General features: G+C 33.3%; 53 protein-coding genes and 2 pseudogenes (1 of these 55 running past the window's edge). 34 read left to right on the forward strand and 21 right to left on the reverse strand.

All coding sequences use genetic code 11. The annotated features are described in order from the left end of the window. A pseudogene (locus tag BBH99_RS00005) lies at positions 1-279 on the reverse strand (DUF2306 domain-containing protein); the annotation flags it as partial. Between the two features lie 19 nt (positions 280-298). Then, the gene (locus BBH99_RS00010) at positions 299-1,501 is read right to left on the reverse strand and encodes a BaiN/RdsA family NAD(P)/FAD-dependent oxidoreductase (protein ID WP_066690251.1); all 1,203 of its coding nucleotides are present in this window, start codon (positions 1,499-1,501) and stop codon (positions 299-301) included. A gap of 115 nt (positions 1,502-1,616) precedes the next feature. Here BBH99_RS00010 and BBH99_RS00015 point away from each other — a divergent pair, with 115 nt between their 5' ends. The 5 genes from BBH99_RS00015 to BBH99_RS00035 all read left to right on the forward strand — a co-directional run bounded on the left by BBH99_RS00015 (position 1,617) and on the right by BBH99_RS00035 (position 6,729). After that, the gene (locus BBH99_RS00015) at positions 1,617-2,111 is read left to right on the forward strand and encodes an acyl-CoA thioesterase (protein WP_066690256.1); all 495 of its coding nucleotides are present in this window, start codon (positions 1,617-1,619) and stop codon (positions 2,109-2,111) included. A 91-nt stretch (positions 2,112-2,202) separates the two neighbouring features. Further along, positions 2,203-3,264: a thiamine-phosphate kinase gene (thiL, locus tag BBH99_RS00020; protein WP_066690258.1), complete on the forward strand. Its 1,062-nt coding sequence runs from the start codon at positions 2,203-2,205 to the stop codon at positions 3,262-3,264. Between the two features lie 90 nt (positions 3,265-3,354). Further along, entirely contained in the window at positions 3,355-4,167 is an 813-nt protein-coding gene (locus BBH99_RS00025) for a helix-turn-helix domain-containing protein (protein ID WP_066690261.1), read from the forward strand. A gap of 175 nt (positions 4,168-4,342) precedes the next feature. Then, positions 4,343-5,551, forward strand: coding sequence for a multidrug effflux MFS transporter (locus tag BBH99_RS00030; protein ID WP_073300012.1), 1,209 nt, complete (start codon positions 4,343-4,345; stop codon positions 5,549-5,551). A 269-nt stretch (positions 5,552-5,820) separates the two neighbouring features. Then, a complete protein-coding gene (locus BBH99_RS00035; RefSeq protein ID WP_066690266.1) occupies positions 5,821-6,729 on the forward strand; it encodes a DUF6268 family outer membrane beta-barrel protein in 909 nt (302 codons plus the stop codon). Between the two features lie 85 nt (positions 6,730-6,814). Here BBH99_RS00035 and BBH99_RS00040 read toward each other — a convergent pair whose 3' ends face one another. The 7 genes from BBH99_RS00040 to pepT form a co-directional block, all read right to left on the reverse strand. Continuing rightward, a complete protein-coding gene (locus BBH99_RS00040) occupies positions 6,815-7,549 on the reverse strand; it encodes a LytR/AlgR family response regulator transcription factor (RefSeq protein ID WP_066690270.1) in 735 nt (244 codons plus the stop codon). Beyond that, on the reverse strand, positions 7,530-8,591 hold the full coding sequence (locus BBH99_RS00045; protein ID WP_066690273.1) for a sensor histidine kinase: 1,062 nt from the start codon (positions 8,589-8,591) through the stop codon (positions 7,530-7,532). The genes BBH99_RS00040 and BBH99_RS00045 overlap by 20 nt, the downstream gene beginning before the upstream one ends. A gap of 79 nt (positions 8,592-8,670) precedes the next feature. Then, positions 8,671-9,267, reverse strand: a complete 597-nt coding sequence (locus BBH99_RS00050) for a porin family protein (RefSeq protein ID WP_066690276.1) — start codon at positions 9,265-9,267, stop codon at positions 8,671-8,673. Between the two features lie 186 nt (positions 9,268-9,453). Next, the gene (locus tag BBH99_RS00055) at positions 9,454-10,218 is read right to left on the reverse strand and encodes a T9SS type A sorting domain-containing protein (RefSeq protein WP_066690278.1); all 765 of its coding nucleotides are present in this window, start codon (positions 10,216-10,218) and stop codon (positions 9,454-9,456) included. A 169-nt stretch (positions 10,219-10,387) separates the two neighbouring features. Then, positions 10,388-10,627 (reverse strand): hypothetical protein, encoded by a 240-nt coding sequence (locus BBH99_RS00060; protein WP_123872924.1) that lies wholly within the window; start codon positions 10,625-10,627, stop codon positions 10,388-10,390. 181 nt (positions 10,628-10,808) lie between these two features. Next, positions 10,809-11,375 (reverse strand): energy transducer TonB, encoded by a 567-nt coding sequence (locus BBH99_RS00065; RefSeq protein ID WP_066690283.1) that lies wholly within the window; start codon positions 11,373-11,375, stop codon positions 10,809-10,811. A gap of 4 nt (positions 11,376-11,379) precedes the next feature. Further along, the gene (gene pepT, locus BBH99_RS00070) at positions 11,380-12,627 is read right to left on the reverse strand and encodes a peptidase T (RefSeq protein WP_066690606.1); all 1,248 of its coding nucleotides are present in this window, start codon (positions 12,625-12,627) and stop codon (positions 11,380-11,382) included. A 189-nt stretch (positions 12,628-12,816) separates the two neighbouring features. Here pepT and BBH99_RS00075 point away from each other — a divergent pair, with 189 nt between their 5' ends. The 3 genes from BBH99_RS00075 (at position 12,817) to BBH99_RS00085 (ending at position 15,579) form a co-directional block, all read left to right on the forward strand. Continuing rightward, a complete protein-coding gene (locus BBH99_RS00075; protein WP_066690285.1) occupies positions 12,817-13,665 on the forward strand; it encodes a hydroxymethylglutaryl-CoA lyase in 849 nt (282 codons plus the stop codon). A gap of 63 nt (positions 13,666-13,728) precedes the next feature. Next, the gene (locus tag BBH99_RS00080; RefSeq protein WP_123872927.1) at positions 13,729-14,661 is read left to right on the forward strand and encodes a tetratricopeptide repeat protein; all 933 of its coding nucleotides are present in this window, start codon (positions 13,729-13,731) and stop codon (positions 14,659-14,661) included. An 81-nt stretch (positions 14,662-14,742) separates the two neighbouring features. Continuing rightward, on the forward strand, positions 14,743-15,579 hold the full coding sequence (locus BBH99_RS00085) for a sulfurtransferase (protein WP_066690287.1): 837 nt from the start codon (positions 14,743-14,745) through the stop codon (positions 15,577-15,579). A gap of 134 nt (positions 15,580-15,713) precedes the next feature. On the opposite strand, the gene BBH99_RS00090 is transcribed toward BBH99_RS00085, so the two are convergent. Then, the gene (locus BBH99_RS00090; RefSeq protein ID WP_050021700.1) at positions 15,714-16,040 is read right to left on the reverse strand and encodes an SUF system Fe-S cluster assembly protein; all 327 of its coding nucleotides are present in this window, start codon (positions 16,038-16,040) and stop codon (positions 15,714-15,716) included. Between the two features lie 3 nt (positions 16,041-16,043). Next, entirely contained in the window at positions 16,044-16,745 is a 702-nt protein-coding gene (locus tag BBH99_RS00095; RefSeq protein ID WP_066690608.1) for a 3'-5' exonuclease, read from the reverse strand. Between the two features lie 82 nt (positions 16,746-16,827). On the opposite strand from BBH99_RS00095, the gene BBH99_RS00100 reads away from it, so the two are divergent. Continuing rightward, positions 16,828-17,598: a DUF4382 domain-containing protein gene (locus tag BBH99_RS00100; RefSeq protein ID WP_066690289.1), complete on the forward strand. Its 771-nt coding sequence runs from the start codon at positions 16,828-16,830 to the stop codon at positions 17,596-17,598. 72 nt (positions 17,599-17,670) lie between these two features. Here the strand turns inward: BBH99_RS00100 and BBH99_RS00105 are convergent, their stop codons facing one another. The 3 genes from BBH99_RS00105 to BBH99_RS00115 all read right to left on the reverse strand — a co-directional run bounded on the left by BBH99_RS00105 (position 17,671) and on the right by BBH99_RS00115 (position 19,040). Then, positions 17,671-18,018 (reverse strand): tRNA-binding protein, encoded by a 348-nt coding sequence (locus tag BBH99_RS00105; protein WP_066690291.1) that lies wholly within the window; start codon positions 18,016-18,018, stop codon positions 17,671-17,673. Continuing rightward, positions 18,015-18,524: a hypothetical protein gene (locus tag BBH99_RS00110; RefSeq protein WP_066690296.1), complete on the reverse strand. Its 510-nt coding sequence runs from the start codon at positions 18,522-18,524 to the stop codon at positions 18,015-18,017. Before BBH99_RS00110 ends, BBH99_RS00105 begins: the two co-directional genes overlap by 4 nt. 162 nt (positions 18,525-18,686) lie before the next feature. After that, positions 18,687-19,040, reverse strand: coding sequence for a winged helix-turn-helix transcriptional regulator (locus BBH99_RS00115; RefSeq protein ID WP_066690302.1), 354 nt, complete (start codon positions 19,038-19,040; stop codon positions 18,687-18,689). Positions 19,041-19,162: 122 nt separating this feature from the next. Here BBH99_RS00115 and BBH99_RS00120 point away from each other — a divergent pair, with 122 nt between their 5' ends. Beyond that, a complete protein-coding gene (locus tag BBH99_RS00120) occupies positions 19,163-20,110 on the forward strand; it encodes an NADP-dependent oxidoreductase (protein WP_066690305.1) in 948 nt (315 codons plus the stop codon). A gap of 112 nt (positions 20,111-20,222) precedes the next feature. On the opposite strand, the gene BBH99_RS00125 is transcribed toward BBH99_RS00120, so the two are convergent. Next, positions 20,223-21,044, reverse strand: coding sequence for a universal stress protein (locus BBH99_RS00125; RefSeq protein WP_066690308.1), 822 nt, complete (start codon positions 21,042-21,044; stop codon positions 20,223-20,225). A gap of 230 nt (positions 21,045-21,274) precedes the next feature. Here BBH99_RS00125 and BBH99_RS00130 point away from each other — a divergent pair, with 230 nt between their 5' ends. The 16 genes and pseudogenes from BBH99_RS00130 (at position 21,275) to BBH99_RS23005 (ending at position 39,481) form a co-directional block, all read left to right on the forward strand. After that, complete coding sequence (locus BBH99_RS00130) at positions 21,275-22,393, forward strand: sensor histidine kinase (protein WP_066690312.1); 1,119 nt, start codon at positions 21,275-21,277, stop codon at positions 22,391-22,393. Next, the gene (locus BBH99_RS00135) at positions 22,390-23,154 is read left to right on the forward strand and encodes a LytR/AlgR family response regulator transcription factor (RefSeq protein ID WP_066690315.1); all 765 of its coding nucleotides are present in this window, start codon (positions 22,390-22,392) and stop codon (positions 23,152-23,154) included. Before BBH99_RS00130 ends, BBH99_RS00135 begins: the two co-directional genes overlap by 4 nt. A gap of 649 nt (positions 23,155-23,803) precedes the next feature. Next, a complete protein-coding gene (locus BBH99_RS00140; RefSeq protein WP_066690333.1) occupies positions 23,804-24,922 on the forward strand; it encodes an efflux RND transporter periplasmic adaptor subunit in 1,119 nt (372 codons plus the stop codon). A gap of 29 nt (positions 24,923-24,951) precedes the next feature. Beyond that, a complete protein-coding gene (locus BBH99_RS00145; RefSeq protein ID WP_066690335.1) occupies positions 24,952-28,110 on the forward strand; it encodes an efflux RND transporter permease subunit in 3,159 nt (1,052 codons plus the stop codon). Beyond that, entirely contained in the window at positions 28,097-29,512 is a 1,416-nt protein-coding gene (locus tag BBH99_RS00150) for an efflux transporter outer membrane subunit (RefSeq protein WP_066690337.1), read from the forward strand. Before BBH99_RS00145 ends, BBH99_RS00150 begins: the two co-directional genes overlap by 14 nt. Positions 29,513-29,791: 279 nt before the next feature. Further along, the gene (locus tag BBH99_RS00155) at positions 29,792-30,367 is read left to right on the forward strand and encodes a DUF4840 domain-containing protein (protein WP_066690340.1); all 576 of its coding nucleotides are present in this window, start codon (positions 29,792-29,794) and stop codon (positions 30,365-30,367) included. A 93-nt stretch (positions 30,368-30,460) separates the two neighbouring features. Beyond that, positions 30,461-31,027, forward strand: a complete 567-nt coding sequence (locus BBH99_RS00160; RefSeq protein WP_066690342.1) for an RNA polymerase sigma factor — start codon at positions 30,461-30,463, stop codon at positions 31,025-31,027. Continuing rightward, entirely contained in the window at positions 31,020-32,417 is a 1,398-nt protein-coding gene (locus tag BBH99_RS00165; RefSeq protein ID WP_066690345.1) for a porin family protein, read from the forward strand. Before BBH99_RS00160 ends, BBH99_RS00165 begins: the two co-directional genes overlap by 8 nt. Positions 32,418-32,461: 44 nt before the next feature. Continuing rightward, positions 32,462-33,427, forward strand: a complete 966-nt coding sequence (locus BBH99_RS00170) for a T9SS type A sorting domain-containing protein (protein ID WP_066690347.1) — start codon at positions 32,462-32,464, stop codon at positions 33,425-33,427. A 544-nt stretch (positions 33,428-33,971) separates the two neighbouring features. Beyond that, entirely contained in the window at positions 33,972-35,786 is a 1,815-nt protein-coding gene (locus BBH99_RS00175; protein WP_066690350.1) for a glycosyl hydrolase family 28-related protein, read from the forward strand. Between the two features lie 204 nt (positions 35,787-35,990). Continuing rightward, positions 35,991-36,851: pseudogene (locus BBH99_RS00180) on the forward strand (YifB family Mg chelatase-like AAA ATPase); the annotation flags it as partial. A gap of 105 nt (positions 36,852-36,956) precedes the next feature. Next, positions 36,957-37,151, forward strand: coding sequence for a hypothetical protein (locus tag BBH99_RS00185; protein WP_066690352.1), 195 nt, complete (start codon positions 36,957-36,959; stop codon positions 37,149-37,151). A 145-nt stretch (positions 37,152-37,296) separates the two neighbouring features. After that, positions 37,297-37,653 carry a hypothetical protein gene (locus BBH99_RS00190; protein ID WP_066690353.1) on the forward strand — a complete coding sequence of 119 codons (357 nt, stop codon included), beginning with the start codon at positions 37,297-37,299 and terminating at the stop codon, positions 37,651-37,653. Next, the gene (locus BBH99_RS00195) at positions 37,650-38,612 is read left to right on the forward strand and encodes a hypothetical protein (protein WP_066690354.1); all 963 of its coding nucleotides are present in this window, start codon (positions 37,650-37,652) and stop codon (positions 38,610-38,612) included. Before BBH99_RS00190 ends, BBH99_RS00195 begins: the two co-directional genes overlap by 4 nt. Before the next feature lie 132 nt (positions 38,613-38,744). Further along, positions 38,745-39,347, forward strand: a complete 603-nt coding sequence (locus BBH99_RS00200; protein WP_066690355.1) for a hypothetical protein — start codon at positions 38,745-38,747, stop codon at positions 39,345-39,347. After that, positions 39,323-39,481 (forward strand): alpha-ketoglutarate-dependent dioxygenase AlkB, encoded by a 159-nt coding sequence (locus tag BBH99_RS23005; protein ID WP_083188698.1) that lies wholly within the window; start codon positions 39,323-39,325, stop codon positions 39,479-39,481. The genes BBH99_RS00200 and BBH99_RS23005 overlap by 25 nt, the downstream gene beginning before the upstream one ends. 72 nt (positions 39,482-39,553) lie before the next feature. Here the strand turns inward: BBH99_RS23005 and BBH99_RS22645 are convergent, their stop codons facing one another. The 4 genes from BBH99_RS22645 to BBH99_RS00240 all read right to left on the reverse strand — a co-directional run bounded on the left by BBH99_RS22645 (position 39,554) and on the right by BBH99_RS00240 (position 46,147). Beyond that, positions 39,554-39,904: an alpha-ketoglutarate-dependent dioxygenase AlkB gene (locus BBH99_RS22645; protein ID WP_066690357.1), complete on the reverse strand. Its 351-nt coding sequence runs from the start codon at positions 39,902-39,904 to the stop codon at positions 39,554-39,556. Between the two features lie 2,691 nt (positions 39,905-42,595). Further along, positions 42,596-43,243, reverse strand: a complete 648-nt coding sequence (locus BBH99_RS00230) for a leucine-rich repeat domain-containing protein (RefSeq protein WP_165601850.1) — start codon at positions 43,241-43,243, stop codon at positions 42,596-42,598. A 1-nt stretch (position 43,244) separates the two neighbouring features. Further along, positions 43,245-44,483 carry a hypothetical protein gene (locus BBH99_RS00235; RefSeq protein ID WP_066690378.1) on the reverse strand — a complete coding sequence of 413 codons (1,239 nt, stop codon included), beginning with the start codon at positions 44,481-44,483 and terminating at the stop codon, positions 43,245-43,247. Between the two features lie 257 nt (positions 44,484-44,740). Beyond that, positions 44,741-46,147: a TolC family protein gene (locus tag BBH99_RS00240; protein ID WP_066690379.1), complete on the reverse strand. Its 1,407-nt coding sequence runs from the start codon at positions 46,145-46,147 to the stop codon at positions 44,741-44,743. Positions 46,148-46,167: 20 nt separating this feature from the next. Between BBH99_RS00240 and BBH99_RS00245 the strand changes: the two genes are divergently transcribed. Genes BBH99_RS00245 through BBH99_RS00270 form a run of 6 tightly spaced genes read left to right on the forward strand, consistent with a single transcriptional unit; the run spans position 46,168 to position 54,921 of the window. Further along, positions 46,168-47,568 (forward strand): hypothetical protein, encoded by a 1,401-nt coding sequence (locus BBH99_RS00245; protein ID WP_066690381.1) that lies wholly within the window; start codon positions 46,168-46,170, stop codon positions 47,566-47,568. Next, positions 47,561-49,765, forward strand: a complete 2,205-nt coding sequence (locus BBH99_RS00250) for a peptidase domain-containing ABC transporter (protein ID WP_066690383.1) — start codon at positions 47,561-47,563, stop codon at positions 49,763-49,765. Before BBH99_RS00245 ends, BBH99_RS00250 begins: the two co-directional genes overlap by 8 nt. Next, positions 49,762-51,096: an HlyD family efflux transporter periplasmic adaptor subunit gene (locus tag BBH99_RS00255; RefSeq protein WP_066690387.1), complete on the forward strand. Its 1,335-nt coding sequence runs from the start codon at positions 49,762-49,764 to the stop codon at positions 51,094-51,096. The genes BBH99_RS00250 and BBH99_RS00255 overlap by 4 nt, the downstream gene beginning before the upstream one ends. Then, a complete protein-coding gene (locus tag BBH99_RS00260; protein WP_066690389.1) occupies positions 51,077-52,603 on the forward strand; it encodes a hypothetical protein in 1,527 nt (508 codons plus the stop codon). The genes BBH99_RS00255 and BBH99_RS00260 overlap by 20 nt, the downstream gene beginning before the upstream one ends. Further along, positions 52,593-53,675: a hypothetical protein gene (locus BBH99_RS00265; protein ID WP_066690392.1), complete on the forward strand. Its 1,083-nt coding sequence runs from the start codon at positions 52,593-52,595 to the stop codon at positions 53,673-53,675. The genes BBH99_RS00260 and BBH99_RS00265 overlap by 11 nt, the downstream gene beginning before the upstream one ends. Beyond that, positions 53,668-54,921: an NUDIX domain-containing protein gene (locus BBH99_RS00270; protein WP_066690394.1), complete on the forward strand. Its 1,254-nt coding sequence runs from the start codon at positions 53,668-53,670 to the stop codon at positions 54,919-54,921. Before BBH99_RS00265 ends, BBH99_RS00270 begins: the two co-directional genes overlap by 8 nt. A gap of 225 nt (positions 54,922-55,146) precedes the next feature. Here the strand turns inward: BBH99_RS00270 and BBH99_RS22855 are convergent, their stop codons facing one another. Beyond that, entirely contained in the window at positions 55,147-55,275 is a 129-nt protein-coding gene (locus tag BBH99_RS22855) for a hypothetical protein (RefSeq protein WP_262487180.1), read from the reverse strand. A 310-nt stretch (positions 55,276-55,585) separates the two neighbouring features. On the opposite strand from BBH99_RS22855, the gene BBH99_RS00275 reads away from it, so the two are divergent. Both BBH99_RS00275 and BBH99_RS00280 read left to right on the forward strand, forming a co-directional pair. Next, entirely contained in the window at positions 55,586-55,765 is a 180-nt protein-coding gene (locus BBH99_RS00275) for a hypothetical protein (RefSeq protein WP_123872929.1), read from the forward strand. 275 nt (positions 55,766-56,040) lie between these two features. Then, a complete protein-coding gene (locus BBH99_RS00280; RefSeq protein WP_066690396.1) occupies positions 56,041-56,232 on the forward strand; it encodes a hypothetical protein in 192 nt (63 codons plus the stop codon). 143 nt (positions 56,233-56,375) lie between these two features. Here BBH99_RS00280 and BBH99_RS00285 read toward each other — a convergent pair whose 3' ends face one another. After that, positions 56,376-57,671, reverse strand: the 3' end of a protein-coding gene (locus BBH99_RS00285; RefSeq protein WP_066690400.1) for a sacsin N-terminal ATP-binding-like domain-containing protein. The gene runs 2,007 nt beyond the window's last position; only the last 1,296 of its 3,303 coding nucleotides appear in the window; the start codon falls outside the window, past its right edge; the stop codon is at positions 56,376-56,378.

Here is a 57,671-nt window from a genome sequence, read left to right on the forward strand (position 1 = left end):
TCCCATATTGCGATGAAAACTCTTCCATCCAAAGTCTTTACGAATGATGGCAAAAAATCCTGAAAGAAGCACAAAAATGCTTGTGTACACATGAGTGTAGAAGAAGTAAAGATATTCTGGTCTCTGTTCCACTTCAGTCTGCTTAATCATCAGAAAACTCACGTTGGGATTTACAGGAATATACTCAAGGGTAATATTGAGCATCAGCCAAAAGAAATAGGCAAACCCTATGATGAGAAGGATTTTGAAAAATTTGATATTTCTTTTAACTGAAAGCATTATTTTTATTCCAAATGATTTATAAGGAATTCAATTCCTGTGCAATCAGCCAGCCCTCACTCCAGCATGCCTGGAAATTAAAGCCACCTGTTACTGCATCTATATTCAATACTTCTCCGGCTATATAAAAGTTAGGAAGAAGTTTTGAAGACATGTTCTTAAAGTTAATTTCTTTTAAATCAACACCTCCGGCCGTAACGAACTCATCCTTGAAAGTTGATTTTCCGGTCACCTGAAGCTTCTTTTTACATAGGTTTTCCAGAATTTTCTGCATTTCTTTTCCTGAAATATTAGCGACCTGTTTGTTGAGGTCAACCTTTGAAATATCTAATATCTTTTGCCAGAACCTGTTCGTAATTTCAAAGATCTTAGATTGTCCGATAGTTTTTTTAGGATTGTTCTGTTTGAAGCTCTGGAATATTTCTTCTGCATCTTCCATGGCGACAGAAACAAAATTAACCTCAATTTCAAAGTTGTATTTAAGTTTGGCAAGGCTAATTGCTTCCCATGCTGAAATCTTCAGAACTGCAGGTCCGGAAAGCCCCCAATGTGTAATTAATAGCGGTCCGCTTTCTTCTGTTTTTAATTTAGGGATTGAAATTCCTGCGTTTTCAAAGCTTGTTCCCGGAAGGTCTTTTAAAAGTTCATCTTTAATATTAAACGTAAAAAGAGAAGGAACAAGGTCTACGATTTTATGCCCCAGATTTTCAATGATTTTTAAAGATTTAGGAGAACTTCCGGTAGTATATACGATATAATCCGCCTCAAAATCTCCGGAATTGGTTTTTACAAGATATTTTTCGCCCTGTTTTTCAATCTCCTTTACGCTGCATTTTGTTTGTACAACAACATTTTTCTTCTGGGTTTCATTCAAAAAGGTATTGATGATCGTTTGTGAAGAATTGCTTTCAGGAAACGTTCTGTTATCATTTTCTATTTTTAAAGGAACATTACGCTGATCGAACCATTCCATAGTATCTCCCGGCTGGAATTTGGTGAATACACTTAATAATTCCTTGTTTCCGCGGGGGTAGAATTGTACCAGTTCTCTTGGGTCAAAGCAGGCATGGGTAACATTACAGCGTCCGCCTCCGGAAATCTTAACTTTCTGAAGGACATCTGAGTTCTGCTCTAAAATGGTAATTTTATATTTCTTTTCGTCAAGGTTGGATGCGCAGAAAAAGCCTGCAGCACCACCTCCGATAATAATGATCTGTTTCATGTATATGTAATCCTATGCTGAAGATTATTTTTTCAAAAGTACAATTTTTATAAACCATCTTATTTGAGTATTTTTGAAGATTATAATTTTTTATTATACCCAAAACGATTTCAGTATGATTTTCTACCATAAATTTGAAGTGCGTTGGAGCGACCTTGATGCCAACAAACACTTAGCCAATTCATCCTATGTACAATATTGTGCGCAAGCCAGAATGGCTTTTATGACCAAAGAAAAAATGGGGGTTACCCAATTAAGCAGATGGGGGATTGGTCCTGTTATTTTGCATGAAAGATATTCTTTCTTCAAGGAAATCTATGCCGATCAAACGGTGATTGTAAGTGTAGAAATTGACGGATGTTCTGAAGATTCTTCCATCTATCGTTTCGTTCACAAATTCTATACTCCGGATGGAGTACACTGTGCTACTTCCGAAGCAACAGGAGTTTGGATCGATATGATGCTGAGAAAAATGACTACCCCGCCGGATGATGTGGTAGAAGCAATGAATAAATACAAAAGCCCGGAAACAGTGGTATTGTCAAAAGAAGACTTTAAAAAGCTTCCTTTCCATCCACACAATATTGATCCGGCAGAATTTACAAAGTAATTCAAAGTTTAATGTTCAAGGTTTAGTGTTATAACAGACTGTAGAGTCATATTACATTTTATACTGAGCACTGTACAAAAAAAGAAATTTTATGTTTGAAGATAAATCACAGGAGCTGACGCCCATCTCAAAACTAGGAGAATTTGGTCTTATTAAGCATTTGACGCAGTATTTTCCATTATCCAATGAGTCTTCGGAACTTGGAGTAGGAGATGATGCGGCAGTGATTAATCCTGATAATAAAAAAGTAGTTCTTACGACGGATGTTCTGGCAGAAGGAGTACACTTTAATTTAGGCTACGTTCCGTTGAAACATTTAGGCTACAAAGCGGTGGTCGTAAACCTAAGTGATATTGCTGCTATGAACGCTGTTCCTACACAAATTTTGGTCTCTTTGGCTGTTTCCAACCGTTTTCCGGTAGAAGCTCTTGAAGAAATTTATGCAGGAATCCAGGCAGCGTGTACAAGATATAAAGTAGATCTGATTGGCGGAGATACTACAAGCTCTAACTCAGGATTAGTAATGAGTATTACTGCTGTAGGAATTGAAGCTGATGAAAATATTGTCAAGAGAAGTGGAGCAAAACCGAATGATCTTCTTGTGGTAACAGGAGATTTAGGAGGAGCATATATGGGATTACAGGTTTTGGAAAGAGAACATGCCGTTTATCTTGCCAATCCGAATATGCAGCCGGAAATGGAAGGCTATGATTATATCCTGGAAAGACAATTGAAACCTGAAGCAAGAACAGACGTTAAAAAGATTTTGGAGGAGTTGGATATTAAACCAACTTCTATGATTGATATTTCTGATGGTCTTGCTTCTGAAATTCTTCATCTTTCTGATCAATCTAAGGTAGGATTCAGGCTGTATGAAGAAAAAGTACCTATGGATACCCTTACGATCTCTACGGCAGATGAAATGAATTTAAATCCTGTAATGACAGCCTTAAGCGGGGGTGAAGATTATGAATTACTGTTCACCATTTCACCAAATGATTTTGATAAAATTAAGAATCATCCGGATTTTACCATTATAGGACATGCGGTAGAAAAAGAAGAAGGAAACTTTATGGTGGCAAGAGGTTCTAATCAGTTAGTAGCTCTTACCGCTCAGGGATGGGATGCTTTTTTAGGAAACCAAAACGGATAAAATTTATTTAATTTTAAATATTGTAGAAAACCGCAGCACTTTTTTTGCTGTGGTTTTTGTTTGTGATCTAACTATTTTTAAAATGCAGTGATGAACATACCCGAAAAAGAAATACCGGTTCACCATCTTACGTCTGAAGAATTTCAGATGAGTACCCTGAGCGCAGCTGGCCCGGAAAATTTTCATGATGTGCACCGGCACAACTTTTTTGAAATTATCTGGTTCAGAGAAGTATATGAAAATAGCCATTTGGAACTGGATTTTGAAAGGTATAAAATTGAGAATAATCAAATCTGTATTATAGCTCCGGGACAGGCATTTAATATGAAAATAGAAGGTGAGGAAGGGTATGCAATGGCGATAAGCCGGGAAATTTTCAATGAAGCCTGTGATATAGAATCCGTACTCACAGGAGGAGAACTGCCGTTTTTTTTAGACCCTAAAAATGAAAAAACCTGCAGTACAATTCTGTCATTAATTGAACAGGAATATAAAGGGGCAGCCAGAACAGAACTCTTAAAGGCTTATCTGAAAGCATTTTGTATCATTATTGGAGAACAGATTAAGCCCCAGGAACCTCTACTGAATGACCGTCAGCGTATTCATGATCTGGTAGGACTCATTGAAAAATATTATATATCGCAGAGGGAAACGGGTTTCTATGCTGAGCAATTAAAGATAAGTACCCATCACCTTAATGATATTGTACGTCTTTTGAGAGGAACAACGGTAAAGAAAATGATTTCCCAGCGTCTTATCCTGGAAGCAAAAAGAGAACTCAGTTTTGGGGCACTTACGGTGAAAGAGATTGCTTTTAAGCTCGGTTTTAACGATGCTTCATATTTTTCAAGGTTTTTTAAGAAACATACCGGTCAAAACCCTGATTGTTTTAAGAATAGTTGAAAATAGAATCTTCAATATTTACAATGATAATGGGTTAAAATCAATGATTTTCGTATATTGTTGTAGTTGAATCCTCAATTTGTCCTATACTTCCTTCAGTTCTTTTATTGTAATCTTTTGCTTTTTAAGGCAATTTTGCACCCTGAAAAAAATCGCCTGTGAAGGCTTACAATTTATGAAGAAGTTAAGTATTGTAGTGTTTATTTTAGCGCTGCTCAACACGTTGGAATCTCTAAGTATAGATCTTTATCTTCCTGCTTTTCCAAGTATGGCCAAAATTTTTAATACTGATATCGGGCACATTCAAATCTCTATTTCGGTTTTCTTTGCCGGCTTTGCCATCGGACAGTTATTGTGGGGACCTTTATCTGACAAAACAGGTCGTAAACCGATGCTGTATTGCGGGCTTATTCTTTTTATTATAGGAGCAACGGCCATTTATTTTACCTCAGATATTTACGTTTTATGGGCGATGCGATTCTTGCAGGCATTCGGAGGAAGTGCTGGAATTGTAATCGGAAGAGCTATTATCATTGATCTTTATGATAAACAGAAATCCGTAACCATTTTTGCGCAGCAATCGCAGATTAGTGGGATTGCCCCCATTGTAGCTCCTTTAATGGGAAGTGTATTTCTGAAATATTGGGGCTGGAACAGCTCGTTTGCATTCCTGTGTATTATGGGATTGATTACCTTCTTTATGGTATACAAATATGTTCCGGAAACCAATACGAGAATCAGCCAGCCAGATCATGTACCAACCGATGAGAAAAGTTTAAAAGAGCAGCTGAAAATGATTGTTTCCAATAGGGAATTCATCAACAGTACAATGGTGGGAAGTATTGCTTTTGCGTCGTTGATTATCTATATTTCAAATGCTCCATTCTTATTTATGGAAATTCATGGCTTTTCCAGTGAGACTTTCAGTTTTATCTTTGCATTCAATTCATTAGCTTTAATTACAGCGGCTTATATCACACCTAGATTAATCCAGAGAATAAGCAATTCAACGCTTTTATTTGCAGCGACTTTAATCCTGTTGGTGGTATGTACCCTTCACATTTTTATAGCTGCAGGAAACCTTTCTATGGTATTAGAAATAGGGATGTTGTATCTATCTCTGTTAGCTATTGGAATATTATTCCCCCTTACTTCAGCACATGCATTATCTCCATTTAAAGAAGGAAGAGGTACTGCAGCAGCACTCTTAGGATTCACGCAGCTTATGGTAACCTTTTTAATGTCTGGTCTGCTGGGGCTTCTGGAAGCAGACTCTATTTTACCTATGGTGGCTACCCGTGCCGGAATGGCTTTGGTTGCCGTATGGTTTGGATATCAGATATACAAGGGTAAGAAAACTGTAATGCAGGAATCTGTAGCCTAAATAGTAAGGAAGCTGGAAGAGGGAAGTTATTGAAAGGTTGAGGAACAATAAAGTTTAAAATTGTTAATCTTCCTCATATTAGGGCTAAGTTTTATCCAGACTACAAGTTATAAAGCCATCTGCTGTTAACTTTCGGCTTCCCTCTTCTGACTTCCAGCTCGTTGAGCTTTATCCTTCCATTGTTTCTATTGGTCATACCATTCAGACACTTAATCAAGTAATTTTTGTAAAAAATAGCTAAAAGGTTCTCTTTGTATAAAATTTAAAATATGAAAAGAAACCTTTTGACGGCTTTTTGCTGTCTGCTGCCGTTAGGATATTGGGTAAATGCCCAGTCGGGAATCTCAGCTGAGCTTAAAACCGAGTATATTCCATCCTCTAATTATATCCGTCCGGAAGACAGTGTAAAGACGAATTCCAAAAGTGATTTTAAAAGGGTAGACCTTAACTTAAGTATTCCATTATCTGTAAAAAAAGATCAAGAAGGTAAGGTAAAGGCGTGGTCTATGTTGCTGAGTGGATCTTATGCAAAAATGTCACACAAGAATTATGAAACTCCGTTATTTCCGGATCAAATGCTGAACGCCCAGGTCGGATTGCAGCATGTAAGACCTCTGGGAAAGAAGTGGAGTATGATGATGATGGCTTCAGTGGGAGTATACACAGATATGGAAAAAATAAGTTTTGATGATGTCCTGGGGCAGGGAGGGATCGTATTTATCAGACATTTTAATCATAACCTTGCATTGGGAGCGGGCCCTGTGCTTACTACAGCATTTGGAGTTCCAATGGTTCTGCCATGGATCTATTTCGACTGGAAAACCAATGGAAAGGTGAAATTCAGAATTAATTTCCCGGAAGGTGCAGAAGTTGGCTATCAGTTTTCAGATGCATTTACTTTAAAAGCAGTAGTGAACCTTAACGGAATGACTGTGGAAAGGAATAAAAATGGAGAATCTATCATGTTTGGTTATCAGCAGATTACAGCAGGTCTCCGACCGGAAATAAAGATCAATGATAAACTGAGTATAGGAGTCACGGGAGGATCTACTTTGGTGAGAAGTTTTACGGAAAGTGAAAGAAAGATCAAAAGCATTTTTAAAGAGAAAAATATTGCAGATCCTAAATTTTCAAGCACCTTCTACGCTGCTGTATCCTTACGCTGGAATCTGCCTTAAAATATGAGAAAAACAGGCCGGAATGTCTTTATTTGATCAATTTTTTAATGTGAATAATTCCCCCAACATCTTCCGGCTTTCTCTTTTATTTACTAATCAGCTTCTTATACACCACCTGATTGAGCAATTCTTCCTTTCGGGTACGGGAAATAGGAAGCTCTGTTTTATTGATAAACAAGCGGCCTCCCGAAATCATATCAATATGAATGATATTGATTAAAAACGATTTATGGATTCTGAAAAAATGTTCGGACGGCAGCGATTCTTCAATGGCTTTCATCGTCTGATGAATGACCAGGGATTTATCCTTAAAATGCAGCTTGGTATAGTTCTGCATGCTTTCAATATATAAAATATCCACCCAGGAAACTTTGATAAAGGTATCAGATTGCCTTACATACAAAAATGGATCATCCAAAGGGGTATTTTTCTTTAATTTTTCATTGATGATAAATTGCTGCTGTGCTTTATTTACTGCCTGATAAAAACGGTTAAAGGCAATAGGCTTTAAAAGATAATCCACTACCTGAAGCCGGAATCCTTCCAATGCGTATTCAGAATAGGCGGTTGTAAAAATACATAATGGAGGGTTTTCAAGCTGTTCCAGGAAATCAATGCCATTCAGATAAGGCATATTAATATCCAGGAAAAGAAGGTCTATTTCGCTTTCCTTTACCTTGGCATCTGCTTCCAAAGCTGTAGCACAGGTCCCTTCCACCGATAAAAAATCAATCTGGTCTGCCAGTTCCTTAAGATGAAACCTTGCCAGGGGTTCGTCATCTACAATCAGGCATTTCATTTTAGGAATAGTATTGCTCATTTTCAGACAGTTTTAAGGTTAAAGTTACTTTAAATACAAGATTATCGGATTCAATTTTAAGATCATAGGCATTAGGATACTGCAATTTCAGGCGTTTCTTTACATTCTGCAGCCCAATACCTCCGTCTTTCTTCTTATGGACTGCCATTTCCGAATATGAATTCTCAACATAAAAAAAGAGATTGTTGTTTTCTTCTTTACAGAAAATCTTCACATAGCCGGTTTGCCCGGGAAGTCTGCACACGTATTTGAATGCATTTTCAATAAAAGGAACCAATAAAAGAGGGGCAATGAGAGCTTTTGTACTATCAATTTTCAGGGTTGCATCTACATTAAGCTCATTTCCCCATCTCAGTTTTTCTACTTCCACCAGATTTTGGAGATATTCAACTTCTTTGTCAAGAGGAACCAGATTCTGGTTGCAATGGTAGAGTTGATATCTTAGAATATCCGAAAATTTCATTAATAAAAAATCAGCCAGCTGAGTATCTGTTTTGATGAGAATATGGATGTGGTTCAGAATATTAAAGACCAGATGCGGATTTATTTGATCCTGAAGCAGTTTAAGCTGGTTTTCCAGATGAGCCTGCTGGAGAAGGATATGGTCCCGTTCTATTTTTTCATGTTCCAGATAAAACTTAATGCCACAGGTAGCAACGCTTATCATAAAAGCAGCAGGAATAGCCATATAAAATCCTTGCCATAAAATAGGTAAATGATCGTAGAAGCTGGGAGGTAAATCAACTGTAGGAGCAACCTGAAGGTAAGTGAAAATGAAGGAATAAACAACACTCATTATTAAAATATTCACGACAGCCTGTACCAGGAAAATCTTCATTTTTTTTGTCCTTAAGGCTTTGGGAAGAAGCTTTTGAGCAAGATGATAGGTGAAAATAAAAGAGGTTATTACAATAGCAATAGTTTGAAGCACAGCAATCAGCCGATCCGTATTGACCTGAAAGTTAATCCATATTACAACGGCAAAAATACACCAGAAGCTGAGGTAGAATATATATTCTTTGAAAATAGGAGGTTTTGTCATGGGTGGTCTGAAGAGAGTTTACAAAAAATTAGAAACTGCAGGTTCACAGTTTCTAATTGGTCAAAGATAATTCAAGTTTTTAGAATAAGAAATAACCTACTCCAAGGCTAAAGCTGTGGGGTTTGGATTTAAATTCCTTACTGATGTTGGATAGCCCTCGTTCATATCTGAAATCGATGGTGAGATTTTTATAATCCACTCCTATTCCTCCTGTAATTCCGATATTGGACTTATCAAACTTATTAAAACCCTCCTGCAGTGATTCGGAAACCGATAACTTATTGTTAAAAGCATAGCTGTACACGCCGCCAGCAAATGCTCTTACATTGAAATCATCGTATTTAATGAGTTTATATCCAATCACTACAGGAATATCAATGGCATTCCATGTCAGCTTTGCAGATCCTTTGTCTTTTGCTTCGTAAGAGGTTTTTCTTTTGTTGAATAAAGCTTCTCCTTGTACATACAGGCTTCCAATATCGAATCTTGCCATTGCCCCTGCCTGATAGCCGAAGCCGTATTTCCCTTCCAAGGAAGAAGACTCCGTTGAGGTTTTTGTAAAATTTGCTCCACCCTTAATTCCGAGGTGAAGAGCCTGGGTTTGCTGAGCCTGGGTATCCATAGAGCAAGTAATGCATAATAACAAAGAGCTGAATGCGAAAAATTGTTGTTTCATAATTTTATTACTGTTATAAATTTGATGCAAAACAACAAATCCGGAAGGCGGTATGAAATTTTATTTGATGAACGGTCATAGAGTTTTGATGAGCTGTAGATATCGCTGCTTTATATTTTGCTGTATCTGTTAAAAGAAAAATCCCACTTCAAGGGAAGTGGGAGGTCATCAAGATGAAGAAAAGAGTTAGTTCTTGATAAACTTGGCGTTTTGATCTCCGATTTTATACAAGTAAACTCCTGCCTGAAGAGATTCTACATCAAGGGAGATGCTTTTCTCTCCCCAACCAAAGCTTTTATGAAGCACCATTTTTCCGGAAGCATCATAAACCTGAACATGGTTTCCTCCGTTTCCGAGATTCGTAATAGTCAAAATTTTGTTGGCAGGAATGGGAAAAGCTGAAAGTTTATTTTTGTTTTGTGTTTGAATTTCTAAAGTGGTTAAGGTAGAAGTAGGCAGCGTATATACTTCTGTAACCGTATTAGTTCCTGAATTTTTTGAAATCACAAATTTGTTCTGATTAGATACAGCATCATGGAAGATCTGATAGAGAGGCTGATAATCATTTCCAAATTGTTTGATGATATTTCCATCTTCATTAATGATAAGCATCAAGCGCTGTCCATTCTGATTATTGATAAACGTTAGGATGAATTCTAATTGGTCATCCGTATTAAAAATACGTTTGGAAATGGGGTAGCCTTCTTTAAGCAATTCAGGAATATAAGTATAGGTACCAGGGATATTAGGTACCAGGGTTTTATACAATGTATGATTGGCATTGTAGATGTCAAAAGTATTGTTTTCCTTACCAATCAGATAATGAGAGGTGTTATTGTCTGAGTAAACATCCCAATGACTGCCATCTGAGGTGTAAGAGTGTTCAAGGTTCATTTGATCAAATGCATAATTTACTGCTATAAAGGCCATTGAAAAAAGAATTTTTTTCATAAGTGATTGTTATTTAAATGAATTTGATACAAAAAAACAGATCTGAAAGATGGGCGGGAATTTTATTTGATGAACGGTAAAAATGCTATGATAAGAATACGTTTTCGGATGAAAATAAAAACGGAAGCCATTATTATAGCCTCCGGTAGATTGATGTTTGATTGAAATTTTAATAAGGTTGTTCCGTGCAGTCGTTCGGAGGAATGCATCCGACTCCGCCGCCAGTTCCTCCACCGCCTCCGCCAACAGCAATGCATTGCCCCGGGGTTCCGTCTTCATACATTTCACAGGCTTTTCCCCATGAGCACTGGCAGTCATTCTGGCAATTATAGGAATCTCCTCCCATATGGCAATTGTCTATTCCGCTACCAAGAATCGTTGAAAGATCTTTTCTCAAAAGTTTTTTCATTTTTTTCATGATGTAATTTGATGTTAAAAATTAATAGTTTTATTAAGCTGTCATGAGTAAATATAATGAAAAAATAAATTGGTTTTGAATTTAACTGTCCGTGGATGAGTGAAATATGAGATTGGGGAGTATGTTGGAAGAGATAAAAAAATAAACCCACTGTGAAGTGGGTTTATCATATTTATTTTTTAAATGTAAGAATTAAGGGAACAGATACCGTTGATGATACTGGTTTCCCATTGCTTTCTGCAGGTTTCCACTTTCCTTTTTCTTTAATACGGTAAAAGGCAGCTTCAATGAATGCATTTACATCTTCATTATTTCCTTTAGCCTGAGCATCCAGGGCATTTCCCTTGGAGTCTACTACAAAATTTAATGTAGCTTTATAAGAATCCGAAGCATAGTTTAAGAAATCAAGATCAACGGCTCCATACAATAATTTTTGAAAAGCTGCTTTTCCGGCTTCGTATTCCGCTTCTTTAGTCAGTTTAGTTTTGACAGGTGGGTCATTTGCTAAGGCTTTCTTATCGTCTTCAGAAATTTTCTCAAGAGCATTTTTATAAGATGTTATTTTATCTTCCGTAAGAAGCCACTCTAGCTTAGTTCTCAGATCATTAGGCTTAGGGTATTTATTATACAATGATGCCTTTTTTCTTTCATATTTGGAATCAGCCTTCTGAAATGCAGATACCTGAGCATTTCCGAAAGCAAAAGATACGATGAATGCTAATGCTAAGAGTTTTTTCATCTTATTAAGCTTTTACAATATTAATAATCACTTCTGTTGCTTTCTCCATACTTTCCAATGCTACATATTCATATGGCCCGTGGAAGTTGATTCCTCCTGCGAAGATATTCGGGCAAGGAAGTCCCATGTAAGAAAGCTGAGCCCCATCTGTACCCCCTCTGATGGCCTTGATCTTAGGTTCAATACCTGCTTCAGTCATTGCTTTAGCTGCAAGGTCTACAATGTGCATTTTACCTTCAAACTGCTGCTTCATGTTTCTGTATTGCTCCTTGATCTCTACTTCTGCTGTTCCTTCACCATGTTTTTGGTTAAATTCCGCTACTTTTTCTTCCAGGAATTTCTTTCTTGCTTCAAATTTATCAGCATCGTGATCACGGATGATGTATTGAAGCTTTGCCTCAGAAATATCAGCCGTAATATCCATTAAATGATAGAATCCTTCAAAACCTTTAGTGGTTGCAGGTGTTTCATTAGCCGGTAAAGTCTGAGCGAATTCGGCAGCCAGTAAAGCCGCATTAATCATTTTACCATAAGCATATCCCGGGTGTACACTTAATCCGTGGATTTTCACTACCGCTCCGGCAGCGTTAAAGTTCTCATATTCAAGTTCTCCAACTTCTCCTCCGTCCATTGTATAGGCCCATTCTGCACCAAATTTAGCTACATCAAACTTATGTGCACCTCTTCCAATTTCTTCATCAGGCGTAAATCCTACAGCAATTCTTCCATGTTTAATTTCAGGATGAGCAATAAGATATTCAGCAGCGGTTACAATTTCTGCACAACCCGCCTTGTCATCAGCTCCAAGAAGAGTATTTCCGTCAGTAGTAATTAACGTCTGACCGATATATTTTTTTAAGCTTTCAAATCTTGATGGAGATAAGGTGAATCCTGTAGTCTGGTTCAACAGAAGGTCATTTCCATCGTAATTTTCCCAAACCTGAGGGTTTACATTTTCCCCGCTGAAATCCGGTGACGTATCATAGTGTGAAATGAATCCAATCGTTGGTTTATCATCATTTTCAAGGTTAGACGGAACATAGCCCATAATATAACCGTGCTCATCAATTGAAACATCTTCTAAACCGATAGTTTTCAGCTCTTCAGTAATGTAGTTGGCAATATTCCACTGGCGTTCGGTAGAAGGAGTGGTCTCGCTCTCAGGATCACTGGTTGAATATATTTTTACATAACTAAGAAAACGGTTCAGTAATTTCTCTTTCCATAACGGATTGAATTCTATTGTACTCATCAGATTTATCATAAATTTTAACAAAGTTAGCAAATTTGATGCTCAGAATACATTATTTGCGACCGAATATCAGTTATTGAAATTATAAATGGGATATAAAACTTTGAAAATCAAAATAATGTTAGATTTGTATGTACAGTATACTAAGTAGTTTAGTTTTATTATATTTGAGAAAATCAAAAAGTAAAAATGTTTCTTACCGAATGTCCTAGAGATGCAATGCAGGGATGGGGAGAGTTTATCCCTACTGATAAAAAGATAGATTATATCAACTCCTTAATGGATGTTGGCTTTGATGTGCTGGATTGCCTGAGCTTTGTTTCTCCAAAAGCAATTCCCCAGATGGCAGATTCTGATGAGGTGGCTGAAAATATTGATAAATCGCGTTCCAAAACTAAAGTTTCCGCAATCATTGGAAACTATAGAGGTGCTGAAAAAGCATTAAAACATCAGTCTGTAGATATTCTGGGTTTCCCTTTCTCTATTTCTGAAACATTTCAGCACAGAAATACTAATAAGAGTCAGGAAGAAGCTTTTGATGAGATCATTAAAATGCTTGAGCTGGTAAAAAGTGAAGGAAAGCAGCTGAATATCTATTTCTCTATGGCTTTTGGAAATCCGTATGGTGAAATGTGGAAATGGGAAGATGTGGATCAATGGGCACAAAGATTCTCTGATATCGGGGTGAAAGACATTCTTCTTTCTGATACGACGGGAGTGGCAACGCCGGAAACTATTGCTCTTTTATTCGAAAAAATTCCTTCAAAATATCCTGAAATTAACTTCGGGGGACACTTTCATAACCGTTATGAAGAATCCTATTCAAAACTAAAAGCAGCTTATGACCAAGGGTGCAGAAGATTCGACAGTGCTATCAAAGGAATCGGTGGCTGTCCTATGGCTAAAGATGATCTGGTAGGAAATATGCCTACAGAACAGGTGATCAACTTTATGAGCGTTGAAAAAGCAGAACACAAGCTGAATCTTTTAAACTTTGAAAGTTCTTATAATAAAGCAAAGGATATTTTTCATTTTTAAAATATGAAACATTTCTATATTTCAACATTTCTATTTTGTTCTTCTATAGTTTTCTCACAAAAAGTGGAAAAGCTATTTGGTGAAGAAAAATATAAAGAAATTATTGCTTTGGAGAATGAAAGTGTAAATTTTACAGGCGAAGAATTATATCAATTAGGTTTTGCCTTCTTTAGGGAAGAAAATGATGATAAAGCCATTGAATACTATGATAAAGCATTGAATAAAGGTTATACCAAACCTCATATCTTTTTTTACAGGGGCCTTTCTGAAATGTATATGAAAAAATATAATGAGGCTTTGAAGGATATAGATAAGGCAATTTCTGAAGCTCCTTTGGCTGAATTTTATTATGAAAAAATAAGAATATATAAGATTAATAAAGATATTGTAAGCGAAGAAAAGACATTTTTGGAAGCATTGAGTAAAGCAGAGCAAAAAGATGATTGGTATAAAAAGATTATAGGAATTGCAGGGAACTACTATTATGTAGAGAAAAAGGATTATACAAAATCTGAGGAAATATATAAAGATGGAATCGCTGAGTTTCCTAAGGAATATAGCTTCTACACAAAACTGATAAAGACTTTAAATGCTGCCAATAAATTTTCCGAAGCCAATCAGTATTTTGATAAAATAAAAGTATTTTATGATAACAAAGAGCTGCCGGAAGAGGATATGAAGTTTAAAAATCTTAGTGTTGATGAATTTGCATGGAAAAATCAATTTGTAAACGTTCATAGATATTTTGATAAGCCAAAAGAAATGTTGGATGCCTTATATGTTGTGTATCTGATTGATGAGAAAGGAGAGAAGGTGGAACGTAAATTTAAGATTGAGAAAACTATACAAATTGAGAAAAAGGATCCTGAGTTTGTTATATGTGAAGAGATAAATGATGGACATAGAACTTTCCCGATAGGATTCAAAAATGATAGTTTTACCCTTAGTAGTTTAAGAAGTGAAATCATAAGAATTTTGAATAAAGAGATTAAATAAGATTCACTTTAAGTAGTTTCATTATACTCAGATATAATTATCCTAGCCAATATTCTAGCATTAAAATAAAAAATCAACAATATGTCTCCAATAATTTCACCCTCCGGTTTAAAGAATCTCCTAATAGAACACCTAGTCATTCTTGATGCAAGAACCGGAAAAGAGGCAAGGCAAAACTATCTGGAAAAGCATATTAAAGGTGCAAAATTTATTGATCTGGATAAAGATCTGGCCGAAATAGGAGAAGATGCTGCCTTTGGAGGAAGGCATCCGCTTCCAACTCCTGAAAAATTTGCAGAAACACTTTCCAATCTTGGGATTGCTGAAAACTCTCATATTGTTGTATATGATGATAAGAATGGATCGAATGCAGCAGCCAGAGCCTGGTGGATGTTAAGAGCCTTTGGATTTGAAAATGTACAGGTTCTTGATGGCGGAATACAGGCTGCAGAAAAAAATAATATGGAGTTTGCATCAGGAGAAGAGATATTTGAAAAAGCACCATTAAATAAAAAAGAGAATTGGCTTCTTCCTGTTTCAAGCCTTGAAGATGTTGAAAATGAATTAAAAAGCAATTCTTCTACCGTCATTGATGTAAGAGATGCTTACCGATACAAAGGAGAGTCTGAGCCTATTGATCTGGTTGCCGGGCATATTCCAGGTGCCATCAATATTCCTTTTTCTGAAAACCTGGATGAAAACGGATTGTTCCTGAGCCCTGAAGTTCTGAAAGAAAAATATAGCCAATTACTGGAAAATACACCAGAAAACCTGATTATTCATTGTGGTTCAGGGGTAACAGCATGTCATACGATTTTAGCATTAGCTCATGCTGGATTTAAAATTCCAAATCTTTATGTGGGCTCATGGAGTGAGTGGAGCAGGAGAGAGGGAAAAGAAATTGCAAAAGAAGCTTAAAATAACCTGCTGGGTTTTAATGATACAAAGAAAGGATGTCAGCGTATGACATCCTTTTTATATTTTCAAGTTTCATATCACTTTTTAGTTCATTCTAGTAATATGAATTATATTTGAATAGAATATACTTATAATTATAGCATTCCCAGTTCAAATTTCGCTTCTTCACTCATCATATCCTTATTCCAGCTTGGTTCAAAGGTAAGCTCCAGGTCAACACTTTTTACATGCTCTACTTCTCCTACTTTATCTTTTACTTCCTGAGGCAGGGTTTCAGCTACCGGGCAGTTAGGAGTGGTAAGGGTCATTATAATTTTTACGTCAGCATCATCGGAGATCTGTACATCATAAATTAGCCCTAATTCGTAAATATCTACCGGAATTTCGGGGTCATATACGGTTTTTAGCACGCTGATGATTTCTTCACCAATGTCTGCAATTTGATCGTCTGTAAATTTCATTTTTTAATCTAGATTGATATTCCTTTTCAACAAATCTTCCTGACGCATACGCCGGAAAATATTTGCCAAAGTTAAGACATCTTTTTCACAATAGTCAACAATTCGCTGCAAGTCTTTTTCTATGTAGTAAATTGATGAAACCATTGAGCCGTCAATATCATCCTTTGGAGTGGGAATACCAAAGACATGGGCCAGTAATTCCAATGATACAAAACTTTTATAATCCCCGAATTTCCATAGCTCCATAGTGTCTATATGAGGAATCTCCCAGGGCTTCTTTCCAAACATCTGAAATGGAGCAGGAGGCTGCATTCCGTTGATAAGATATCTTCGGGCAATCCATGGGAAATCAAATTCTTTTCCGTTATGGGCACAGAGAATTACATTATAAAGCCTTGGACTGTTGAAAATCTCTCCAAATTCCTGAAGCATCCTCTTTTCATCATGCCCGGAGAAGCTTTTGATCTTTAGGGTTTCATTCTTCTCCACCATTCCGATGGTGATGCAGATGATCTTTCCGAATTCTGCCATGATTCCTGCACGCTCATAAAATTCTGCTGCCGAAACATCTTCCTTTCGCTGGAATTTTGTTTTTTTGTCCCAAAGATGCTGATCAGTTTCCGATAAATCGTCCCAGGATGCTGCCTGCGGAACGGTTTCAATATCAAGGAATAAGACTTTTTCTAATGGTATGTTCTGTATCATTTTCTGTTTTTTTAAGGCTGAAATATAAAACATAATAAAGTAATTCTCCAAACCGTTTTAAGAGTACATAAAATTTATTCTTATGAAAAAGTTATTCATCATGGGAAGTGGTATTTCATTATTATTTATGGGGTCATGTAATGATTCTGATGATAAGGGTACCGCCACAGTTAATGTAAGGCTTACAGATGGCCCAGCGGCTTATAGCGCTGTGAATATTGATATTCAAAAAATTGAAATCGGCGTTAATGGAGAGTGGGTCTCACTTAATTTCCCTAAACCAGGGGTTTATAATCTTCTTGATTTTAAAAACGGGACAGATGTGGTTTTAGGACAGGCTATACTTCCGGAGGGAAATGTTTCTCAAATGAGGATGGTACTTGGCCCTAATAACACTTTAGTTTCAAACGGGGTAACATATCCGTTGCAAACTCCGTCTGGCCAGCAAAGCGGGCTGAAATTTAACTGGCATCAAACTTTGGCTGGCAATGGAGCCTATACCGTATGGATAGATTTTGATGCCGGACGATCTATTGTAAAAACAGGAAATGGATCTTATATTTTAAAACCCGTTATCAGAACCTTTTCTGAATTGACAAACGGACAGATTAAAGGTTATGTACAGCCTCAAGCATCAAAGGCTGTTGTACATGCTATTACCGCAACAGATACTTTAGCGACTGCAATTCCTAATCCGGATGGGTTTTTTATGTTTTCAGGGCTTCCACAAGGGAATTATACAGTTTCTTATGATGCGGACAATAGTACCGGTTATGTAGACGAAAACACAGGAAATGTAACAGTAGTTTTCGGACAGGTTACTAATCTAGGAACCAAAACATTACATCAATAGTGATCGAATAAACAGTTAATAATAAACCTTATGGGAGTTCAGTGCCTATAAGGTTTTTTTATGCGAATTAACCTAACCGACCTGCATCCCATTTTTGGTGGGTAGTGAAGGCGTTAAAAGTGTAACATCTTTTTTGTCTTCTCCATATAATCCTAAAACCAAACATTCGCTGAAGAAGTTGGCAATCTGTTTTTTAGGGAAGTTGACCACAGCTAAAATCTGTTTTCCTATCAAATCTTCTTTCTGATAAAGAGAAGTGATCTGCGCGGATGATTTTCTGATTCCCAGGTCACCAAAATCAATTTCCAGCTGATAAGACGGATTTCTTGCCTTTTCAAAATCATGTACAGAAATAATTGTTCCGCATCTGATATCTATTTTTTCAAAATCTGCCCAGGTTATGTCTGGTTTTACGTTCATGGTAATGTGTTAATTAAATGTTCTACTTCTGTTTTCTGTTCTGCATATTTTTGTTGTAATTCTGAGCCTTCACCCATTCTTTTATAATATTCCAGGGCTTTTCCGCCGAAGAATTTTTTATGAAAGTCGGAAACGTCAGGAACCTGTGGAAAAACTTTATGAAACAACATTTCATAATAAGCCTGAAATTCTCTTTCATTTTTGTCTTCAATCACCTGGCCTGGGGCTTTTTGTCTTACATGAAGCATTTCGTGGGCTACCATATTCAAGACAAGGTTCAGGTCAAAATCAAATAAATTTCTGGGAATCATTACAGTTTGAGGTCCACCAAGTTCTCCTTCAGCAGTAAGAAGCATCGAAGTGGGAGAAAGCTCTTCCCTGAATCCAAAGCCTGCAAAATTCTCATGCTCCAGATTAAATGAATGAATCAGATATTTGGCGGCATCCAGAATCTGGTTGTGTTCCTTATAGGCTTCAAGGTGTAGATTAACCTGCTCGAAATTCATTTGAAATATGTTTTATAACAAATGTATTAAAAAGTATGTTTTGGAGAGTAACATTGTCAAAAAAACAGAGATTTTTTGTTGATTAAACTCTTCTCTTTAATTGTATCCTTCCAAATCAAGGAATCTGTTTCTAAATCAGAAATGAGACAGTTTTTTTTAAAATCAAGCTTCATCTTTTACGTTCTCTTTTTCTATCTGAGCCTCTCCCCATTGTTTCAGGTAATCAATAAAAGGGATCAGTTCAAGGCCTGTCTCGGTTAAAGAATATTCCACTTTTGGAGGAACCTCATGATAAACTTCTCGGTGTACAAGTCCGTCATCTTCCAGTTCCCGTACTGTTTGCGTAAGCATCTTGGGCGTGATATCCGACAGTGATTTTCGCAGTTCACCATAACGCATCACATTTTTGGTATGAAGGTACCATAAAATCCGGCCCTTATACTTTCCGCCAATGCGTTTGAAAGCATAATCAACAGGGCAGGATGGCTCATTGGTCACTTTTTTTACTTTTAACATTTTTTTAATGTATTGATGATCAATAATAGTATGTTTTAGGTGTGTAGGTTACAAAAAAGTACATACTTGCTGTAAAGATACGATCGGATTACATTTGTCCCATAATTTTAAAACATAAAAATATGAAAGCTGTTATTATAAACGAAGCAGGAAGTGTAGAAAATCTTCAGTTCACAGAAATTGAAAGACCAACAATAGGTGAGGATGAGGTTCTGGTAAAAGTGATGTCGGTAAGTATCAATCCGGTTGATGTTAAAGCAAGAGCATACGAAGGCGTTTTAAACTGGATCTTTGAAGAGAACCGACCTGTTATTTTAGGCTGGGACATTTCAGGAGAAGTCGTGGAAACCGGAAAGAATGTAATAGATTTTAAAGCAGGCGATGAGGTATTTGGAATGGTGAACTTCTTTGGAAACGGAAGTACCTACGCAGAATATGTTGCCGCTCCGGCAGGTCATTTGGTATTAAAACCTAAAAACATTACTCATCCAGAGGCTGCGGCAGCCTCAATGGCAGCAATTACCGCATACCAGGCATTGGTAGATGTTGCTCACATTAAAAAAGGACATAAAGTAGTCATTCATGCTGCTTCAGGAGGAGTGGGGCATTTTGCCGTTCAGATTGCCAAACACTTCGGGGCTTATGTGATAGGTACTTCTTCAGCTAAAAACAGGGATTTTGTCCTTTCATTGGGCGCTGATGAACATATCGATTATACTACCGAAAACTTTAAAGATAAAGTTCAGGATGCTGATATTGTGATAGACACCATCCAGAGTGAAACTTTACTGAATTCTGTAGATATTGTACATGAAGGTGGAATCATTGTAACCCTTCCATCACCGGAAATCCCTGAAGAAGTGAAAGATAAGGCCAGTCAGAAGGAGGTAAGTATTGAGTTTATGATGGTTGAATCCAAGAAAGAAACCATAAAAGCAATTGCAGATTTATTGGATGCAGGAAATCTGAAGCCTGCTGTTTATAAAACATTTCCTTTTGAAGACATCAGAAAAGCACATCTTGAAGTGGAGACCAATCGTGTAGCTGGAAAAGTGGTGGTAACCCTATAAAAAACAGGACCGGAAACTGCTTTCTGGTCCTGTTAAACAAGATTAAGTGTAAAATTTAACCCTTAAAAAGGCAAAAAAGGATAATTCAAATGTGATTTTTATTGATTGAGTCTTAATCTGTGTTTAATGGGATTGATAGTAATGGAACTTTATTTTTATACGCCATGATGGCGGTTTTGCTTCGGTGGAAAAGAGACTCTACAAGGTTATACCGGTATGGAACCATCGTCAGCAGGTCCGCATTGGTAAGTTTTACTTCCTCTTCAATCGCTTTGATGATTTCAATAGACTGGATCATCTTGAAGCTGTATTTAATATCATCAAGATCGTAACCGGAATTCAGATCAATATCATGAACTTCCTCAAAATCCTCTACACTTTCTCCTACATTGAATACCTCAATTTCCGCATTGAATTCGTGAATAAAAGAATAAATATTGTTCATTGCAGACCAGGTGATAGATTTATGGGTATCATAAGCAAAGAGAATTTTTCGGATTCCTGTATATTCTATATGGCCGGGAATAATTAATATCGGTTTTTTAATTCTGTGTATCGCCTTGATTACATTATTTCCTAAAAGCCTCTGTTCAAGAGTTTTTTCAGCCATTCCCATAACAATAAAGTCACTGTTTGTAGCTTCTATACATTTATTAAGCTCCTCAATAAAATTTCCTGAGGCCAGATAAAACTCTGTTTTTATAGCATACAGGCGGCTTATTTCAATAGATTTATCGGTGAGTTTTTGTTGGTTTTTAAGCGTTTGTTCATAGAAAAAATCAGCAGAAGCCTGGGCGTTAAGTGCATGAATAGAAACGCTTTGTAAATTGAACAAAACGATATTATAATGGCTTTCTTTAGACATAGAAGCCGCATAATGAACAGCATTTTCAGCTTCACGGGAAAAATCTGTGCAGACAATTATTGTTTTCATTGTACCGATTTTGATACTGCAAAACTAGGATAGGAAGAAGTAGTATTATATTAAAAATAGGGTGATGTTGCATAAAATGATGATGAAATGTCTTTTTCAGGTGATGAAACGTTAGGCTTCATTTGAACTCTTCAATTTTACGTTTCAGATGCACATTTAGTCGTCTCGTTGAAAATGACGAAGACTCTTCTAAAATCTATTTCTATATTTACATTCATAAAGTCCCGGATATGAATAGGATTTCTACCATCAGAAAAAATTTAATACGAAGCAAAAAGATCCTTTCCGCCATGAAAAGAAGGCTGGTGATCTGGGCAGTAGCAGTGATTGCTTTCTGTGGATTTTCCTATCTTATTGATCCTTTTGACCCAGTCTGGCAGGGCTATTTGGAGACTCCATTGAAAATGTTTATTGAAGACGCTCTATGGGTATTCTTTTTTTCAATCATCATCTCAGAAGTAAGTCTGTTTATTGACTCTACGCTCAATAAGCTCCTTCCCTGGAAAGACAGAACCGTTAAACGGCTGCTTATTCAAGGGTTTCTTCAGATTGTAGGAAGCGTTTTGATTGTAATGATTATCAATGCCATTGTAGACTGCACTTCTGATAATCTGCCGGAAATGGACTCCAGGAAAGAATATACTTTACTGGGGCAATGGGTAGCCACCAATATCGTGATATCTCTTATTATAAGTGGTTTTAATACCGTAGATTATTTACTTCAAAACTGGAAAAAAACTGCTGTAGAAGCAGCTCAGCACAAAATCAGAGCCTCAAAGCATAAGCAGGCTGCCATGGCGGCTGAACTTCAGGCTCTAAAACTTCAGATAGATCCTCATTTTATCTTTAACAACCTGAGTGTTCTTTCAGAGCTTATTCTGGAAGATCAACAGCTAGGATATGAATACTCCGAAAAATTTGCACGGGTATACAGATATCTGCTGGTGAATTCCAAGAAGGATATCATTGCCGTGGAAGAAGAACTGAAATTTTTAGACTCTTATATTTTCCTGATTGAAAAAAGAATTGGGGAAGGAGTCATATTTAAAATTGATATTCAGGAAGAATACAAATCCATGTACACCCTTCCGCTATCATTGCAGCTGTTGGTTGAAAATGCAATCAAACATAATCAGACCTCAAAAGCAAACCCGCTGGAGATTCATGTGTATACCAATTCTGAAAGAGAACTCGTAGTTTCCAATACTTTTCTGCCATTGATCAATAAGCCGGACTCTTCCGGTGTTGGGCTTACCAATATCATTGCCAGATACGAGATCCTGGGATACACAAAACCGATTATAGAAAAAACTGAAGATAAATTTATTGTAAAACTTCCATTGATATGAAGATTAATAAAATTTTAATAGTTGAGGATGAAAAACCTAATGCAGACAGATTAAAAAGGTTGCTGCAAAAGCTCAGGCCTCATATTGAAATCCTATCTGTAGAAGACTCAATAACCTCTGCCGTACACTGGTTGCAAAACAATGTCGTCCCGGATATTATTATGATGGATGTTCGCCTGGCAGATGGATTAAGCTTTGAAATTTTTAATAAACATGAAATTAAAAGTGCTGTAATTTTTACCACTGCCTATGATGAATATGCAGTACAGGCCTTTAAATACAACAGTATAGATTATCTTTTAAAACCAATAGAAGAAGAAGAACTGGATGCCGCTCTTAAGCGCTATGAAACCTTTATGGAGGCTGTTCCGGTTGTGGGGTCTGCTATTGAAGGGCTGCTTAACTATATCCAACCTAAAGATTACAGAAAACGTTTTCTGATTGCTCATCGTGATGGCTATAAAACAGTGCTGGCAGAAGACATTTTATACATCTATACAGAACTGGGAATCAGTAAGGCAATGCTGAATACAGGAGTTGTAGAAAATATTCCCCAAACATTGGAAGAGCTTGAAAAACAATTGGATCCCAAATTCTTCTTCCGTGCCAACAGGCAATTTATCATTCATATTGATTCTGTAAAACAGATTTTTAATCATTTTAATGGAAAGCTGAAGCTGGAACTGAGAAAACAGCCTGAAATGGAAGTGATTGTAAGTCGTGAAAAAGCTTCCATATTCAAATCCTGGATGGATTATTAATGAAAAGGAGGCTGGAGGCTGGAAGAGGAAGGTTATTGAAGACGCAAGATGGATGAAAATCATTTTTAATGATTAAATAGTCGTTTCTATAATGATCGGAAGCTCTTTACACAATAGCAACTTCCATCCTCCCTCTTCGAGCTTCCAATCCTATTATGCAAACCAGAAAACCTAACCAGTCTGAAAATAAGTTTTTTAATTTCTAGCTATTTACATTTTTAATAGGCTCACTGGCAATATTGATTCTACCTTTTAAAATTAATTTTATCCCGGAACCCTTTTCGTAGTCGGAACCTGTACTCCTAAACCTAACACAATCGCTGTGATTGCTAAAACTTTTTCATTTGATGAAAATTTAAATTATTGACTTATTTTTTAATGTTTTGATACAGCGAAATTAGGCTGGGAAATAACCTGCGCTGAGAGTTTTAAAAGTGAAACGTAGAAATTTAAACCTCAACCGTATTTCTGAAATATTAAAACGGGAAAGCCTTTTTTTATCAATCTGAACGGCAAAAATAAACGCTTTTCCTTTCATTTTTACTATCGTACGCTTCACCTGCGATTAACTACGTTTCACCTGATTTTTAGATGAAACTCCTTATTATATGAACTTATTTTGCTCCTGTAAAATTTAAAAACAAATGTTATGAACTACAGAAAAGGATATCTGGCACTTTCACTTACTGCTGCAGCAATACTGTACTCCTGCGGTTCAGGGAACGGCCAGGAAAATGCCCAGCAGGCAGTGGCACTTCCTACTGATTTTATTCAGGTGACCACCGGAAATGAAGATGTGGCAATAGGTTACCCCGGAAGTATAGAAGGACAGGATAATGTAGAGATAAAAGCACAGGTAACAGGATATCTGGAAGCTGTATATGTAAAAGAAGGACAGTTTGTCAGCAAAGGGCAAACGCTTTTTAGAATTAATCCCTCCGTGTACAATGAGCAGGTCAATACCAATGAAGCCGCTTTGAAATCTGCATTGGCAGCCCAGGAAACTGCAAGACTGGAAGTTGAAAAATTAAAGCCTCTTGTAGAAGGAAAAGTAGTCTCCGATATGCAGCTTAAAACTGCACAGGCCAATTTAAAAGCAGCATCAGCACAGGTGGCTCAGGCTCAATCTTCATTAGGCTCTTCAAAGATCAATGCGAACTTTACCTATATCAAAGCCCCGGTAAGCGGATACATCGGAAGAATCCCAAACAGGGTAGGAAACCTCATCAGTCCGTCTGATCCGTCACCACTAACAACACTTTCCAACATCAGCAGTGTAAACGTTTATTTCTCAATGAATGAAGCCGATTTTATTGCCCATAGCAGGGCTGCTGCTTCAGGAGAAAGTGCTGAAAATGTAGAACTTATTTTAGCAGACGGTTCTAAATATGGGTTTAAAGGAAGACTGGAAAATGCCAGCGGAAACTTTGACCGAAATACAGGAAGTATTCAGATGAAAGCTGTTTTCCAGAACCCTGATAAACTGTTAAGATCAGGAGGAACGGGAAGAGTAATGATTCATAATGCACTGGATGGGGTAGTGAAGCTTCCAAAAACTTCGGTAAAAGATATTCAGGATAAATTCTTCGTCTACAAACTTGATGGTAAAGATAAAGTGAAAATGACACAGATTGAAGTATCAGGAAGCACTTCTCAGGATTACTTTGTGAAGACAGGAGTGAATGCAGGAGACAAGATCGCTGTGAACAGGATAGATGCCCTTACAGACGGGGCACAAGTTGTAGCCAAAGTAACTCCTTCGAAATAATTTTATAATCATTCTTAGAAAATTCGAAAATGTTAAAAAAGATAATAGACCGTCCGGTATTGGCGACGGTAATATCCCTTATCATTGTCATTTTGGGGATCATTGGATTGAACCAATTGGCAGTGACGCGATTCCCGGACATTTCTCCACCTACCATTACGGTTTCAGGTTCTTATCCGGGTGGAAACAGTGAAACGGTGATCCGTTCCGTAGTAACCCCTCTGGAAGAACAGATCAACGGGGTGGAAGACATGAGTTACATGAAATCCACGGCAAGTAACGACGGAACATTCACGATCTCTGTTATATTCAAACAGGGAGTAAATGCCGACCAGGCTGCGGTAAACGTACAGAACAGAGTACAGCAGGCGACACCGATATTACCTCAGGAAGTGGTAAGAATGGGATTAACCACCTCAAAGCAGCAGAACAGTATGGTGTTGATTTTCAATATTTATACTGAAGATAATAAACAATATGATGAAACCTTTCTTCAGAACTTTGCCAATATCAACCTTATCCCGCAGATCAAAAGGGTAAAAGGAGTAGGACAGGCACAGATCTTCGGAATTAAGGATTACTCCATGAGAATATGGCTTAATCCACAAAAGATGGCTTCCTATGGATTGGAACCTTCTGACATTTCCAATGCTATTGCAGATCACAGTTTGGAGTCTGCACCGGGTAAATTGGGTGAGGAATCAAATGCTGCTTTAGAATATGTCATCCGATACAAAGGAAAAAAGAATAAGCCGGAACAATATGAAGAAATGGTGGTTAAAAATGACGGGACCAATGTCATCAGGCTTAAAGATGTAGCCAGAATAGAATTTGGGTCTATCAACAATACCGGAGACAACCTTTCCAATGGTAAAAATGCAGTTACGGTTGCGATTATGCAGACCACAGGATCCAACGCCAATGAAATCGAAATAGGAGTTAATAAAGCGATTGACCAGCTGTCGAAATCCTTCCCGCCAGGCATCAAATACACCAAAGTAATGAGTACCAAGGAAAGATTGGATGAAGCAACAGGGCAGGTGAAATCTACATTGATAGAAGCATTTATTCTTGTATTCATTGTGGTATTTGTCTTTTTACAGGATTTCAGGTCTACCATTATTCCGGCCATTGCGGTTCCGGTAGCGATTATCGGTACATTCTTCTTCCTTCTGGTATTAGGATTTACAATTAATGTATTGACATTGTTTGCCCTTGTACTGGCGATCGGTATTGTCGTCGATGACGCAATTGTAGTGGTAGAAGCCGTTCACAGTAATATGGAAGGAACAGATCTTTCCGGAAGAGATGCTACCCACAAAGCGATGAGTGAAATTACAGGTGCTGTTATTTCCATTACCCTGGTAATGTCAGCCGTATTTATTCCCATTGGATTTATGTCTGGCTCTGCAGGATTGTTCTATAAGCAGTTTGCCTATACATTAGCCATTGCAATCATTATTTCTGCGGTCAACGCTCTTACTTTAACTCCGGCGTTATGTGCTGTATTTTTGAAAAACCATCATGCAGAAGAAGGTGGAAAGTCAAAAGGATTCGGGCAGAGATTTGCGGTTGCTTTTAACGCAGGGTTCAATAATATGACAGAGCGTTATGCAAAAGGAGTAAGATTTTTAATCGGGAAAAAGTGGATTGCTGCAGGATTGGTAGCAGGAATTATAGGGCTTTCAGCATGGCTGATGTCAAGTACAACTAAAAGTTTCGTTCCAATGGAAGATGACGGGTTTTTCATCTATTCATTAAGCATGCCGCCAGGAACAGGATTGACAAAAACCACAGAAGTTTCCAATAAAATCAATGCCATCTTAAAAACAGTAGATGCTGTTCAGGAGAATACTTCCATTACAGGATTTAACCTGTTAAGCAACAGTGCCGGACCAGCTTATGCAATGGGATTTGTGAAATTAAAACCTAAGAAAGAAAGAGGAACTGTTCAGGATATTGACGAGATCATGAATATTGTTAACGGAAAACTGTCTGTTATCAAAGAGGGAAGTGTAATGAGTTTCAGAATGCCGCCAGTAGAAGGATATGGAGTAACCAATGATGCCGAAATTGTTCTTCAGGACCGTATGGGTAGAGATCCTCAGGTTTTGAAGTCGAAGGCAGATGATGTGATCGGGCAATTGATGCAGGTTCCTGAAGTAGCTTATGCTTACACCATGTTCAGAGCAGATTATCCACAGCTGGAACTTGAAGTGAATGAAGACAAAGCCAAACAGTTAGGAGTAAGTATTTCTAATCTGTTAGGATCAATTCAGACGTATTTTTCAGGAGATCAGTCTCAGAATTTCTCCAGATTCGGGAAGTTCTACAGAGTGAATATTAAAGCTGATGGTGTTTTCAGAATGGATGAGCAGGCGTTCAATGATATTTTCGTGAAAAATAATAAAGGAGAAATGGTTCCTGCCAATACCTTAATCACTTTGAAAAAAGTATACGGTCCGGAATCCGTTCAGCGATATAACCTTTATAATTCATTGAACATTAACGTAGTACCGAAACCGGGTATCAGTAATGGTGCCCTGATGGATAAAATTGAACCAACCTTAAATAAACTTCCTTCTGATTACAGTTATGAGTGGACCGGTTTGAGCTTGGAAGAAAAATCAGCAGGAAACCAAACTGTTGTCATCCTTGGATTATGTTTACTATTTGTATATCTGCTTCTTGCAGCACAATACGAAAGTTACATTCTGCCGTTAGCCGTAATGCTTTCCATCCCAACGGGAATTGTTGGAGCATTCCTGGGAATCAAAGCGATTGGGCTGGATAACAACATCTATGTGCAGGTAGGATTAATTATGCTTATTGGTTTATTAGCAAAAAATGCGATCCTTATCGTAGAATTTGCCGTCCAGAGAAGAAAATCAGGACTTTCGATTCTGGATTCCGCATTGGAAGGAGCAAAAGCAAGGTTACGTCCGATCATTATGACATCATTAGCCTTTATTGTGGGAATGATTCCATTGATGATCTCTACAGGAGGGATGGCGTCAGGAAATAAATCGATCAGTGTGAGTGCTGCTATAGGAATGTTGAGTGGAGTAGTGCTAGGAGTATTTGTAATTCCTATCCTGTATATGTTCTTCCAATATCTGGATGAGAAATTTTCATCGAAAAAGAAGTATCCTGTAATTCAAAATCAATTGACAAATGAGAATGTTTAATATAAAGAATTTCCTTATTTCAGGCGCAATAGCATCAGTACTGGTGTCTTGCGCCGTGGGGAAACCCTATGCAAGAACAGATCTTCAGATGCCAGAAACTTATAAAGAATCTGTGCAGGTAACAGGAGATACAGTGGTGCTGCCATGGAAGACCTTCTTTAAGGACCCTAAACTGATAGGTTTAATAGATAAAGCTTTAACCAGAAATAATGAAATAAATGTTGCCCTGAAGAATATAGAACAACTCGATCTGATCTACAAACAGGCAAAGTTATCTCTTCTTCCAACGCTGGATTTTAGTGCAGGAGCCAACAGGAGCTGGGCGTCTACCAATACCTTGAACGGTTCACTTAATGAACAGTTTGCAGGAACAACACATATAGATGATTTCAGTGCTAACCTCAGGCTTTCGTGGGAAGTTGATATCTGGGGAAAAGCCAAGATGCAGAAAGAATCAGCTGCAGCAGAATATTTTGCACAAAAAGAGAATTTGAATGCTGTAAAAAGCAGAATCATTGTTCAGGTAGCGCAGGCTTATTATAATCTGATAAGTTTAGATGAACAGATGAAAATCGCAGAACAGAATATTGAACTGAGTAACAATACCCTTAAAATGATGGATCTTCAGTTTAAGGCAGGTCAGATCAATTCATTGGCGGTACAGCAGTCCGAAGCACAGAAAAAAACTGCGGAGCTTTTGATTCCTCTGGCTAAACAGAATATTTCCGTTCAGGAAAATGCATTGAGTATCCTTTGTGGAGAATATCCAACAAAAATTGAAAGATCAGGAGATTTGAAAACAATGATTCCTGAAAATAAGCTTTCACAAGGACTTCCGGCCCAATTATTAAGCAGGAGACCAGATCTGAAGATGGCAGAATTTAATGTGATCAGCCTGAACTCCAAAACTGGATTGGCAAAAGCAGCAATGTATCCAAGTATAAGTTTGAGCCCGCAGATTGGAGTCAATTCCAATAAATTCAGTTCATGGTTTGATATTCCCGGATCTATTACCAAAGCAGTTGCGGCTAATTTAGCAGCTCCAATTTTTCAGAAAAAACAGTTGAAAACCGCCTATGAAACGGCATTAATCGAACAGGAAAAGGCGGCGATCAACTTTAAACAGTCTGTAATGACGGCTGTGGGCGAAGTTTCAGATGCTATGGCAAAAACTCAGGGAGCTTCAGAAAGATTACAGCTTTTAGAACAGAGAACGGCCATTTTAGACAAAGGAATAGGTGATGCTTTGAAACTGTACAAAAGCGGAATGGCAACCTATCTTGAGGTGATTACGGCTCAGAATAATAAACTTCAGAATGATCTGGAAGCTATCAATGTTACATTGGAAAGATTAAATGCTGAGGTAGACCTTTACCGAGCGTTGGGCGGTGGAGTACAGTAAAATGTAATTGAAAAATAGCAAAAGGAAGTTGTATCAGGCAGCTTCCTTTTTTTGTTATATGATACTGGGTTCTAAATGAAATCACTGAAATGTGAAATTCAGAATGATTGTCATTTTTTATTGAATAAATAATTATTTGATTTAAATTTTTAGTCCATAAAATCAATGAGTTATGAAAAATATTGCTTTTTTTTGAAAAAATCATGCAAGATTTCCTGAAAAGACGATTTATATCAATGAGTACTCGAAATAATTAATGTTTAATGAAAAAATAATGCAATGAAAAAATTTACAGTATCTCAATTTTTAACAGCTATTTTAATTGTATTAACAGGGTTTACTTTGTATTCATGTAGTGTTGATGGCCCGGAAATAAGACCGGTACAACTGGAAGATGTGAATGGAAATTATAAAGGCAGACTCATTACCATACAGGGAGAGAGCAAAACAGAAAAAATAAAGAATTTTAAAGCAAAAAAAGATACGATTATGTTTTCAGAATTTCCAGTGGATGAGATTGTGAAAACAGTAGTAAAAGACCCGGTAAAAGCAGAAGAGGCTATTAAAGCATTAGGAAAGGTGAAGTATGAAATTAAATATACAGCTTCTATCAATACAGCCAGCAATGTGATAGAGCTCTCTTTGGCTCCCAAACCTATGGAACTGCTGATTCCTGTAGAGGGGAAAACCAAAAAGACAGAAGTGACATTGAATGCTAAGCAGAAAGGATTTTATGTAGGGATGGATGGTTCATTGCGATTTGCTTTGACTGCTGAGAAAATTACCGTAGACGGTACAGTACTTGCCCCTTATGAGGCTATTAATTATAATTTTCCGTTCTGTGTAAAATATTAATTAATGGTTATTACTATAAATAGATTGTATTTATACGATGCAATCTATTTTTGCTTTAAAATTTAATTAATATATCGTATACTGGAGCAGTACATGGGAGAAAGTAAAGAACAGATTTTGGTAAACCGCCTTCTGCAGAAGGAGGAAGCCGCCTGGAAGGAGCTCTTTGGAGCTTATTCTGGGAATCTGGCTTATGTATGTTCAAGGTATATCGCAGAAAAAGAAGATGTGCATGATGTACTTCAGAATAGTTTTATCAAGATGTTTCGCTCCATAGAAGCATTTGAATACAGAGGAGAGGGTTCTCTGAGAGCTTGGATTACCCGTATTGCAGTAAATGAATCTCTGAAGCATATCAGGCAGAAAGGAGACTTTAAGTCTTCCGTTGAAGTAGAAGATCTTCCCGATCTTCCCCATGAAGAAGAACCTGATTTTGAGGAAATCCCGAAAGAAGATATTATGAGAATAATTCAGTCTCTTCCGGATGGTTACAGAACTGTTTTCAACCTATATGTATTTGAAAAGAAAAGTCATAAGGAAATTGCATTGCTGTTGGGAATTGCAGAAAATTCTTCAGCATCACAGTTCCACCGTGCAAAAGGACTGCTGGTTCAGAAAATAAAGGAATTTAAAATGTCAAAAAAAGCACAATATGAATAACGAATGGCTCAATAACCTGCGAAGCAGAATGGAGAACCATGAAGAAGAGGTTCCGGAAGGATTGTGGGATGACATCAGGGATGAACTATTCTCAGAAGAAGAAAATAAGTTGTTGACAAGCTTTATTCCTGCAATTGACACTGAAAGTAAAGAGGAAAAGATAGAGAAAACAGGTCTTGCCAGTAAAACCTGGCTATATCGTATTGGAGGTATTGCCGCCGCTGCTGTTTTAATCTTTATGATGATGAAAATTGGAACGGACGAGAATCAGAATAAGTATTCACAGAAACCGTCTGATTCTGATAAAATAACAGATACAGATCTGCCTTTGAATAATATAGAGCAAGAAAAGAGTAGAAAGATTTGGAAAAACTCAAAGGCAGATATTTCTTTAAAACAGAATGATTTTAATGCGAGAGGTCATTTTGCTGAAAATATAAAGCAGACAGAGCCTGAAAAGGTTGGAGGAAAAGGATCCGGAAACGATGTAAAAGCTCAGTATGTTATACAAACGCCTGAATTAGAAATGCCCATCCTGATTCCGGAAGAAAATAAAACCAGGGAAATACCTTTGGTTAATAACAATATAAAGAAAGAGGAAGCTGAAAAAGAGACAGATAAGATAGAGAAGGAATTGTCTGAAAAATATGCGGATAATAACAAAACCAAGCATATAAAGTCTAAATCTGAAAAGAAATGGATGTTAAGTATGCTTACCGGAAATGCATCATCTAATTCTGCAGAACAGCAGTTCCATGGTTATGCTTCCGTTAGTGGTAAACCAATGAGTTTTGAGCAGGTCTGGACAACTGCTGAATATGTAGATGATCCTTTGACTCAAATACTATTGGCCAATCAGAGTAAACCAGTAGAAGCAAGGATCAGGCACAAAGTTCCGGTAACATTCGGCTTGTCTGTATATTATAATCTGGGTAAAAAATGGGGGATAGGAACTGGGGTTAACTATACCAAACTGGCTTCAGAGCTTCATTCCGGAAGCAGTGATAATTATATTAAAGGAGAGCAGAAGGTTCATTATATCGGAATTCCTGTTCAGGTTAATTATAATGTTATTCAGAAAGGAAGGTTTACGGGATATATTACAGCAGGAGCACTGGTTGAAAAGCCTATAGCAGGAAGTATTTCAACGAGTTATGTGGTAAATGATGAAGTAAGGGAAACTACAGAAGAAAAATTGGATCATAAACCGTTGTCGTTTTCAGTGAATACAGCAGCAGGACTTCAGATGAAGTTGGTAAACAGGCTGGGGATTTATGCAGAACCGGGGATTGGGTATCATTTTAAAGATGAAAACTCTCCCAATACCATTTATAAGGAAAAACCCCTGCATTTTAATGTGAAATTCGGGATCAGATTGTTGATTGATTAATGCTGATGATTTTTAAATAGGAATCAACTTAAATGTCAATATATATGAAAACAAAACTGATTTTTTTAACATTTTTATTGTTCAACCTTCTGAATATAAAAGCACAATGTACTCCTACAATTACCAGCCCCAGATTAGGTGCTATATTCGCAGACAAGATCCTTTTCTGTGAGAGTGAAGATGAAATACTTTCCACTACGCAAACGTATTCTTCTTATCAATGGTATAAACAGGAATGGACATGGCAGACTCCTAATAACAATCCATGGGTGGCCATTCCCGGTGCTACCTCACAACAGTTAACCATTAATGGTGATGACCAGCTGTATTATTTTAAAGTAGAAGTCACACAGGGAGATTGTACAGCTGAAAGCCCGGCAGTGATGGCTGATGGATATGTGTTTGGCCTTCCTGCTATGATATCCACTTTTGTTCCGGGAACTTATGAGATTGTAAATGGTGGAGTAGTGCATGTATGTTCTGAAGCTCCTGTAAAGTTTGATGATGTGTTCCCTGTGGTATATGGCCCGCATACATGGTTTAAGTGTGTTCCTACCACTACTCCTCCTTTTACGGGAGATCCTTGTGTAGTTTCGAATGTAACAGGAGATACCTATACCACTACAGAGTCTGGAGAATATGGATTCTATGCCTGTACAGAATATTGTCCGGATCAGTGTAGAATGTTAGATCCTTTCTCTTTTGTAGAGCTGCAATATGGCGATTGGGAGTTCTGTGAAAAATTAGGAACAGGGGAAGTCTCAAAACCTAAAGAAAATAAATTAAATATATATCCTAATCCTACAGCACAGTTCCTTTATATCGGGAAAGAATCAGAGGAGTATAAAGAGGTTTCCATTATGGATATGTCCGGAAAGCTGGTTCTTAGGAAAAATAACCATCAATACAGACAAGCCATTGATGTAAGCCATTTGGTGCCAGGGAATTATATGATCATTTCCAAAAGTGTGAAAGGAGAAGTTTATAAAAATAAATTAATAAAGAAATAAAGGATTAAATAATCTTTTCGTTAGTTTTTAATAGTGGTTAAATCGGTATAATTTATTTTGTACCGATTTTATTTTGTACCATTTTGGAGTTATATTCTTTTAAACTTTTTACGAGTTTGCTTCTTCTAATGTTTCCATAAACACTTTCACATTCATTCAAAATTATCTTTCTGTGTTTTACGAAATCAATACTCAAGTCCCTTTTTTCGAGATCAATTTCCGGTTGGTATAGGTTCTCATGATTTATTAGTTACTTGTTTCATTATCAGTTGTAAATATGTTGTTATATGAACCTTATTCTGGATTGTATGGTGTTTCTGTCTGATTATCATTAACATTGTAAATAACTTGCTGCAATAGGAGGGAATATACTTTTTTATGTTTCACATGAAACACTGAACATATTTATTTATTTTCAACATATATAAAATAAATAATTTTAATTATTCTGCTGAAATTGTATCATCATTGAGATGAATTTTTATACGTCAAGTTTTGTCGTAGTCTATATGGATATTTGTAATAACAAAACAAAATAAAATATATGAATACAATAGAACAAAACGATCCATTTACGGGTGAATGGACAGTATTTTTAGAATCCCCAGTTACTTATAATGGAGAATCCATTACTCTTGCGATGTGTGATAATATTATATATAAGAGTATAAACAATGTATTTTATAGGAGAGTCTTAATCAAGGACACTGTAAATGTAAAATGGTTTGGTGCTGTAGGTGATTCTGTAACCAATGACACACAAGCATTTCAAAAATCTGTAGATTTTTTAAGTAGTATAGATGGTGGTAAATTATTCATACCAAGTGGCAGCTATGCAGTTGACCATATTGATTTTAAGACTAAAGCTTACTCAAATATTGAGATTATAGGAAATAATTCGACATTAATAGGATTAACAAGAAGTAGAAATACTGCAGCAGATGGAATTTTTGCTTTTGAAGCTTGTGTATCCAATCAGTCAGACGACTCAAACTCAATAAAAAATATTAAAATTAGTGGGCTCAATTTTTTTACATTGAATATTATCCCCCCAATACCAGAGCCAGAACCAGGGCAAGAGCCAGAGCCAGAACCAAAAGTTGATGAGCTTTCTCATCACATTGCGGCACACGGGGTAAGTGATTTTACTGTTGAAAACTGTACATTTACAGGTTTTTTTGGAGATGGAATTGCTATATGTAGAGGCTTAACTGAAGGAGGATATAGGAATGGCTATAATAAAAATGTTATTATTAAAAACTGTAAATTCGATGGGGTAAACCAGAATAATCGACAAGCTATTTCAATTTATCATTGTGATAGATTTATAATCGATAACTGTGATTTCTATAGAACGACCGGGAAAGAGATGCCTGGTGCAATAGATATAGAATCCGACGACCCCAATTTAACGATTACCACTAATGGATTAATAACTAACTGCTATTTTAATGATATTGGAGGTATGGGGGCAATTTGTATTTTCTCAAAAGATAGGTCTATTATTGATTTTCAACAGAAGGAAAGATTAAATTATCAAAGTTTTAAAATTGATAATTGTAAATTTGAAGACGTTCATACCCCATTAACAGTGTATGGTAATTACAATCCGTTAACAAATGGTGATAAGGATTATAATGGAGTATATAGTATAGTATTTGAGAACTCAAATGTTTTAAATGCCGAAAGAGCCATATATTTTAATGCTGCGTGTAGAGTAAAGGTTTCTAACGTTATTTTTAAAAACATTTATAATACTATTAACTCAATCTGTGATGGCGGAGCATATAAAATTTTATTTGAACAATGTGAATTTGATACTGTTAATAATCCTGCAGGTCTTTCTTTTGTTGGTGGCGGAAAATATATAGATTTTATAAAATGCATCTTTAAAAATTTTACTACCAATGTCATAACTTTTAATGTGTCAAAACCAATTGGCACAATAAAGTATAATCAGTTCTATAATTCAGCTAATCCTGGTATGGGTCTTTTAACTAATCCAAGTGTTGATAATCTCAGAAATGCAAGAATTGAAGAAAATGAATATCTTGGTAATATTCCTAAAATTGATTTCTATTCAATTATGAATCAGGGATATTCATATAATTATGACAGTGCAGTTATGATACCATCCAATATTTTGTATCACAAAAGTGAATTTGAAAGCGAAGGCGTTTTTCCGGAAGCTTATCTTGGGAATACAAAAGGATTAGTTAGAAATGAGAGATTGGAAAACTATAATAATATCCCTGTTGTTTATCAGACCTTTTTACCATATGATCTGCCAGGTGTGAAGTGGACGAGACACGCACTTAATGATAATACATGGGCAGATTGGAAAAAATTAGAAAATTAAATTATTATCTAATGTAAGATATCATAGCGAAGAATAAATATATCTTCGCTATTTTGTTTTATCAACCCGATCAGTCTCTATATTCTGGCTTCATTGAATATTACTATTTATTTTTCTTAAAACTCTTTTTCTGTAGAAAATTATCAGCATAACTCTCAGATTTTTAAAATAGTATATTAATTATTTTTACTTCAAAAACACATCATGCTGATTAAAATTTATGGCAGTGCCATTCATGGCGTTTCTGCCCAAACAATAACCATTGAAGTAAATGTAGATACCGGCGGAGTAGGGTATCATTTGGTAGGACTTCCTGATAATGCCATCAAAGAAAGCAGCTATAGAATTTCTGCTGCATTGAAGAATGTAGGATATAAAATTCCTGGTAAGAAAATTACCATCAATATGGCTCCTGCAGATCTGAGGAAAGAAGGGTCTGCCTATGATCTGAGCATAGCGATTGGAATTTTGGCGGCTTCAGATCAGATTCTGGCTGAAGAGATTCAGCATTATATCATTATGGGAGAGCTTTCATTGGATGGAAGTTTACAGCCTATCAAAGGTGTTTTACCCATAGCCATTCAGGCCAGGGAAGAAGGTTTTAAAGGAATTATTCTCCCAATACAAAATGCCAGAGAAGCGGCCATTGTTAATGATCTCGATGTATACGGGGTTGAAAATATAAAGCAGGTTATTGATTTTTTTAATGAAGGAGCTCCTATTGAGAAAGTGATATTGGATACCCGAAAAGAGTTTCATGAAAAAATCAATAATTTTCCATTTGATTTCTCAGAAGTTAAAGGACAGGAAACTGCAAAAAGAGCCCTGGAAGTAGCTGCTGCAGGTGGTCATAATATTATCCTTATCGGTCCGCCTGGAAGTGGTAAGACAATGTTAGCCAAAAGAGTTCCGAGTATTTTGCCGCCATTAACCCTGAAAGAAGCTTTGGAAACCACAAAAATACATTCCGTTGCAGGAAAGATAGGAACAGAAGCTTCATTAATGACAGTTAGGCCTTTCAGGTCTCCACATCACACAATTTCAGATGTAGCACTCGTTGGTGGAGTGTGATTTTGTAAAGTAAATGCGAAATTGCAAACTAAATGCAAAAATTCGCATAGTAAATGCGAAAATAGCGATTCAATTTTTTTTAACTTGAAATAACATAATATGAAGTTTTTTTTATTTTGTTTTATATTAATAACATTTAGTTGTTCTTCAAAAAACGAAACTAAGTTAATTATCGCAGCTAAAAATAAAACAATTGATAGTTTGAAAGTTGAGCTTAATGATTGTAAGTTACAAGCACAAATTATGGCTGACGTATTAGAAGAAGAGAGAATTAAAAACGTTAAAAAAAAATAAAGTCTTAATAGTACTTACATTTTTCTCAGGTTTTTATTAATGGTAATATAGTTTCATAGTCTTTTTAAATACCACAAAAGGGGTATAGCAATAATTCTATTTTATTCTTAAATTTAATAAAAAAATAACCATAAAAAACTTAATTATGAAACTTGAACTTAAAGCGGAACTTTCTGGTTCCAATATAAATGGTGCTACTATATACTTTGAAATTTTACCGATAGACCCACATGCAATCCCCTTAGCATTTATCAGAAAAAAAGATGGTTCTAAAGATCTTATTATTCAAAATGTGAAACTATTGATTGATAATGAATTAGATTTCTTGTTAGTAATTAATGCTTTTAAAGGAACTAAGTGGACTTTTACTTTGACTAACGTAAGTTCAGGAAAAGAAGTTTTCAAAAGAACTGGTAATACGGGTGATGATGAAAATTACAAGCCTAATTATTCGGTCTTAAAAAGTTCTATTTCTATTGAATCCCTAAAAACTTTAGTATGAAAAAAAGCATATTATTTATTGCGTTTTTGATGTTTATGAATCATTATTCTCAGACGTCAATGGTTGAAGATACAAAAGGAGAATCTGCTCTTTCTCTCGGAAGTCTTTCTGTTATCTCTGTTAATGCTAAAGATGAAAGCTTAGCTTTCTCAACAGGATGGAACTTTAGCAGATTTGAAAAAGATCCTGAGAAAATGTATTGGGGAGTGACCTTGAAAGCAAAAGGAAAAAATGGGGTTTTTAATATTATAAAAAATAAAGATTTCCAGTATGATGGTAATATAGGACTATTTATAGGGTATTTATCTGCTCCTTCGGAATATAGCGATGCATTAAATTCTTCAGTATTGGATGTGACTATGAGAAATACAATTTTCTCAATAGAGTTTCTGACGAGTCAATTTAAATTATACAATAATTCTTCTAACATAAAATTTACTGATCAAATTTATGGGAAAGGAACTTACGGATATAAGATCGCTATTGGGCATAATGGTCAAGGAAGTATTAAGAATAAGGTTCCATATGTTTTTGGAATACAGTTAAATGGTGGGAAAAAAAATAATAGTAGTGATTTAAACTATATAGAGATTGGTGACGTTTCTTATGAAACGGATATAAATACAAATACTACAAGAGAAATTGTCAGAGGTAAAGTTCTAGCATACGATTTGAAAGAGTTTCGTGATAATTTAGGATATTTTAATATCAATAGCGATTTTGGAGTTCAAGTAAAATCGAGATTTTTATTTATTCTGCATTGGAGATATTCTGTAATGCAAGGTTTTAAGCCAAGATATAATCCTGGGTTCGGTTTTTATTTAACTAAAGAAGGGGAGCCAACACGAATTGTTTGTGGAATACAATATCAAAGTTTGGATCTTTTTAACGTTGAGAAATCACAAAAATCATTAGGACAACGGTCTAGTTTAAATATGATTGCTGGTTATAGTTTTTAAATCATAAAAAAGTTGTATTCTTATAATACCTGTTTTAGGTTTGTAAATTGTTTATAGCATTTCGTGAAAAAATAGAAAACATATAAATGAAAAATAGTTGCAAAAAATTATTATCAACTTACTTTAAAAAAAATGAAACCCAAATATCTTCTTTCAATTTTAGGTGTATTATTCTTAGTCTACTATTATCTAACCATAGATACTTTTAAGAGTCTTTCTGGCAGTGATCTTTCAAAGGGGGCCAATGTGGGGACTGCTATCTCTGGAATATTATCTCCAATTATCGGAGTCATTTCAATTATTTTACTTTATTTAGCACTAAGTAGACAAACTGAATCTAATATTGAACAACGTTTGAAAAATGAAAGTGATATCATTTTTACATTAATAAATCAAATGGATGATGAACTACAGAGATTTTATACAAAAATATCGAAGACAAAAGGAGAAAATAAGATTGAACTTACTGAAAGAGGTATTGAAGGTTTGATGTACTGGTCAAGACAATATAAGTTTGATTTAACTGACGATTTTTTTAAAGATAAAGAAATTACTTTTAGAAGTTTTTACGAATCTCATCAAATAATACTTTTGATAAAATCTTTTCAGTTAATAGAGCGTAGAATTGAAATTGCTACACTCACAGATGAGATTAAGAGATTGTTTCGAGATAAATTGGATTCTTATTATCAAAGTAAACTAAGACTGAAATGCTTCTTGATTCTGGGAGTTTAATTGTTTTGAGTGGAGATGCAAGATATAAATGGACACATGGCATAGCGCCGAGAAAAACGGATTATATTAATGGTAGAAAAATAGAGCGAAAATTAAGACTATCTATGACTTTTAGAAAAGTCATATTACAATAATAGTTGAACTTTAAAGCTAAAGTGTAAATGTTTTATAATAAGACTTTTGCAGGTGCTTTTGTTATTGACAATTTAAGATTTAACTCGAAATCGGAAAGTTAAATTAATCCTTTCTTTCATAGGTATTGTGGACTTAGCAATTCTATGTTCCCAATACTCTTGAAGGTCACCTTTCATAATGAGTAATGAACCGTGAGTAAGTGGTAAATTATATTTACTTTGATGATGGTCCATTTTTCTGAAATCAAAATTTCGGGTTTGTCCCAGACTATATTTGTCTGTCTTGTATATGTGTGATTTTTTCAGAGTAAACACGAAAGACAAATTCAATCGAGAAAATTGATAAGACGGATAAACGAATCTAAAGCCAAGATATGCAGAAGCAAATGATATCTGCAGATAAATTAAGAAGAGTATTAGCATAAATTATAGAAAACCTTCCTCAAGAACAAGAAGATAGTTTGTTTAGATAAAGATATCTAGCACATATCAAATTTATATTTTTAGAAAATGTAAAAATAATTTATGTTAATTGGAATATTATGAATTTCTAAAAATGTAAAAAATAGAAAAGGATAACTTGATAAAAATGCTAAAAAGAAATCCTTTAATTTCATAAAGATAGCAAGGAATAAATGAAAAAGTACACCTAGACACAAATAAATAACACAGAAATGTGGGTTTACTATAAAAAAAACAAAGGTGAGTTGGAAAAGGATAATTAACCAAGAGAGTAGAAAATAGATATATTTATTTTCATGAAATATAGAAACTAATAGTTTGTTTCCATATATATTTGTTTTTAAAAGTTTTTTTAATCCTTCGCCTGTTCTCCATTTTACAGATGATATTTTTTGAATTCCATTCGATGTATAGCAAATAACTATATAGAGTGATATAAAGTTTAGAATCCTATAATCTTTAGTTAAAAAAGTACAAAAAAGACAAAATAAATTAAATATAATTATATGTTCTGATGATGAAAGTCTATTTTGACAGCGTAATCGAAGATATAACTCAAATATTATTAAAATAAATATTGCTAGCGAGTTTAAAAATGAATCGATTTGTAATATAACTAGCCCTAAAATGAAAAGACTAATAAGAAATCGAAGTCTTATAATTGTCTTTAGAACTTTTTGATTGTATATGAATTTAAGAGTTTTCTTTTTATAATAAATTTTTCTTAAAAAGAATTTATTAACAGATATTGGGCTGTCGAAACCATAATATTTTATATTAATAAGAATTTCCACTGAATCTAGAATTAAGTAGAGACAGATAAATATTATACTTATGCAAATTAAGTCTAACATATATTTATTAATAAACAATATTAAAAGTAATAATTGGGGTAAACTTGGACGAATTATCTATTTGAGCCATATCTACAATGGAAAATTGTCGATTTACTATTGTAGGTGTGTAATCTACTTTTTTCAGTATATATTTTAATTTTTTAAATTCTGGAATCTTTGCTACAACTTCAACATCATTGTGATTTTTTAAAACTTTTAGTATGTTAAAAATCATTGTAAGAGTAGCTTTATCATATCTTTCGTGTAGAATAGGTATGTAGTTAACCTGGAATAGTTTAAGTTCAGAAATAGTCTTGTCTTGGTAATAATCTCTGTATACTATATAGAAATCACGAGAGATAGGATTAGGTGCAAACAATGTCCAAACTGGAATTAGGTGAAAATCATTATGGATAAATTTAAGAAGGATCTTTCTAAGATTTTTGTGTTGATAGAATATAGTTAGTAATATCCAAATTGTCAAAATTGTATAGCAAACACTATTAAAAAATATTGAGATAATCACAAATATTAAATTTTATTGAAAAAAAATAAACTAAAGGATAGCTTGATAAATAAGACCAAAAAAAATCGTTTAGATTACAGAGTGCAGCTAAAGAAGTATGAAAAATTATTCCAATAATTAATACATAAACAACTGTGTGACTAAAACTTGCAAGCAATGGAAATGTTATTTGAAATAAAATAACTCCCCAACACAATGCAATATTAAATATTTGTCCTTGGTCTATTAGTTTCTTTTGGATAATTTTATTTCCAAATAAATTACTGTTTAGAACCCAAATTAATGCATTTCCATTCCTCCACACTGGTGATTTTAACTTATTATAGCCTGTAAAAAAATAAGAAATGTATAATTGAATAATGATAAAAAATGATCCAACTTCAAAAAAAAAGTTATTGTTAATCGATATTATAGATAATCCAAACAATATAATAGTTCTCATTTGATCAGCACCGGAGAGGGCGACTCTATTTCTCAAATTAAACAATAATTGAATAACAAAAACGACAAATATAAGATAGTAAGTATTTTCAACAAAAACTATTAGTAATAAACTTAAGATTAATCTTAAAATTAGCAGATAGCAAAATGTTTTATTATTGATTAGAGGTTTAAAAAAAACAAATAATTTAGAGTAAAAATCTTTATTGCTTTTGCGAAACATAAAATCTATACTAAAAATCCCGAAATCAGAATAATATTTACTATAATAATAAAGAGAATGAAGTGTGTCGAAAAATATCCCGCAAGAAAGTATTATAATACTATAAAAATAATAGTCCATTAAGTATTTTTGATTTTTGATACAAACAATAACTTATCTGTCCTATTTAAGTAGAAACCTCCTTTGACAAAATATAATAATTGGCGCTCTGTAGGTTGTTTTTGATTCGTATTATAGTTTAATACATAATTTTTAATCATCATAAAAGATGTTGATTTTAAAAAAAGTTTGTCAACGTTTTTGTATGATGGTAATTGTCGTCTAATACTCAATATAAATTTTACATCTCTTCTTTGTCCATACCAAAATATAAAATACCATTTTGGTGTAAAATCATTAATAACTATGATCTCAGATATATTACCCTCCACGAGCCTTTCTCTGTAGGCTAGAAGACAATTGTTTTTCATTGGTTTTGGCGAAAACAAGGTCCAAGAAGGTATTAATGAAAAAGGATCATTGTTCTTTCTGAAACCTTCTGGTCTAAATTGTTTATATATAGAAAGAAATATCCACAATATACATAGCAGACAAATACAAAACTTAAGAATTAACATGGAGATTGTTTATTTAGTACTGTTGTCTATTTTTTTAATGTGCTTTAAATCAAACAAATCAGTATTTTTTCGTTTTGATAGTACATATTCTAATGGGGAATCAGAAGCAATATTTTCTCTTTTTAATGTTTTAACCACATTAGGATTAAACTGGACTATATTACTAAATCTAGGATTATTTGAAACATCTAGATAGTTTAGATACTTATCACTAATGTCAAGATATTTTATATCATTGTTATTAACCTCTAATGTATGCAAGTTACAGCTTATAGAAATTGATTGAATCTTATTAAAAGATACATTTAATTCTTTAAGGTTAAATTTTTTGCAATTTTCTATCTTTTGAATAGTCAATGCAGAATCAATTTTATTATGAGAAATATTTAGCTTTTCTAAAGCCAAAGGCAGAAGATCAGACTTGAATTTTGTAATATTATTATGCGATAAATCAAGTTTTTTTATAGTATATTTTGATAGATCTGGTATAACTTCTAAATTTAAGTTTGAAAGGTCTAATTCCTCATACACATTTCCGCTTTTGAGGTTTTTCGTAATATTTTCTAGTTTATCTTGTGCATTTAAACTAATATTTGCACAAAATAAAAAACATACTCCTAATAAAATAAGAGTATGATTTTTAAATGTTTTTTTCATATTAGTAACCATTATAATTTAGCCAGGTACCCCAATTATTTTTGATTTCATTCATTTCATGTTGCAATCCAACAAATATCTCGTGCCATTCACTTGGTTCTGGATACCCTTCTCCAAGAACCTCTGTATTTGTTGAAGTAGATTCTTTCTGTGCAAAGTCCATTAACTGAGATAAATTATTTACTGCAGTTTGCATATTTTGCATATCAGCAATGAATTCATTTACAGCTGTCATAGTAGTATTGATTACTCCGTTATTAGGATCTGCCATCCAATTATGCTCGGCTGTATTATCAAGGTTAAATGTGACTTCATTAGTATTTGGATCGACTGTGAATAATGCATTTACCAAACTAGGGCTCACATTCAGATTATTTAACATATAATCTCTTACCTCTGACATTGAATGCGTAGGAGAGTGTTGTAGCGCATTAAAAACTAAAGATAGGTTTTGTGCATGTACTAATTCATGTGTTAACAATGCAACAAAATCTTCATTCATTCCTAAAGCCGCATAATTAATTCCATAAGAATTAGGATTTGTATTATCTACGTTCCAGCCAATATTCTCACTAAGCCATGATTGATTAAGTTGAATAGTAATTACTCCAGTATTGGGATCAAAACTAGTATCTCCAAACCTTCCAGAAGGTAAGTTTTGTACAATGTCAAAACTAATGTGAGAACCTGAATTTGTAGTTATGCTTCCAACTAATTGTGCTATACAAGAATTTGTCGCTAATATATTACTTAATTGAGATCCAAATATCTTAAAATTATTAAAATCAGAATCAAAAGAAAATGAGCTTTGGATTTGAGCTTGGGATAACCCATTATAAACAGACTGCATTTGACTGGTAATTGAATGTACAGCAGCTGAAATACTAAATCCTGGCATTCCTGGTGTTATACCACCATCATCATCACCTCCAGCATCATCAAACCAGTGATCCAGATCGCCTTGATCGGAATATCCATCTTCGTTTTGTGCTCCATAGTCATCATCATCATCACCTCCATTATTATTGCCTTGACCAATATGTCCAAGTACACCATCCCCATCCACACAATTTTCAATTATATGTATAATTGTATCGCCATCAGGATTAATTAAGTGAAATAAGGTACTATCATCATCATTATAATAATTACCTCCTAAGATAATTTTTGTTTCGTTTGAATCCATAGGTGGAAGTTGTAATTCCAATTCTCTCAGGTCTAGTTTTTTTCTTTGTGCCATAAAATAATTATAAGATTTTATATCTCAGCTATAGAGATATTGTTATTAATATTAAGAGTATACTAAAAATAAATACAATTTGAATGAGTTACTTCTATGAATTGCGAACAATTAGGAATAAATAATCGTAAAAAGGATATTTTAAAGATACGTACTTAAAAAGTACAAAAGGATATTCGAAATTTAGCATGGTTATTCGTTTGTGTTTTTTATTAAAATCAGAGTACGAAAATAAAAAAAAAAAAAATATTTGCAAATTATTCTAAAAATATTTCCTCTAATTTTATTTTTAAATTGTATTTATTGGTTAATAATTCAATGTAATTTAAATGACTCTTTTCATACTCAAATAGCTGATTTTTATAATCATATGCTGTTTTTTTTTCGTAAGTTAATAGGTTTGCTAATACTTCATTAGTCTTTAATTGTAAATAGTATTCTTCTTTAGCAAGTCTAATTTGATTATCTATGTTTTCTATATAATCATACAGGTTTTCTGCTTGCTGAACAATACTAAATTTGTTGAGCTTTAGGTCTCTTTCGAGATTTTCCTTTTCTAATTTTGCAATTTTACTGTTATTACCTAAAATTCCCCAACTTAAAATAGGAATATATGCTCCTACAGTAAATGCTTGTTTTTGTATTGGTTTATTATAAAGTTTTTCAAATTGAGAAGCAGAGCTATTTAGTCCAATACCTACCTGGATGAAGAAATTAATAGCTCCATCTTTTTTTGCTTTATCAATCTTTTCATCCGCCAGTAAAAGCTGTAGAGTTGATTCATTTTCAAAATTATATTTTAAAAAATTTGAAATTAATTTTTCCTTATTAATACTAATACTAAAATCTTTTACGGATTTAAAATGTGGATTTTTGATATCAACCTGTAATAAGTTTTCAAGTTTTTTAATCAACATACTATGTTCAAATTGATCACTTATCAGTTTTTGTTTTAATTGATTTATTGTGATATTAATCTGATCTTCCTCAATACCCAAGGCTCTGGATAATTTCTTTTTTTCACTAATTACTGAAAGAAGAGATTCTGTTTTCAAGATGTTACTCTTTGTCAGCTCTATTTTCTTATCAAAAATATAACATTGAAAAAAAAGCTGTGCAGCTTCAGTTTTTAATTTTGCCAATTCTTTCTTATAATTAATTTCATCTAATTTTCTTTTATAAATAACTTTTTGCTTATTCCATCTATGCTGATTAAATCCATTTATAGACTGAGAATAAGTAAGATCCACCCAATTGCTAGAATAATTAGTGATTTTATTTTGTAGATCATTATTCATTGCTATTGAATTAGTTAGGGTTAACTCTCCTCCTGTGAATGGGACGATTTGTTTTGTAGTGAAATTTAATGTTGGACTTAGGAAATTTCGTTCAATAAGGGATGTACTCCCATTAAATTGGACTACTTCTTGAATTGCACGCTGATATGGAACCCCAGCGGTTAATATAACCTGAGGAAGTAAGGACTTTTTATAATTATCAAAATTAATATTTCCAATTTGATAATTTGCTTCAATAGTTTTAATCCTATCAGTATTAATTATTACCTGATTTAGTACATCGTCAATACTTAATGAATCAGAAACATTCTGACCAAAAAAAATTGTTGATGTCATTATAAAAATTAAATTTGCAAAACTTTTCATCCGGCAAAAGTACTATTTCCATGAAAAACACAAACATTTTAGAAAAAATTAATTCTTTTTTAGAGAACTACTGCCCGATGGCTGACGGAGTCCTACTTTATGGTAGTGCTTCTTTCAATTCCAAAGACTATGACGATATCGATCTTTTACTAATTGATAAAAGATTCTCTTATGTTTCTAAACTAAATATTCATTTTGAATCTAATAATTTTAGTGTTATTAAAATTCCTAGTAATGATATTTTTAACCTTTTAGCTCAAGATTTTAAAGAATCCGTATATAAAAATATATTTGAGACGGGGTTTATTATTAGAGACGACCTAAAAATACTAAAAGTTGTCAAGCAATATATATGCGAAGATTATCCTGATACATCCGATGTACTATATTATAGTAGAATTAAAACTATATACAAGATTAATGAATGCATAGCAATGTTGAAGAAAAAGCTTCCTTCAATAGAAGAATATTTAACCTTTAACAGTTGCATTAATTTTCTTATTGATTTTATAATTCTGCAAGATGAAAAAACACATTTTTCTTCTTTTAAACATAAATCTCGATATCTACATAAATATCATACAGTATTTGCAATAAAAATTACTGAAATTATAACTGTTTATAAAAATAATTCTAAAAATGGCTTAGTAAGTTTGCAAATTTTTTTAGAAAACTTAGGTATTCCCAAGAGTTTAGAATATGCTAATGACTTTTTAATTGATAGACTACATGGATCTGGAGTACAGGTGTTATTTTTCCCAAAATTATTCAAGGATAAGATAAATACCAATTTTTACAACGGTATAAAGGAAATTAACATACCCTATTATACTTTCTATATTGATGAAAATAATATAGAAGAAAGTGGGACTTATTTTATTTTCGAAACACATAATTATGATGCTGTATCTGCGATTAGGAAGATCCTAAGCGATAATTTTACAGTTGAATTATTCTTTTTTCCATATAATTTTTCTTTCAATAATGAAATAAAATTCGGTATAAATCATACAGTATGTCAACAGTTATTTTTCAAAATCCAACCAATTGTTGATAATATTATTGAAAATGGGAATCATTTAACTTTTATTGAGTTTATGATAAAAGAAATGCATGTAGATATAGATGATATATATAATTTCTATTTCTATAGAACTATAAATAATGATCATAATCTTACCCTAGAAGAAATATCAAATAAACAAAAAAAATGTAAAATGCCATTCAAAAGCATATTTGAGGAAATACTACAAGAAAAAAAAGTGTATAAAATAAATTTCGATTTTCAAATTCTAAAAAAGATCCCTAGATATTTCTTACTTCAAACGTTAGATAGAACATTGAGTATGCTTTTCTTAAAAGATTCAATAAAAGTTCAAATAGTTAAAAAATTAAGAAATCAGTATTACGAAAATGTTTAAAAAATTTCCTCATTTTACACAATTAGAAGCAAGAGACTGTGGGGCTGCATGTTTGCAAATTGTATCCAAATCATATGGTAAGTTTTTCAATTTAGATGAACTGCGGGAGATTTGTGGAACAACAAAAGAAGGTATTTCAGTTTATGACTTGTGTGAATCTGCAGAAGCGATAGGACTAAAAGCTCTACCTGTTAAGACCGATTTCCGAAAATTAAAAAATGAAATTCCATTACCTTGTATAGCGCATTGGAGAGGTTCTCATTTTATTGTTATTTATAAAGTGAAAGATGATAAAATATATGTATCTGATCCTGCATTAGGTCTAATTACATATAGCCGAAAGGAGTTTCTAAATGGTTGGTTAGAGAAAACAGTAGAAAAAAAATTTAGACAGGGAGTCCTAATTGCTTTAGAACCGACAGATGTTTTTAATGAAATTAAGCCAACTGGACAATCTCCATCGTTTGTGTATATATTAAATTACCTCTTATCTCATTTAAGTCCATACAAAACGCAATCTATCCAATTAATTATAACAATGATTGTAATAACACTATTGCAGATTGCTTTTCCAATTATTACACAATCTATTGTAGATATTGGTATTTCTGCAAAAGATCTGAGTTTTATTTCTTTGCTATTAGTTGCTAATATAATACTTGTTATAAGTACGAGTGTAGGAAACTGGATAAGACAGTCAATAAATATGCACATTGCCTCTAGGGTGAAAGTATCATTACTCTCAAACTATATATCAAAGCTATTAAAACTACCTGTAAGCTTTTTCGAAAATAAATTGGTAGGGGATATTTTACAAAGATCTTTAGATTATGAAAGGCTTCAAAGTTTTATTATGAACTCAGCATTTTCAATTATTCTAGCTCTGTTAAATATTATTGTATTTGGAATTATTCTATTTATTTACAAACCTTCTTTATTTTTTATTTTTCTGCTAGGCTCTGTTTTGTATATAACATGGACTCTATTGTTTTGGAGTATTAGACAAAAAATGGATATTCAGTATTTTAGTTTACAAGCAAAGAATAATAGCCACTGGATAGAAACGTTAACTAACATAAATGAAATTAAAAATAACAATTATGAAAAAGGTAAACGTTGGAAGTGGGAAAAATTACAAGTTAAACTATATGAAGTAGGCATTAAGTTACTAAATGTTAATCAAATTGAGTCATTAGGAAATAATTTAATAAATACTTTAAAAGATGTAGCATTAACATTTTATTCAGCATATTTAGTTATTCAGGGGGACATCACTATAGGGATGTTAATAGCAATACAATACATCTTAGGACAACTTAGAAATCCTCTTAATGAGGTTATAAATTTTATTAAATCATATCAGACTGCTTATATTAGCTTTATAAGGATGAATGAAGTTAATCAAATTCCTGAAGAGCAGGATATTGATGTTATTAATAATGTTGTTTTCCCTAGAAATAAATCATTAACACTGAAAAATATTTCATTCAGATATACTAATAGCTCTCCACTTGTTATAAATAATATATCATTAACTATTCCGGAGGGAAAAGTCACCGCAATAGTAGGAGAAAGTGGAAGTGGAAAATCTACCCTTCTAAAGATATTAATGAGGTTATATACCCAAACATCCGGTGAGTTTTATATTGGGGAAACGAACGTAAGTAATATCAGTTTAAAATTATGGAGAGATAAGATAGGTGTTGTTAATCAGGATGGTGATGTCTTTAAAGATAGTATTAAGAATAATATAATCTTAGGAGCCGAATTTGATAAAGATTTATTTCATAAAGCAGTAGTAAGTTCAAATATTTTGCGGGATATTGAAAGATTACCTAAAGGATTTAATACAGTTATGGGAGAAAATGGAAGAGGACTAAGTCAGGGACAAAAGCAAAGAGTTATGATTGCAAGGGCCTTATATAAAAATCCTGAGTATCTTTTTTTTGATGAAGCTACAAATGCTTTAGATTCAATTAATGAGGCCAGAGTGGTTAAAAACCTTAGTGATGAATATGAAGGCAAGACTGCAATTATAGTTGCTCACCGTTTATCAACCATTAGAAATGCAGATCAAATAATAGTGATGCAAAATGGTAATATAGTTGAAATTGGAAATCATGAAGAATTGATTAAAAAGCAAAAATATTATTATAGAATTTTTACTAACCAGATAAGTCTCAATAGTATCCTATGAAAAAAATGGAAATACATCACTCAGAAGAATTTAGGGATGTTATCAGTAAATTTCCTAAAATATTTAACTCCATATTAGCAATATCATTACTTGCCATTTTGATTATTTGTGCTTTATTAAGTTGGTTTATTCAATCTCCCGAAATGATTTTAGCAAATGTTAGAGTGACTGCGGAGAAACCTCCTATCTCTATTGTTGCTGAAAGTAATGGTAAAATTAAGCTTTTTGAATTTTCTCCACAAAAACAATTTCAAAAAGGTTCTGTAATAGGTGTTATTGAAAACTTGGCTGATGAAAGTAAAATATTAAGACTAAAGGATTCAATTACAAAATACCAGGCTACCATAGAAAAACTAAATATTAAATCTTTTGACTTTGCATTGTCTGATAATTTAGGAGAAGTTCAAGAATCCTATTTTCTGTTTATTGCTGCTTTGCATGAATTGAATAATAACAAAAATAATAATGAATATGATTTGCAGTCTCTTACACTAAAGAAACAGATTGAGCAGTACAATTTATTAATTAGACAAAGAAATAAATTAAAAAAAATCAAAAATAAGGAAATAGCGATCCTCGCAGAAAAGTATCGTACCGATTCCTCATTGGTCGCGAAAAAGATGGCTGTAATAAATGAACTTGAAAATTCAAGTTTAGGATTCCTTAGAGAAAAGGAGAATTTACAAAATATAGATATTGAAAATATTCGAAATCAACTAAATATAAGTGATGCTGAAGGAAATTTAAACTTATCTACTTTGCAACGTAAACTTAAACTATCTAATGTTGAATTAAAACTGCTGCAAGCTTTTCAGCAACTGATATTAAACATTAATAATTGGGAAAAAAAGTATTTAATTAAAGTCCCGGTTGATGGGCAAGTTGACTATATAAATTTTATATCATCAAATCAATTTGTTTCTCAAGGCTCCCTGCTATTTAACGTATTACCAAATAATAATAAAATAATTGGTCAAGTTTTAATGCCTAGTGAAGGAGCAGGTAAAGTTAAAGTTGGTCAAACTGTCTTCATTAAGTTAAGTGCTTTTCCGTACCAGGAATTCGGGCGATTAACTGGGAAAATAAAAAATATCTCCCTTATACCAAACGAGTCACAATATTTAGTAATTGTAGAAATGCCTAAAGGTCTTCAAAGCGATTCCGGGAAAAACTTATCGTTTGGTAAAAATATGGAAGGGCAGGCTGAAATTATTATTGAAAAGAGACGATTAATCTATAAAATTTTTGATAGAATTATTAAAGCTTTTGAGAAAAGTGCTCCAATAAAAGAAAAAAATACTGAAGAGATAGATGGAAAAAAAGATAAATAGTGATATTGCAACAATATTAAAAGAAATAATTAAGGAAAATCTTAATAATTATAAGCACATCACACTAGACTCACACTACCAAGATTCAAAGGGAAACTATCATTTGAAATTAACGGTTTTGTATGAAGAGAGTATTTCTTATGTAATTCAAGAGAGAAAAGAAATAAATGGTAATACTATTACTTTAAACTATTTACCCAAAGTTAGCATCCTAAAGGACCTAAAAACGAAGGAAGGATATTTTTTCAATATATTTCCTCATTCAATTGTAGTTAAGGATAATGATAGATTTCTTGTAAACTTTAAATCATCTTTGATTTTTTATATTGAAAAAAATAGAACTTTTATCCATAAAAAAAGTATAGATCATGTCAGATGGGTGGCATCAAATTATATTTCTGAAATTAAATTTCAAGATTCTCAATATTTAAGATATAAGCTTTATGAATGTTTAGTTAAACTTTATAATTTGTTTTCTCCAGTAGATTATATTGATGAAAGTATGTTGCCATTACTTTTTTCAAACCCTGAAAGCCATCCTTACATAGCAGATATAGTGGGTGATTTATTAACTGATACTGATTTTGAAGAAAAAATGATTCTGCATTTAAAGAGTTTTGGTGGTATATTACAAACAATTGATCCACATGCCTTATTTGTAGATAATGAAGTTGTTATTGTTTTTAAATATGAAGATTTGGAACTTGAATCATTTATTGAGAATGTTTTCTTTAGATTTTTCTCAATTACAAAAAAGGTAAATCATAAAATATCAAGCTTTTATTGGGAGAAGAACTCAGAAGGTTTTTTTTCATTGTATATAAAAGCAGATAAAGACGTAATAAAGCATGAAATTCTTCCGGAACTTAATATTAAGCTTAATTCGAATATACATATAAAACAAGTTAGTGATATTACAACAATTTATGATTTTTGTAATGAAGATTATTTTAAACCATTATCTAGTTTTTCACATTATGTTTTAGATATGAAAAACAATGAGGGAATTTTCTGGAGTGATAATCTCTCTATTTCATATTGTATAGAATTGTATATCTCTTGTTTTAAAAATTTAAATTTTAGTAAAGAAGATTTCTTGAAATTTAACAGTTACTTATCTCAAAAATGGCAATTATTGCTGCTTTCCGATGAGGAAATTATTTCAACAGAATATTCAAGTATTGTTACAATGTATCAGAAATTTGAAAAACTATTTGTAATTAATGAAGGCTCCCTATTAAATAATTTTTCAGCAAAAATAGATAAATGGCTAACAAATGATTCATTTTATGAGGAAATTAATATTCTGAGGGAAAATATGATTATTGCCATTGGTAAAGATGAATATAGTTTTGTCTTTAAAACAATAATAACCAATTTTTCAGAAAATTATGAATATGCTTTTCTTGAAGGATTCTTATTTAAATTTTTTGGTTTAATGGGATTAAAAAATGAGTCAAAAGTTTACATAACTTATATAATCAATAGATTAGGTAATGAAAGTTAATATAAAAAAATTAAAAGAATCTATTAAAGATTCTAATATCACTATAGAGAAGCATCATTCGGAAGATTTATATATTTTTGGCTATTACAAGCACCCTCTTTCAAAAACAAAAAGTTTATGGAATCAATACTCTATTATGTGTCGGGGTTTAATTTTAAATGGAGAAGGAGAAATAATAGAAAGGGCTTTCGATAAATTTTGGACCTTTAGAAACCATATAACAGAGAATGTAGTCCAATTAAGCGAAAACAGGATTGTTAATTTGCCAGAAAGCAAACCTAAAATATATGAGAAATTAGATGGTACAATGGGAATACTATACTGGGTTAACGGTATTCCATATATTGCAACTCAAAGATCTTTTTCTAGTTTAAAAGCTCGAAAAGGAAGTGAGATAATACAGGAAAAATATTATAGCGAAGCAAAAAAATTAGACCGACAATATTCATATATCTTTGAGGTATTATATCCAGAGGCTAGTTTAGTTGTGGACTATCAAGATAGAGAGGATTTGGTATTGATTGGAGTAATTGACAAAAATACAGGTAGAAGTATCGAAAATATTTCGGAATTTGGTTTTAAAACAAAAAAAGATTTGACAGATCAATTCGAGAATTTTTCTAGTCTAACTGAGATTGAAGATGCCAATATTTATGGTTTGGAAGGTGTTGTGCTAGAGTATGATAATTCTTTAAGAATAAAAATAAAATTTCCTTGGTATAAAGAAGTACATAAAGAACTTCAAAATATTATAAACGCAGATTATCAAATTATAGAAAGTGTTAAAAAGCTAAAGAAATATTATAATTACCCCAATCAAAATCTTACATCTAATCTTATAGTAGAATCGATAAAAAATGGTGAAGATAAATTGGAACGTATTATTGGGAATTTAAATATTGATCAAATTGACCATAGCGTAATCCAATGGTTAGAGAGGCATAAGAATTTATATTTAAAGGAAAATAAAATTATTGATGAATATTTTTACAATAGTTTAGAATTTAAAAATACACCAGATGATAGAATGTGGAATTGGAAAAAAAGATACCTGAATAAATATTATGATTAAAAGTGCAGGGATCTTAATTATTAAAAGTAATAAAATTTTACTTGTAAAACCTAAAAATATTAATTCAGATAATAATTGGTCCATTCCTAAAGGTATTATTGATGAAGAAAATGATAAAAACATTATTTTTACAGCTATACGAGAAACATTCGAGGAAACAGGTATTCTAATTCCGTATAACAAAATTGATCTTTCGCGCAGGTCGATAATAAGTTATGTTGATTCTAAGGGATTGCTTACAAAAGTTATATTTTACTTTATTGTAGAAATTTCAGAAAATGAGTATGCCCATTATAAAAGTGGGCATTTGATTGATTCAAATGAAATTGAGACCTTCGATTTTTTTTCATTTAGAGAAGCTCGCAATAAAATTTACTGGAAACAATATTCAGTCCTAAATTTTTTAAAACCATCTTCTTTTTGTCTAAATGAACTTGAATTGCTTTTAAGTTTAGGATATATTTATAAAGTAAAACATCCAATTTTTCCACTCTGGCTTTACAATATTACTAGAAAATGTAAACTTTATAAGAATTGGAATTATACTACATTATCTTGTAGGGGATTGATATTGGATGATTCAGGGAAAATAATAGCTAGACCATTTAAAAAATTTTTTGAAAAGAAAGATATATATCCAGAAATCTTAGATGTTTTACCAATTTCAAATCGGAAGCGAAATAAGTTAGACGGTGGATTGGGAATTATGTACAAGTACAAAAATTATTATCACTTATGTTCCAAGAATAATTTTAACCATTATATTGGTACTATAGCTACAGATTATTTTTATAACTCATTATTTCATTTAAATTTTGACTTTTGTGATAATCATAGCTATCTTTTTGAAATAATAAGTAACAAGGCTTCTTTCACAATTAATTATGAAATTACAAATTCTATTTTTCCAATAGGAGCTGTGAATAAACAAACATCAAATAATAATTTTAAGCTGTTAGATCTTGTTAAAACGGAAGATATAACAGGGTTGACATCTGAAGGATATGTGGAATTTTATGAAGATGGAACAATGATTAAATATAAAGAAGAAAACTTTGAAAAAGAATACAATAATTTTAAGGCTTCAAAAAATGAATGTTTCTTTGATAATAATGATAAAACAACAGATAATTTGTTGAGTCGAAAAAAGATATTAGATCATAAATCTAATAATGTCTTAACAAATTTGACAATATTTTTCAATACTGAAAGTAGGTATGTAGAAGAAATAAGATTTTGGATATAATTATTAGATAAAAAATGTTATTAGGGCGTTAGAAAAAAAGAGGTGTAGTTTCTTATAAGGGAAAAGATATAAGAAAAAAAATTGATCAATGTGCTTGTGAAAATAAATAAATCTAATCTTTAACTCTATATGAAAAATACCATACAACATATTTTATGTATACAATATGTACAAAAAAATAAATAAAAACTCCCTGCTAGGAACAGGGAGCAAACAAAAGGTTGATTATTTTATTTCAATTATGAAAACGTATACTCCTCCTTTTGGGTGGTAAATAGTTTTACCGTTTTTCTTGATAGACTTGGTGAAAATCTTTTTGTAAGTTTTACCGTCTTTTTCAAAAATTTCCATCATTATGAATTTTTGAAGTTTAACAAAATACGAACATTTCAGGTTGTGGCCTGGGCTGTTTTAATTTCATGCTTAGTATTAGAACCTGTGAAATATTCACATAACCTTCAGTAAGGTAAATATAGTTGTAAAGAGAGACGATTTTTTTGCAATTTATTTGTATACTTTAATATGCAAAAATGGTAGAAGATAAATGAATCAATTATGGATAGTCAGAATAAATAATTGATAGTTTTTCAAGGCTGATTTGCAAAACTTCTAAATGGATGCATGAAAAATGAGTTTTGTATATTTGAAGACAAATGTGAATTATATGACAACAGCAAAGTTAAAACAAGTTATCCACACTTCAGGCAAAAGAGCCATCGTTACATATAAAGGAAAAGATACAAGAAGAGAGTTTGATGAGAGTATTAGCCTTAAAAAAGTAAATCTAATCTCCAACTTTATAGGTGATAAAATAGAAGAAATAAAAACGATTTTAGCAAGCTAAAATTTGTTCATTCTTATTTGATAAATCTTAGCCCTCATATATTATTTATGAAAACCTGTAATTTTACTGGCAGATTAAATTGTTTGTTGTTTTGTCCTATCTACTTTGCTAAGTGAATTGTGACTAGTGGAGGAAGCAGAAATTCTATTTAATAATGAACTATAGATATTGTTAGCCTTAAAGTAACTATATAAAATTATAACATTCGTTTTTATTAAAAGGCACTTTATGGATATCCGTAATCATTTTTTAATTATTACTATTAAATTTGAAGTATGGAAGTTAAAACAATAAAATTAACAGAAGTAGAAATAATGGATATTTATCATGGATTAATAATAGCAATGAAACAACTTGACCTATATAAAAATGGAAAAGGGAGTGATAGTAGATTAGCTGATAGATTAGAATCTATTTCGAGAAAATTAGAAAAACAATCAAGAAAAACTGAATCAAAATCAACTTAATAATTATTTTGATAATAAAAATATAACATTAGAGGGAGTTCTTTTTTTACATTTTCCAGAAAAATTCATTTTTCTGGAAAATGTTTATTATTTATAAATATAATTCTAAGAAATCATATTCTAAAGTTGAGTTGAATCCTTGCTTAGTTCATTTTCTCAGAATTTACAAAATTGTCTATAAACTCTTTAAAATTCAAAACGGTTTCTCTTTCCATATTCCAATGCTGCTGATTTATAATGTATCTTATGTCAGTTCCTTCTATAGTTGCAGAAATTCCATTGGTTTCATCTTTTTTTGATGCTTCATTGTGCAAACTAGTAATTTCTCTTATTTTCTTTACTTTTAAATATAAAAGTTCTGAAATATTAGTTACAAATCTAGCATTTTGAAGAATTGTAGTTTCATCAATTACATCTGAAAAAAGTGGGACTACACATAATATATAATTTTTATTTTCAAACGATGTTTCTCCTTGTGTTTTTGTCATACGGACCTCTGTGGATCTGGAGGATTTAATTTCAATAACGAATTTTCTATTGTCTGGTAAATCCAATAATAATTTATGTGGAAAATCACATTCAATAATAAAATCACTACCAATCGGTTCACGATATATTTGATATTGTGGTATATTTTCAAATGCTTTTCTAAAAGCAGTTTCAACTGCAGTTCCAATTTCATTATTCGTTTTAGTAAGTTCTTCCTGCTTAATTTTATCCTCATATATTTTAATAAAAGCAGAATCACTAAGAAGTCTTTTAACTTTTTCAGGAGTAAGGGATTTGTTCATTAAAATAGAAACATAAGATTGATCCCAGCTTATTCTTTCTTCTTCATTATTTCCTGCTCGAATATTTCTTAAAAGATCTCCAACCCCAATATCGAGAAAATGTAGCAAACGTGAAACGTTTTGTTTTTCCAGAGAATTATATAGAATATTTTCATCTCCCTCTTGATATGAAAAATATGGAAGAAGAGACTCTACTGATGGCTTTTTTGCAGTGTTTGCCTGATCCTTAACCCAGTCTCTGTTTTTAATATCTCTTAGCCAATGACTTGGGTATACACCCACTCGTTGACATTCACCATCACTCTGTATATTTACTTCTGTTCTTGTGAATCCATATATATCTTCTTCTAAAAGAGTTTCTACTATAAATTTTAATAATAATTGCGTTCTTATTCTTGAACCTCTTGCTTTATCAATTACATTTTTATCTTTCGGAAAACTAAAATAAGCAACTTTACTCATTAGTATAGGTTCTACCAATGACCATTCACTATTTTCATGTTTTGAAATAGTTTCTTTATCTACTCGCCTTGTAACCATTGTTTTAATGTCTGAAGATTTAATTTCGTCTTTTACCCAATATAATGGTGAACCCAATACAAAATTTTTATTTTGCGCTTTTTCTATAATATTATCTGAAAATATTAT

It is taken from the genome of Chryseobacterium contaminans, from assembly GCF_001684955.1.
GTDB lineage: Bacteria > Bacteroidota > Bacteroidia > Flavobacteriales > Weeksellaceae > Chryseobacterium > Chryseobacterium contaminans.

What these genes read in the sequence shown, in the direction of transcription:
- BBH99_RS00160 (WP_066690342.1), top strand. Translation starts at nt 30,461, where the DNA reads ATGGGAGAAAGTAAAGAACAGATTTTGGTAAACCGCCTTCTGCAGAAG.
- BBH99_RS00040 (WP_066690270.1), bottom strand. Translation starts at nt 7,549, where the DNA reads ATGAGCAATACTATTCCTAAAATGAAATGCCTGATTGTAGATGACGAA.
- BBH99_RS00265 (WP_066690392.1), top strand. Translation starts at nt 52,593, where the DNA reads ATGAAAGTTAATATAAAAAAATTAAAAGAATCTATTAAAGATTCTAAT.
- pepT (WP_066690606.1), bottom strand. Translation starts at nt 12,627, where the DNA reads ATGAGTACAATAGAATTCAATCCGTTATGGAAAGAGAAATTACTGAAC.
- BBH99_RS00025 (WP_066690261.1), top strand. Translation starts at nt 3,355, where the DNA reads ATGAACATACCCGAAAAAGAAATACCGGTTCACCATCTTACGTCTGAA.
- BBH99_RS00275 (WP_123872929.1), top strand. Translation starts at nt 55,586, where the DNA reads ATGACAACAGCAAAGTTAAAACAAGTTATCCACACTTCAGGCAAAAGA.
- BBH99_RS00130 (WP_066690312.1), top strand. Translation starts at nt 21,275, where the DNA reads ATGAATAGGATTTCTACCATCAGAAAAAATTTAATACGAAGCAAAAAG.
- BBH99_RS00175 (WP_066690350.1), top strand. Translation starts at nt 33,972, where the DNA reads ATGAATACAATAGAACAAAACGATCCATTTACGGGTGAATGGACAGTA.
- BBH99_RS00245 (WP_066690381.1), top strand. Translation starts at nt 46,168, where the DNA reads ATGAAAAACACAAACATTTTAGAAAAAATTAATTCTTTTTTAGAGAAC.
- BBH99_RS00165 (WP_066690345.1), top strand. Translation starts at nt 31,020, where the DNA reads ATGAATAACGAATGGCTCAATAACCTGCGAAGCAGAATGGAGAACCAT.
- BBH99_RS00280 (WP_066690396.1), top strand. Translation starts at nt 56,041, where the DNA reads ATGGAAGTTAAAACAATAAAATTAACAGAAGTAGAAATAATGGATATT.
- BBH99_RS00235 (WP_066690378.1), bottom strand. Translation starts at nt 44,483, where the DNA reads ATGGCACAAAGAAAAAAACTAGACCTGAGAGAATTGGAATTACAACTT.
- BBH99_RS00190 (WP_066690353.1), top strand. Translation starts at nt 37,297, where the DNA reads ATGAAACTTGAACTTAAAGCGGAACTTTCTGGTTCCAATATAAATGGT.
- BBH99_RS00145 (WP_066690335.1), top strand. Translation starts at nt 24,952, where the DNA reads ATGTTAAAAAAGATAATAGACCGTCCGGTATTGGCGACGGTAATATCC.
- BBH99_RS00230 (WP_165601850.1), bottom strand. Translation starts at nt 43,243, where the DNA reads ATGAAAAAAACATTTAAAAATCATACTCTTATTTTATTAGGAGTATGT.
- BBH99_RS00155 (WP_066690340.1), top strand. Translation starts at nt 29,792, where the DNA reads ATGAAAAAATTTACAGTATCTCAATTTTTAACAGCTATTTTAATTGTA.
- BBH99_RS00200 (WP_066690355.1), top strand. Translation starts at nt 38,745, where the DNA reads ATGAAACCCAAATATCTTCTTTCAATTTTAGGTGTATTATTCTTAGTC.
- BBH99_RS00135 (WP_066690315.1), top strand. Translation starts at nt 22,390, where the DNA reads ATGAAGATTAATAAAATTTTAATAGTTGAGGATGAAAAACCTAATGCA.
- BBH99_RS00115 (WP_066690302.1), bottom strand. Translation starts at nt 19,040, where the DNA reads ATGTTAAAAGTAAAAAAAGTGACCAATGAGCCATCCTGCCCTGTTGAT.
- BBH99_RS00270 (WP_066690394.1), top strand. Translation starts at nt 53,668, where the DNA reads ATGATTAAAAGTGCAGGGATCTTAATTATTAAAAGTAATAAAATTTTA.
- BBH99_RS00110 (WP_066690296.1), bottom strand. Translation starts at nt 18,524, where the DNA reads ATGAATTTCGAGCAGGTTAATCTACACCTTGAAGCCTATAAGGAACAC.
- BBH99_RS00150 (WP_066690337.1), top strand. Translation starts at nt 28,097, where the DNA reads ATGAGAATGTTTAATATAAAGAATTTCCTTATTTCAGGCGCAATAGCA.
- BBH99_RS22645 (WP_066690357.1), bottom strand. Translation starts at nt 39,904, where the DNA reads ATGCTAATACTCTTCTTAATTTATCTGCAGATATCATTTGCTTCTGCA.
- BBH99_RS00015 (WP_066690256.1), top strand. Translation starts at nt 1,617, where the DNA reads ATGATTTTCTACCATAAATTTGAAGTGCGTTGGAGCGACCTTGATGCC.
- BBH99_RS00250 (WP_066690383.1), top strand. Translation starts at nt 47,561, where the DNA reads ATGTTTAAAAAATTTCCTCATTTTACACAATTAGAAGCAAGAGACTGT.
- BBH99_RS00255 (WP_066690387.1), top strand. Translation starts at nt 49,762, where the DNA reads ATGAAAAAAATGGAAATACATCACTCAGAAGAATTTAGGGATGTTATC.
- BBH99_RS00105 (WP_066690291.1), bottom strand. Translation starts at nt 18,018, where the DNA reads ATGAACGTAAAACCAGACATAACCTGGGCAGATTTTGAAAAAATAGAT.
- BBH99_RS00240 (WP_066690379.1), bottom strand. Translation starts at nt 46,147, where the DNA reads ATGAAAAGTTTTGCAAATTTAATTTTTATAATGACATCAACAATTTTT.
- BBH99_RS00035 (WP_066690266.1), top strand. Translation starts at nt 5,821, where the DNA reads ATGAAAAGAAACCTTTTGACGGCTTTTTGCTGTCTGCTGCCGTTAGGA.
- BBH99_RS00195 (WP_066690354.1), top strand. Translation starts at nt 37,650, where the DNA reads ATGAAAAAAAGCATATTATTTATTGCGTTTTTGATGTTTATGAATCAT.
- BBH99_RS00060 (WP_123872924.1), bottom strand. Translation starts at nt 10,627, where the DNA reads ATGAAAAAACTTTTGAGAAAAGATCTTTCAACGATTCTTGGTAGCGGA.
- BBH99_RS00260 (WP_066690389.1), top strand. Translation starts at nt 51,077, where the DNA reads ATGGAAAAAAAGATAAATAGTGATATTGCAACAATATTAAAAGAAATA.
- BBH99_RS00030 (WP_073300012.1), top strand. Translation starts at nt 4,343, where the DNA reads ATGAAGAAGTTAAGTATTGTAGTGTTTATTTTAGCGCTGCTCAACACG.
- BBH99_RS00010 (WP_066690251.1), bottom strand. Translation starts at nt 1,501, where the DNA reads ATGAAACAGATCATTATTATCGGAGGTGGTGCTGCAGGCTTTTTCTGC.
- BBH99_RS00120 (WP_066690305.1), top strand. Translation starts at nt 19,163, where the DNA reads ATGAAAGCTGTTATTATAAACGAAGCAGGAAGTGTAGAAAATCTTCAG.
- BBH99_RS00085 (WP_066690287.1), top strand. Translation starts at nt 14,743, where the DNA reads ATGTCTCCAATAATTTCACCCTCCGGTTTAAAGAATCTCCTAATAGAA.
- BBH99_RS00170 (WP_066690347.1), top strand. Translation starts at nt 32,462, where the DNA reads ATGAAAACAAAACTGATTTTTTTAACATTTTTATTGTTCAACCTTCTG.
- BBH99_RS00185 (WP_066690352.1), top strand. Translation starts at nt 36,957, where the DNA reads ATGAAGTTTTTTTTATTTTGTTTTATATTAATAACATTTAGTTGTTCT.
- BBH99_RS00125 (WP_066690308.1), bottom strand. Translation starts at nt 21,044, where the DNA reads ATGAAAACAATAATTGTCTGCACAGATTTTTCCCGTGAAGCTGAAAAT.
- BBH99_RS00065 (WP_066690283.1), bottom strand. Translation starts at nt 11,375, where the DNA reads ATGAAAAAACTCTTAGCATTAGCATTCATCGTATCTTTTGCTTTCGGA.
- BBH99_RS23005 (WP_083188698.1), top strand. Translation starts at nt 39,323, where the DNA reads ATGCTTCTTGATTCTGGGAGTTTAATTGTTTTGAGTGGAGATGCAAGA.
- BBH99_RS00140 (WP_066690333.1), top strand. Translation starts at nt 23,804, where the DNA reads ATGAACTACAGAAAAGGATATCTGGCACTTTCACTTACTGCTGCAGCA.
- BBH99_RS00055 (WP_066690278.1), bottom strand. Translation starts at nt 10,218, where the DNA reads ATGAAAAAAATTCTTTTTTCAATGGCCTTTATAGCAGTAAATTATGCA.
- BBH99_RS00045 (WP_066690273.1), bottom strand. Translation starts at nt 8,591, where the DNA reads ATGACAAAACCTCCTATTTTCAAAGAATATATATTCTACCTCAGCTTC.
- thiL (WP_066690258.1), top strand. Translation starts at nt 2,203, where the DNA reads ATGTTTGAAGATAAATCACAGGAGCTGACGCCCATCTCAAAACTAGGA.
- BBH99_RS00095 (WP_066690608.1), bottom strand. Translation starts at nt 16,745, where the DNA reads ATGATACAGAACATACCATTAGAAAAAGTCTTATTCCTTGATATTGAA.
- BBH99_RS00050 (WP_066690276.1), bottom strand. Translation starts at nt 9,267, where the DNA reads ATGAAACAACAATTTTTCGCATTCAGCTCTTTGTTATTATGCATTACT.
- BBH99_RS00075 (WP_066690285.1), top strand. Translation starts at nt 12,817, where the DNA reads ATGTTTCTTACCGAATGTCCTAGAGATGCAATGCAGGGATGGGGAGAG.
- BBH99_RS00100 (WP_066690289.1), top strand. Translation starts at nt 16,828, where the DNA reads ATGAAAAAGTTATTCATCATGGGAAGTGGTATTTCATTATTATTTATG.
- BBH99_RS22855 (WP_262487180.1), bottom strand. Translation starts at nt 55,275, where the DNA reads ATGATGGAAATTTTTGAAAAAGACGGTAAAACTTACAAAAAGATTTTC.
- BBH99_RS00090 (WP_050021700.1), bottom strand. Translation starts at nt 16,040, where the DNA reads ATGAAATTTACAGACGATCAAATTGCAGACATTGGTGAAGAAATCATC.